41 protein-coding genes, 1 tRNA gene and 3 pseudogenes are annotated in these 47,582 nt (G+C 57.3%); 25 read left to right on the top strand and 20 right to left on the bottom strand.

Translation table 11 applies throughout. From position 1 onward, the window contains the following. The first annotated feature begins 63 nt into the window (after nt 1-63). Nucleotides 64-3,402, top strand: coding sequence for an ATP-binding protein (locus tag V7730_RS12670; protein WP_335747958.1), 3,339 nt, complete (start codon nt 64-66; stop codon nt 3,400-3,402). Between the two features lie 624 nt (nt 3,403-4,026). Here the strand turns inward: V7730_RS12670 and V7730_RS12665 are convergent. Beyond that, on the bottom strand, nt 4,027-4,284 hold the full coding sequence (locus V7730_RS12665) for a hypothetical protein (protein WP_335747957.1): 258 nt from the start codon (nt 4,282-4,284) through the stop codon (nt 4,027-4,029). Between the two features lie 108 nt (nt 4,285-4,392). Between V7730_RS12665 and V7730_RS12660 the strand changes: the two genes are divergently transcribed. The 4 genes and pseudogenes from V7730_RS12660 to V7730_RS12645 form a co-directional block, all read left to right on the top strand. After that, entirely contained in the window at nt 4,393-4,785 is a 393-nt protein-coding gene (locus tag V7730_RS12660; protein ID WP_335747956.1) for a transposase, read from the top strand. Next, nucleotides 4,782-5,129, top strand: a complete 348-nt coding sequence (tnpB, locus tag V7730_RS12655) for an IS66 family insertion sequence element accessory protein TnpB (RefSeq protein ID WP_335747955.1) — start codon at nt 4,782-4,784, stop codon at nt 5,127-5,129. Before V7730_RS12660 ends, tnpB begins: the two co-directional genes overlap by 4 nt. Before the next feature lie 68 nt (nt 5,130-5,197). Further along, on the top strand, nt 5,198-6,700 hold the full coding sequence (tnpC, locus tag V7730_RS12650) for an IS66 family transposase (RefSeq protein ID WP_335747954.1): 1,503 nt from the start codon (nt 5,198-5,200) through the stop codon (nt 6,698-6,700). Nucleotides 6,701-6,707: 7 nt separating this feature from the next. After that, nucleotides 6,708-6,968: pseudogene (locus tag V7730_RS12645) on the top strand (DDE-type integrase/transposase/recombinase); the annotation flags it as partial. A 430-nt stretch (nt 6,969-7,398) separates the two neighbouring features. On the opposite strand, the gene V7730_RS12640 reads toward V7730_RS12645, so the two are convergent. The 7 genes from V7730_RS12640 to V7730_RS12610 all read right to left on the bottom strand — a co-directional run bounded on the left by V7730_RS12640 (nt 7,399) and on the right by V7730_RS12610 (nt 14,932). Continuing rightward, on the bottom strand, nt 7,399-8,346 hold the full coding sequence (locus tag V7730_RS12640; RefSeq protein ID WP_335747953.1) for a cyclase family protein: 948 nt from the start codon (nt 8,344-8,346) through the stop codon (nt 7,399-7,401). An 87-nt stretch (nt 8,347-8,433) separates the two neighbouring features. Further along, the gene (locus V7730_RS12635) at nt 8,434-8,844 is read right to left on the bottom strand and encodes a tetratricopeptide repeat protein (protein ID WP_335747952.1); all 411 of its coding nucleotides are present in this window, start codon (nt 8,842-8,844) and stop codon (nt 8,434-8,436) included. A gap of 398 nt (nt 8,845-9,242) precedes the next feature. Beyond that, nucleotides 9,243-10,277 carry an acyltransferase family protein gene (locus tag V7730_RS12630; protein ID WP_335747951.1) on the bottom strand — a complete coding sequence of 345 codons (1,035 nt, stop codon included), beginning with the start codon at nt 10,275-10,277 and terminating at the stop codon, nt 9,243-9,245. A 1,055-nt stretch (nt 10,278-11,332) separates the two neighbouring features. Continuing rightward, nucleotides 11,333-11,407: transfer RNA gene (locus V7730_RS12625), tRNA-Glu, on the bottom strand. Nucleotides 11,408-11,488: 81 nt separating this feature from the next. Then, nucleotides 11,489-13,240, bottom strand: coding sequence for a single-stranded-DNA-specific exonuclease RecJ (gene recJ / locus V7730_RS12620; protein WP_335747950.1), 1,752 nt, complete (start codon nt 13,238-13,240; stop codon nt 11,489-11,491). A gap of 30 nt (nt 13,241-13,270) precedes the next feature. Then, nucleotides 13,271-14,557 (bottom strand): homoserine dehydrogenase, encoded by a 1,287-nt coding sequence (locus V7730_RS12615; protein WP_335747949.1) that lies wholly within the window; start codon nt 14,555-14,557, stop codon nt 13,271-13,273. A gap of 78 nt (nt 14,558-14,635) precedes the next feature. Further along, on the bottom strand, nt 14,636-14,932 hold the full coding sequence (locus V7730_RS12610) for a hypothetical protein (RefSeq protein ID WP_335747948.1): 297 nt from the start codon (nt 14,930-14,932) through the stop codon (nt 14,636-14,638). A 100-nt stretch (nt 14,933-15,032) separates the two neighbouring features. Here V7730_RS12610 and V7730_RS12605 point away from each other — a divergent pair, with 100 nt between their 5' ends. Further along, a complete protein-coding gene (locus tag V7730_RS12605; protein WP_335747961.1) occupies nt 15,033-15,614 on the top strand; it encodes a TetR/AcrR family transcriptional regulator in 582 nt (193 codons plus the stop codon). A gap of 4 nt (nt 15,615-15,618) precedes the next feature. On the opposite strand, the gene V7730_RS12600 is transcribed toward V7730_RS12605, so the two are convergent. Then, nucleotides 15,619-16,530 (bottom strand): pirin family protein, encoded by a 912-nt coding sequence (locus tag V7730_RS12600; RefSeq protein ID WP_335747947.1) that lies wholly within the window; start codon nt 16,528-16,530, stop codon nt 15,619-15,621. Between the two features lie 224 nt (nt 16,531-16,754). Here V7730_RS12600 and V7730_RS12595 point away from each other — a divergent pair, with 224 nt between their 5' ends. Beyond that, the gene (locus tag V7730_RS12595; protein WP_335747960.1) at nt 16,755-17,705 is read left to right on the top strand and encodes an NAD(P)-dependent oxidoreductase; all 951 of its coding nucleotides are present in this window, start codon (nt 16,755-16,757) and stop codon (nt 17,703-17,705) included. A 149-nt stretch (nt 17,706-17,854) separates the two neighbouring features. Then, complete coding sequence (locus tag V7730_RS12590) at nt 17,855-18,370, top strand: hypothetical protein (RefSeq protein ID WP_335747946.1); 516 nt, start codon at nt 17,855-17,857, stop codon at nt 18,368-18,370. A 71-nt stretch (nt 18,371-18,441) separates the two neighbouring features. Here the strand turns inward: V7730_RS12590 and V7730_RS12585 are convergent, their stop codons facing one another. From V7730_RS12585 to V7730_RS12570, 4 genes and pseudogenes are all read right to left on the bottom strand, one after another. Continuing rightward, on the bottom strand, nt 18,442-19,002 hold the full coding sequence (locus V7730_RS12585; RefSeq protein WP_335747945.1) for a TadE/TadG family type IV pilus assembly protein: 561 nt from the start codon (nt 19,000-19,002) through the stop codon (nt 18,442-18,444). After that, nucleotides 19,002-19,532: a TadE/TadG family type IV pilus assembly protein gene (locus tag V7730_RS12580; RefSeq protein WP_335747944.1), complete on the bottom strand. Its 531-nt coding sequence runs from the start codon at nt 19,530-19,532 to the stop codon at nt 19,002-19,004. Before V7730_RS12580 ends, V7730_RS12585 begins: the two co-directional genes overlap by 1 nt. An 8-nt stretch (nt 19,533-19,540) precedes the next feature. Then, a complete protein-coding gene (locus V7730_RS12575) occupies nt 19,541-20,959 on the bottom strand; it encodes a Tad domain-containing protein (RefSeq protein WP_335747943.1) in 1,419 nt (472 codons plus the stop codon). A 313-nt stretch (nt 20,960-21,272) separates the two neighbouring features. Next, nucleotides 21,273-21,740 (bottom strand): annotated as a pseudogene (locus tag V7730_RS12570) (YbaK/EbsC family protein). Nucleotides 21,741-21,951: 211 nt separating this feature from the next. On the opposite strand from V7730_RS12570, the gene V7730_RS12565 reads away from it, so the two are divergent. Continuing rightward, complete coding sequence (locus tag V7730_RS12565; RefSeq protein ID WP_335747942.1) at nt 21,952-23,385, top strand: Glu/Leu/Phe/Val family dehydrogenase; 1,434 nt, start codon at nt 21,952-21,954, stop codon at nt 23,383-23,385. A 1-nt stretch (nt 23,386) separates the two neighbouring features. On the opposite strand, the gene V7730_RS12560 is transcribed toward V7730_RS12565, so the two are convergent. Together V7730_RS12560 and V7730_RS12555 are read right to left on the bottom strand one after the other, a co-directional pair. After that, nucleotides 23,387-23,518, bottom strand: a complete 132-nt coding sequence (locus tag V7730_RS12560; RefSeq protein WP_335747941.1) for a hypothetical protein — start codon at nt 23,516-23,518, stop codon at nt 23,387-23,389. Between the two features lie 418 nt (nt 23,519-23,936). Further along, a complete protein-coding gene (locus V7730_RS12555; protein WP_335747959.1) occupies nt 23,937-25,172 on the bottom strand; it encodes an adenylate/guanylate cyclase domain-containing protein in 1,236 nt (411 codons plus the stop codon). A gap of 77 nt (nt 25,173-25,249) precedes the next feature. On the opposite strand from V7730_RS12555, the gene V7730_RS12550 reads away from it, so the two are divergent. From V7730_RS12550 to V7730_RS12505, 10 genes are all read left to right on the top strand, one after another. Continuing rightward, entirely contained in the window at nt 25,250-26,503 is a 1,254-nt protein-coding gene (locus tag V7730_RS12550; protein ID WP_335747940.1) for a sarcosine oxidase subunit beta family protein, read from the top strand. Nucleotides 26,504-26,575: 72 nt separating this feature from the next. Next, nucleotides 26,576-26,851: a sarcosine oxidase subunit delta gene (locus V7730_RS12545; protein WP_335747939.1), complete on the top strand. Its 276-nt coding sequence runs from the start codon at nt 26,576-26,578 to the stop codon at nt 26,849-26,851. Continuing rightward, a complete protein-coding gene (locus tag V7730_RS12540; protein ID WP_335747938.1) occupies nt 26,848-29,772 on the top strand; it encodes a sarcosine oxidase subunit alpha family protein in 2,925 nt (974 codons plus the stop codon). Before V7730_RS12545 ends, V7730_RS12540 begins: the two co-directional genes overlap by 4 nt. Continuing rightward, on the top strand, nt 29,765-30,301 hold the full coding sequence (locus V7730_RS12535) for a sarcosine oxidase subunit gamma (protein ID WP_335747937.1): 537 nt from the start codon (nt 29,765-29,767) through the stop codon (nt 30,299-30,301). The genes V7730_RS12540 and V7730_RS12535 overlap by 8 nt, the downstream gene beginning before the upstream one ends. Before the next feature lie 33 nt (nt 30,302-30,334). Beyond that, on the top strand, nt 30,335-30,637 hold the full coding sequence (locus V7730_RS12530) for a hypothetical protein (RefSeq protein ID WP_335747936.1): 303 nt from the start codon (nt 30,335-30,337) through the stop codon (nt 30,635-30,637). 31 nt (nt 30,638-30,668) lie between these two features. Beyond that, complete coding sequence (locus tag V7730_RS12525) at nt 30,669-31,112, top strand: DMP19 family protein (protein ID WP_335747935.1); 444 nt, start codon at nt 30,669-30,671, stop codon at nt 31,110-31,112. A gap of 51 nt (nt 31,113-31,163) precedes the next feature. Next, on the top strand, nt 31,164-33,152 hold the full coding sequence (gene dnaG / locus V7730_RS12520) for a DNA primase (RefSeq protein WP_335747934.1): 1,989 nt from the start codon (nt 31,164-31,166) through the stop codon (nt 33,150-33,152). Between the two features lie 170 nt (nt 33,153-33,322). Further along, nucleotides 33,323-35,317: an RNA polymerase sigma factor RpoD gene (rpoD, locus tag V7730_RS12515; RefSeq protein ID WP_335747933.1), complete on the top strand. Its 1,995-nt coding sequence runs from the start codon at nt 33,323-33,325 to the stop codon at nt 35,315-35,317. A 196-nt stretch (nt 35,318-35,513) separates the two neighbouring features. After that, nucleotides 35,514-35,918, top strand: a complete 405-nt coding sequence (locus V7730_RS12510) for a hypothetical protein (protein ID WP_335747932.1) — start codon at nt 35,514-35,516, stop codon at nt 35,916-35,918. Between the two features lie 40 nt (nt 35,919-35,958). After that, the gene (locus V7730_RS12505; protein WP_335747931.1) at nt 35,959-36,375 is read left to right on the top strand and encodes a secondary thiamine-phosphate synthase enzyme YjbQ; all 417 of its coding nucleotides are present in this window, start codon (nt 35,959-35,961) and stop codon (nt 36,373-36,375) included. Here V7730_RS12505 and V7730_RS12500 read toward each other — a convergent pair. Next, complete coding sequence (locus V7730_RS12500; RefSeq protein ID WP_335747930.1) at nt 36,372-37,043, bottom strand: SDR family oxidoreductase; 672 nt, start codon at nt 37,041-37,043, stop codon at nt 36,372-36,374. The genes V7730_RS12505 and V7730_RS12500 overlap by 4 nt on opposite strands. Before the next feature lie 190 nt (nt 37,044-37,233). Between V7730_RS12500 and nrdR the strand changes: the two genes are divergently transcribed. Further along, entirely contained in the window at nt 37,234-37,701 is a 468-nt protein-coding gene (gene nrdR / locus V7730_RS12495; RefSeq protein ID WP_335747929.1) for a transcriptional regulator NrdR, read from the top strand. Between the two features lie 6 nt (nt 37,702-37,707). Beyond that, nucleotides 37,708-38,802, top strand: a complete 1,095-nt coding sequence (gene ribD, locus V7730_RS12490) for a bifunctional diaminohydroxyphosphoribosylaminopyrimidine deaminase/5-amino-6-(5-phosphoribosylamino)uracil reductase RibD (protein ID WP_335747928.1) — start codon at nt 37,708-37,710, stop codon at nt 38,800-38,802. Here ribD and V7730_RS12485 read toward each other — a convergent pair. The 3 genes from V7730_RS12485 to V7730_RS12475 form a co-directional block, all read right to left on the bottom strand. Continuing rightward, nucleotides 38,799-40,829, bottom strand: coding sequence for a capsular polysaccharide biosynthesis protein (locus V7730_RS12485; protein ID WP_335747927.1), 2,031 nt, complete (start codon nt 40,827-40,829; stop codon nt 38,799-38,801). The two genes, ribD and V7730_RS12485, sit on opposite strands and share 4 nt — an antisense overlap. A gap of 7 nt (nt 40,830-40,836) precedes the next feature. Further along, nucleotides 40,837-41,967 carry a polysaccharide biosynthesis/export family protein gene (locus V7730_RS12480; RefSeq protein WP_335747926.1) on the bottom strand — a complete coding sequence of 377 codons (1,131 nt, stop codon included), beginning with the start codon at nt 41,965-41,967 and terminating at the stop codon, nt 40,837-40,839. A gap of 192 nt (nt 41,968-42,159) precedes the next feature. Then, nucleotides 42,160-43,452: a capsule biosynthesis protein gene (locus V7730_RS12475; protein ID WP_335747925.1), complete on the bottom strand. Its 1,293-nt coding sequence runs from the start codon at nt 43,450-43,452 to the stop codon at nt 42,160-42,162. Nucleotides 43,453-43,553: 101 nt separating this feature from the next. On the opposite strand from V7730_RS12475, the gene V7730_RS12470 reads away from it, so the two are divergent. The 4 genes from V7730_RS12470 to nusB all read left to right on the top strand — a co-directional run bounded on the left by V7730_RS12470 (nt 43,554) and on the right by nusB (nt 46,389). Next, nucleotides 43,554-44,144, top strand: a complete 591-nt coding sequence (locus V7730_RS12470) for a riboflavin synthase (RefSeq protein ID WP_335747924.1) — start codon at nt 43,554-43,556, stop codon at nt 44,142-44,144. An 82-nt stretch (nt 44,145-44,226) separates the two neighbouring features. After that, nucleotides 44,227-45,348, top strand: a complete 1,122-nt coding sequence (ribB, locus tag V7730_RS12465) for a 3,4-dihydroxy-2-butanone-4-phosphate synthase (RefSeq protein WP_335747923.1) — start codon at nt 44,227-44,229, stop codon at nt 45,346-45,348. Nucleotides 45,349-45,352: 4 nt separating this feature from the next. Beyond that, the gene (locus tag V7730_RS12460; RefSeq protein WP_335747922.1) at nt 45,353-45,904 is read left to right on the top strand and encodes a 6,7-dimethyl-8-ribityllumazine synthase; all 552 of its coding nucleotides are present in this window, start codon (nt 45,353-45,355) and stop codon (nt 45,902-45,904) included. Beyond that, nucleotides 45,901-46,389: a transcription antitermination factor NusB gene (gene nusB, locus V7730_RS12455; protein WP_335747921.1), complete on the top strand. Its 489-nt coding sequence runs from the start codon at nt 45,901-45,903 to the stop codon at nt 46,387-46,389. Before V7730_RS12460 ends, nusB begins: the two co-directional genes overlap by 4 nt. 917 nt (nt 46,390-47,306) lie before the next feature. Here nusB and V7730_RS12450 read toward each other — a convergent pair. Beyond that, nucleotides 47,307-47,528, bottom strand: a pseudogene (locus V7730_RS12450) (hypothetical protein); the annotation flags it as partial. Between the last annotated feature and the right edge of the window lie 54 nt (nt 47,529-47,582).

The following is a 47,582-nucleotide window of genomic DNA, read 5'->3' as shown; positions in this document are numbered from 1 at the left end:
ATGCATCTTAGCCAAGCCGCAAAACTGTCCTAAAAAGCAGGACCACTTCAGACTGAGCTTGGGTTGGCGAAGCATGCACCTTTGTTTGTCGAAGCTGAAATCGACTTTTCTACACTCGCCGATATTGAAGAAGACGATCTGAAGGAACTTGAACTTCCGCTTGGTCCTCGCAAAAAGATATGGGGAGCGATCAAGCGACTGGGCGAAGTACCCGAAACAGCCACAAAGCCTCCAGTTGAAAGTCCTGTTGCCGCAACGCCTCCGGAAGTAATCTCACCACAATCGGACGCTGAGCGCCGCCACCTGACAGTCATGTTCGTCGACCTTGTAGGTTCGACCGAGATGGCGACGCAGATGGACGCTGAAGATATGCGCGATGTCATCACTAGCTACCAGAACACTGTCGCTGGCATTGTCAGCCGCTTTGAGGGCTTTGTTGCCAAGTTCATGGGCGACGGGGTGCTGTGCTATTTCGGCTGGCCCCGCGCCAACGAGGATGACGCTGAGCGCGCGGTCCGCGCGGGCCTGTCGATTATCGATGCCGTCAAGAAAACCAAAGCGCCCAACGGATCGCTTCTGTCCACCCGCGTCGGCATTGCCACCGGTGTCGTTATCGTCGGCGATCTGATCGGCAGCGGTGCTACGCAAGAGGCTGCGGTCGTGGGCGAAACACCGAACCTTGCCGCGCGTCTGCAGGGTGTTGCGGGCCTGAACCAACTGGTTGTGGCTAAGGAAACGCAACGTCTTTTGGGCACGATCTTCGATCTTTTTCCCCTCGGGGGGCAAGACCTGAAAGGCATTAGCGGCCTCGTCGACGCCTATCTGGTGGAGGGTGATGCTTCTGTCCAAAGCCGGTTCGCCGCCCGCCAGTCTGGCGCGATGACGCCCATTGTCGGGCGTGAGCGTGAGATCGAGTTGATGACCGAACGCTGGGCGCTGGCCCGTTCGGGTCAAGGTCAGATGGTCATTGTCAGTGGTGAGGCGGGCATCGGTAAGTCGCGCATCGCGCAGGCGGTCATCGAGGAAGTCGCCAAAGACCCTCACACTCGGATGACCTACCAATGTTCACCCTATCACGCTGACAGTGCTTTCTATCCAGTTACGCAGCAAGTGTCTTTCGCGGCGGGGTTCGCGCCAGCAGACAGTCCCGAAGTACGGTTGGATAAACTGGAAACGCTGCTTGGCCATAATCAGGACACGCTGCGGCTGGTCGCCCCTCTACTTGGGCTTGATGGCGAGGCTCGCTGTGGCGCGCTGGACCTGACACCGGCCCAGCAGCGTGCAAAGACAATGCAGGCGCTGGCTGGGCTGCTGGTTCAGCAGGCTCAGGACAAACCGGTTCTGCTGGTCTACGAAGACCTGCACTGGGTCGACCCGACATCGCAGGAGCTGCTGGACATCCTGCTGGATCAGATCACCGATCAGCCAGTCATGATCCTCGCCACGGCCCGCCCGACATTCGAGTACGGCTTTGGAGGGCATCCCATCGTCACAAGGTTTGCACTGAACCGACTGGGCAAGGATCAGATTGGCGCCATCGTGTCCAAGCTGACCGATGGCAAGGCGCTGCCGGACGAGATCATGGAGATCATCGCGCAGCGCACCGACGGTGTTCCGCTGTTTGTCGAAGAGCTGACCAAGACCATCCTCGAATCCGGTGCGCTGAAAGACGATGGCGAGCGATACGTGCTGAACGGGCCACTCAGCACCATCGCCATCCCCACCACGTTGCATGACAGCCTGATGGCGCGTCTAGACCGTTTGAACCCGATTAAAGAAGTGGCGCAGACCGCCTCTTGTATTGGGCGGGAGTTCAGCCACGGGCTGCTGTCGCAAATCTCACCCTTGCCAGACGCAGAATTGTCCAAGGCCATGGAAGGCCTGATTGCAGCCGAACTGATCTATCGGCGCGGCCTGCCACCCGAGGCGACGTATCTGTTCAAGCACGCGCTGGTGCGCGACGCCGCCTATGAAAGCCTGCTGAAAGAGAGGCGCAGGGCGATCCACACGCGCATTCTGGGTGCGCTGGAAACCGAGGCCGACGTTGCCCCAGAGGTTCTCGCCGTCCATGCCGAGGCTGCCAACCTGACCGATCGCGCAATCGATCTGTGGGAAACCGCCAGCAAGGCCGCCATTGCGCGACCGGCGTTCGACGAGGCGATCTCGCATCTTGGCCGGGCGATTGCATTGATCACCCCCCAACTGGAAAACAGCGATAACGACGCTGGACTTTATGGGCCGTTTGAACGCGCGCTTGCTCTGCAGGTGCCTCTCAGCATAGCCCTTCTCACCCGCAAGGGTTACAGTGTCGACGAAACACTTGAGTCCTTCGAAAAGGCGTTGGTTCTTGCGAACAAAGTTGGCGAGACCCCGATGCGGTATACAATCCTGTACGGATTGTGGATTGGCGCAGAAACTAGGGGGCAGTACGCGGATGCGTTGCGTACTGCGGAAGCATTTGTTGAGGAGACGGCCAATTCGCCGAATACCGCGCCAATGGTGGTCGCCAACCGGGCTGCAGGCCATTCGCACTTCTTTATGGGACATTTTTTAGAAGCGCAACGCTATCTGGATGTCGCCCTGGCTAACTATGATCCCATCGGACATGCGGGCCTCGCCAAACAGTTCGGGCTGGATGTTGGCGTCACGGTCCATAGTTTCCAGGCGTTCAACTTGTTAATGCTGGGCCAGACAAAGCGCGCCGCGACCCACATGGAAGAGGCCGAAAGCCTCGCGATGTCGACCGGTCATATCCAGACGATCTGCACTACAATGTTTCAGCGTGCTACCTTTTATTCCTTGGTGTCTGGCGACCGTTCAAACCTTGAGCGCTGTAAGAACAAAATGGGGCCGATTGCTCAGGAACATAGCCTGACGATCTGGATGACTTTAACATCGGTCTTCGCCGAATTTCTAGCGGCGCATAAGGGCGACAAAACCAGCATAGCGAGATACCTCAAGCTCGAAGCGGCCATAAGTGCCGCCAAACACAAAATGGGTCTTCCGCAATGGCGCGGTGACATTGCCCGGTCAGCCCTGGCGATGGGCCTTCGCGAAGAGGCGGTCGAACTGGCCATGATGGCGCAAGAGATGATCGATGAAACAGGCGAGGCGTACACCCTGTCCGACCTCCACCGGGTGCAAGCGGCCATAGCCATGGCGGGCGGCGACACAGAGACCATGGAACACTACCTCGTTACGGCCCTCGACGTTGCCCGGCAGCAGGGAGCCAAACTGTGGGAACTGCGCGCGGCCATCGATCTAGCGGGCCTTTGGCGAGATCAGGGAAAGACCACTGAGGCGATCTCTCTCCTCCAACCCGTCCATGACAGTATCGCAGAGGGGGATTGCCCTGAAGATCGGGCGACGGCGCGGGAGTTGCTTGTGGAATTGGCTGGTTGAAGAAGCTTTCGAGAAATTGTTGTCGCACCTCGTTTGAAGTGGTGATGGACAGGTAAAGCACCAATCGAACGGCGGCTTTGACAAATTCGAGCCGTTGTCTCGCGCTCGCAGCGAAAGTCCGCATTCCGCCCAATTCGACTTTTATTCGCCTCCGGCTCTGCTGCCTATTATGATGCCGTTTACGCACCGCGAAATCAAAACGCAGGGGTTTGCCATGTAAAAGCCCAGCGGTTCGGGGATGGAAAGTTTGCCGGATGCACGGTGCGCGAGGTGGACACAAGATAGGTCGCGACCACCCACAATATCAGCACGGGGCGCGTAGCCGTGATATGGTAGATTTACGATGGCTTGTCACCGCTTTAGCCCAAGAGGCCAGCAACTACATAGGCGACGTAAACGCAGTAAAGGATTATTAGCCATGGCCCTTAACAACGCAGGCCGCGAAGTTATGCGATTCTAGCCCTAAGCATCTCCGGCCCTGACTTTCTTTTGATAAGGCCGGACGCTTACCATTGCTTACCATTGAGCCTGATTAAGCCCTAGAAAATCAGTGGTTTTTCGAGCTGACTGGTCTGCGAACAAAGACCCCATATTTCCTGCCAACTTCGCATACCTCTGTTCGCGTTATTTTGTAAAAGCAAATGACCGGTTCTGTAAATCATCAGCAAGACTACTAAGATTGGTGTGTCCGTCGATTGAAATAACCAGATAAAAATCGAGCTTACGCTTGGTTTTACGTTGCTCATCATCACAAAAGGCCGATCCAAAGAAGCTCCCATTTTCGGCTAAATCACCGATTATAGACAATACGTCACTCTCGTTGAACTCTCCCGCGTTGGTCGGCGGGACTAGATCACCTACAAGGTTTTTGGAAGGTTGCATGGTGAATTTAATTACAAAGGAAGTAAGCGTTTGGTGAACCCGCACTGACGGTTTGGTTTTTGCTGAACTAAGTGTCCACCATCGTTAGTGGACACTTAGGGGCGCTCTATGAGTACGGGAAAGAAGCGGTTTTGGTCGGATGACGAGAAGCGCGAGATTTGCGGTCAAACGCAGGTTGAGGGTGCGTCGGTCGCACAAGTGGCGCGGCGTTATGCGGTGAATGCCAACCTCATCCATAAGTGGCTTCGTGATCCTCGCTTTTCTGGGGATAGTGAGCGGGAGGCTGATCTTCCGACGGTCGACGGTTTTTTGCGCGTTGAGATTGAAGATGCCAAGGTGGTCTCTGACACGACCGCTCCTGTTGTCCTGACGGACGTGGCTCCAACACTGATTTGCGCCACCCGCGTTGACCTTACCCTTTCTGATGGCCGACGGGTTTTGATCGAGGGGCCAACTGCATTGTGCGCTGTGGTCAGCTTGGTTGAGGGATTGACCGTATGATCCCTGTGCCAAGCAACACGCGGGTTTGGCTTGCGGCTGGCGTGACGGATATGCGGCGCGGGTTTAATACGCTGGCCTCGCAGGCGTCATCGGTTCTGGCAGAAGACCCGTATTCTGGCCATCTGTTTGTGTTTCGTTGCCGTCGTGGTGACCTTCTGAAGATCATCTGGTGGGACAGCCAAGGCGCGTGTCTGTTCAGTAAACGGCTGGAGAAAGGCCGCTTCGTCTGGCCTGCTGCTAAGGACGGCAAGATCAACGTCACACCTGCACAGTTGTCGATGTTGTTGGAGGGGATCGACTGGCGCATGCCGCAGAAGACATGGCGACCATTGAAGGTTGGATAAGCTCATAATTGTTGGGCTTTTTGCTCTTATGGGATTCACTACATTTAGCACATCGGGTATATGAACTTATGTCCAGTACGCCTGATATTATTCCCTCTGAACCCGCCGAGTTGCGCGCGTTTACCGTTGGATTGCTGGCGGAACTGAAGAACCGCGACATGATGATCGAGAAGCTGCGTCATCAGGTTGCGGGCCAAAACGCCCACCGCTTTGGATCAAAAGCCGAAGGTATCGATCAGCTGCAATTGCGCCTTGAGGATGAAGAAGTGGCCGATGCCGCCGCTGCACCTGTCGCGCCGCCAAAGCAAGCTGACAAAGACACGAAGACCAAACCCAAGCGCAAACCACTGCCAAAACATCTGCCGCGTGTGGAACAACTTCTGTCGGTTGGCGACGCCTGCACGGGCTGTGGCGGCGGATTGCGTGAACTGGGCCGTGATACCACGGAAGAACTGGAATATGTGCCTGGACGGTTTGTCGTGAACCAAATTATCCGCCCCCGCATGGCTTGCAAAGACTGCGAATGCATCAGCCAAGCGCCAATGCCGTCGCGCCCGATTGAGAAGGGTATTCCCGGCCCGGGGTTCTTGGCGCATGTACTGGTCAGCAAATACGCAGATCACTTACTTCTGTACCGCCAAGCGCAGAACTTCGCCCGCGAGGGTTTGGATATGGATCGTTCCACACTAGCCGGATGGATTGGTAAGTCGACCGCGTTGCTGGAACCGCTGGCCGAGGCCATCAAGCGTTACTTCCTGTCCGGTCAGGCCATCTTCGCGGATGACACGCCCGTTAAGATGCTGGCGTCTGGCAACGGCAAGACAAAGACAGCCCGTTTCTGGGCCTATGACAGAGATGAACGCCCATGGGGCAGCGATGCACCACCTGCGGCATGGTATCAGTTCACGCCAGACCGCAAAGGCATACGCCCCAGCGAACATCTCAAGGATTATCAGGGTTGGATGCATGCAGATGGCTATGCCGGGTTCGAAGAGCTGTACCGTTCGGGCAAAATCAAAGAAGTGGCCTGCATGGCGCATGTCAGGCGCAAGTTCGTAGATGTGTTCAAATCCCAAGGGTCGCATGTCGCGGAACAGGCCATCCGGCGCATCGCCCAGCTTTATGCTGTCGAGAAAGAAGCGCGTGGGTTGTCACCAGAACAACGCGTGGAATTACGGCCGGCAAAAGCAAAACCCATTCTCGATGATCTGGAAAGCTGGTTGCAAAGCGAGCTACCTAAGCTGTCAGGCAAGACCCCCTTGGCCAACGCCATTCGCTATGCACTCACCCGCATGAAGCGCCTGCGCGGATATTTGGATCACGGGGTCCTTGAACTCGACAACAACACAGCCGAACGGTCCATGCGCGGCATCGCCATCGGTCGCAAAAATTACATGTTCGTCGGATCCGAACGGGGCGGCAAATCCGCAGCCATCATCTATACACTGATTGAGACCGCCAAACTGAACAGCGTCGATCCGCAAGCATGGCTCACCGACACCCTCAACCGGATAGCCGACCACAAAATCAACAGGATTGATGAGCTGCTTCCATGGAATTATACGGGGTGAATGGACGCTTACTTCCTACGGTGCGGCGATGAAGGTAATCGGCAATGTGGACAAACACGAAACCAGCCGCTGGCTTAATAACAGGGCGGAGAATTCACACCAACCATTTAGACGAAGAGAGCGGGCCATGCTTCGATTTAGACGGTTGCGAACTTTACAGAAATTCGCCGCCGTCCACGCCTCAGTCCACAACCATTTCAACGCGGAGCGCCACCTCTACAGTCGATCAAACTTCAAGCTGAACCGTGCCGCAGCTCTTACTGAGTAGCACGGTCTTTGTGCAGCCTTACAGATTGAGGTTGCTGAAGAACTGAGACTGGTTCGCATTCGTCTGACAGCACTCCCGGCCAGCATTGAGCCAGCCGAGGGTTACTCGCACCACGCACATATCGGCACTAAGCGCGGATAGCGGGCATGCGCTGCAGAATGCTCCAATGGCAGCTATGTGGACAGAGGGCGGTGTCAGAGGAAACTCGGTTGTGAAGGGCAGGGTGGCGATCTAGCTTCTGCTCATGATCAAACGCTCTCTCTGATACTCCTCCACTGATAGCTCTGATGGTCATTCTACAGGCTTCCTTAGGGTGTCTGGCGGATCACAGAGGAAACATATGACGCCTCCCAGTGCACTCTCTATGTGTCCCTGCTTCGGTATGGACGGGGCAGATCGCTCTGCCCCGTGTTTGTTTAAGTGCCTCGTCTTAGTAAAGTGCTACGGGATTGATCATCGCCTGTACCGTGCCGACGATGCGGGGCTGGCCCAACACAAACATGAACTCGTTTACGCCTTCGCGGACCAGTGGGCCCACATTCATTGTCTCCAAAATGTAGATGCCGTTTTCTTTGAGCAGTGTGACGTGGCCATAGAAAACTTTATCACCATCTGGCGCCGGAATGGGCTCTAACCCCCATGTATCAGCGCCAACGGCCATCGGGTTCAACGATGCGAGATAGACGGCGCCTTCGTTGTTCAGGCCTGGCTCGGAAGAGCCCCATGCGGTTGGATCACTTTCCAGCATTCCTTCGGTCCAGCCGGTGTGGAACAAGATGATGTCACCCTCGCCCATCGTGACCCCTTGCGCTTCGGCGGCAGCTTTGATCTCTGCCTCACCGAAATGCGCACCTGCTGGCATGACGTCCACACCTGAGTGTGCGGCCATATCGAGGATCACAGCACGCCCGACCAGTGGTGGAACGGCGTGGGTGCCCAGCTTTGTCAGACCCGTAATAGCGCTGATTTCTTTTTCATCAAGGCAGTTATAGTAGTGACCGCCCTCACCCAAATGGCCCAACCCGTCGAGTTGCGAGCCGATGCCGATCCATGTTTGCAGCAGGTCGTCGTTATAGTTTGCTTCATAGCCGAAACCGGAAAGCTTTTGCCCGCCCTGCTGGTTTGGTTGAACAACTTGCAAGCTCAAAGAGCGCGGTGGGAAGGCGGGTGTGTTTGGCCCAATTGCGATGCCAAGGGGCATGGATTTGCCCTGCTTGATCAGCTTGGCCGCTTCCATTGTCCGCTCTGGCGTCACCAGATTGGCAGAGCCGAGGGTATCCTCCGCACCCCACCTGCTGGTTGAGGTGCAATCCGCAAAAGCGGCTCCAGCCCCATAGGATACCACTAGCGCAGCTCCCAATAACATTCTTACTTTCATCGTTTTCTCCTCCCAGAAAAATACTTAGAGGTCTACTTTAGTTCGCAACCTGTCTTTTACTAGCTTGAAAATAATTTGTCAGGGGCATCACCCCCGCCAAGTTTTGCAAAAGTCAATAAACCGATTTTCGATATTCGCGGCCCCCAGATCCTCACCCGCGATCTTTCGGAACGCATCGCAAACCATTTGTAAGCGCCGCTTTCCCAACTTCTGTGCCTGTGGGATATCTTCCGGTGTCATTTTCTTCGCAACACGGTCTCTATATTCTGGCGCTTCTTCATCATCAAGGGAAGCAGCTATGTTGAGCCACATATGCGCATAGAGATTGTCTTGAATGACGCCTTCGCCGGAAGCATACACCACACCCAGATTGCTTTGCGCGAGTGCGTACCCCTGCTCTGCTGCTTTGCGATACCATTTGACCGCTTCCGCATAATCCTGAATGACACCTTCGCCTTTGCGATACATCTGACCCAGATTGTATTGCGCGCTTGCCAAAGGAACTGGTGTCCTTGGCGTCAATCGGTTCCTTATCTGAAGGGAGGTAGAGACGTCCAGCGCGTTCGCACAACGCCCTTGGATAAAAATAGGCGATATCGTTCACCGCTAGTGTTCGTCACCTGACACAAGATTCCCGTTGGAAGTAGGGTACAGGACACAGGTCCTTATTTCCGAGAAAAACCGTCAGATGACAGCTCTGAGCCCACTTTACCGAATTTCTGCAATGTAGCGAACGTCTGCAATCACGGTGGAGGCAAAAACGTTCAACAATCACTTGAGTTTTGAACGGAGTTTGTGGCCGCTAAAAATATGACAGCTTGCGCACGTTCCAAAAACGAGCATTTTTGGTAGGAGAGTTTGTGGCAATAGGTTTACCCAGTCTATAGTTCGGTCAATTAGTAAGGTTTTTTACGCTCGACAAAACGGCGGTACCAAGCTTGATAAGGGCGCTCAATCCATATTGTGGCTGCGTAGCTGATGGCAACTACTGATGCGAGAAGTGAGAGCATCCAAACCTGAGAGCTGTATACATTTTGCCCTAACACTATTTCCACAATCTTGCCGACTATCATGAAATACAGCACGTGGAACAAGTATAGGATGTATGAGCTCTCTCCCCAAGTCTCCAACATTTTCATATTTGAAGCAGTGAAGCCAAGAGCTCCAAAAACTAACAACGCGGATGGAACTCCGGCTGCGATCTCACGTCCGAACGGTCCAATGTGAAAGCCGCCGCTCACTAAGTATATTGATACTCCTACTGCACCTAGTACAAGCACAGGCACCCTAAAACGGCGAATTGTTGCTTGAGATTCCAAGAACTTTATTGCGATCAGTGTACCAAAAAGAAACTCAAGCACAGCGGAATGAAACGGAATGGCAAGCCATGGGTTGCGTGGTGCGTTAAAGTGAAGGAAGATTTGTGAAATGAGCACCCAGACGATCATCACTATTATTAGGCGTTTTGCCCCTCCTGCGCTGAAGAATGTCAAGGCAAAAACGGCGTAAAACAGCAGCTCTAGCGAAAGGGTCCAGGCAATAATTATCACATGATCTGGAAAAGGTAACAGCAGGTAGGAGACCAAAAGGCTCTGCGCATCAGGTAATTTGCTTTGGTCACCAAGTACCAATGCCAAGGCCAATGCAGCTAAGACATAAAGGGTAAGAATAGACCAATAGGGTGGAAAAATTCGCCAAAAGCGTGCTGAAATGAACGCTCCTCGAGTCAAATTAGGACGACTACTTGCCACAAAGAAAATAATGAACCCACTTAAGACAAAGAAGATATCCACACCGATTTCGCCGCCAGCAAAAACCTGAAAAAGTCCTGGGTTTTTGCCTTCAGCAAGAGCTGCCTGTTGAAGATGGTATCCCGCGACCAAGGTCGCCGCTACACCCCTCAAGATTTGAATGCTGACAATTTTCGACAAGGCGTCAATACTCTTCCATAAAAATGCTGTGTGCACCCATTTGCTTTCTAAGGTCAGTCTTGTACCGACCTCTGGTATGGACTACTCTAAAAACGACCGTTTGTTGAACAGTCCACTGAAGCCGACATTGGCGCAGCCGCAGCTAAAGCTCAGTAAGTCCGCATAGCTGCCCCTCGGAGCGTCGTCCGAGCAACCGAGGCCACACCATAGGCAGACTGGGAACCTTTTGTCAGGTGGCGGACACTAGGTCGCTTGCCATAACTGTACCTTCAATTTTATCCGCTTCCTCCGGAGTCAAATCAACAACGAACCCTTGCGCCCACGCGGCACTGCAAAAGCTCCCTATTATCAGATAAAGGGCGAAAAAGGTTCTCATCAAGCACTCCACCGTTTGTCGTTTTCGTTTCTTACACCATTACATGGAATGCCACATCCACGTTTTTGGGTGTGTGGGTAGGCTAACTCAGGGACGAGTTTTTCTTGAAACCTCGGAACGCCCAGAGCAACCCGAAGCCGACGAGGAAGAGCGCGCTTATAGGAATGAACGCCAAAAGAGCTGCAGCTTTCAGATCCGACTTTGCTCGCTCTCGCTTCACGAAACTCTCCGTTTCGTACGTTTTACCCTCATCAAGCTTATTTGCAATGTTGCGTAGTCTCTGACTAGCAGACTCATTATTGTCTACTTTTGCTTTGTCGGCTGCTGTTAGCAACTCTTGTTTCGTAAATGCTCCGTCAATATCGCCAAGGGTTTCCCGAGCCTTAACTAATCAAAAATACGCTGCATGGGGTTCGGTTAGAAAGAATACGGCGGAAATCCAAATAGCCGACAGGACAAGCCAGAGCCTATATAATCCGCGCGACAGGTTCATCGGCACCACTTTCGAGAAGTTTCGCAGTTCTTGTGAAAATGCACTTAGAATTCAAAGAAGTCAAAGTTTGTTTTTCCCGCTCGATGAACCGGTGCGGTGTTCCGGCACATACCGGGTCGATCCGCTACAAGGTGGGGGATGAGGTTTTCTCTTATATAGCAAAACCAATAACCTAAGCAGTAAATGTGGCAGCCCGTAGGGGAGTCGAACCCCTCTTTTCAGGTTGAAAACCTGACGTCCTAACCGATAGACGAACGGGCCACACTTAGTGAGCGCTTCTCTAAGCAAACTACTTGAGGGGCGCAAGTCGAAAAATTCGTCTCATGGCGCTTTTTTTTCCGTTCACGCGCGGGCGGCATCCTCTAGCCTTAATTGAACGCTCTGGCGGCCTTGCCATGTGTTGATGTCGAGCTGCCCCGCAAGGTGGAAATGTGCACCTCCATGGGCCTCAAGCGCGGGTCCAAGCGCCGAATCGTACGCGCCAAAGCAGATTGCATCCAAACGCGGGCCATGACCGTCACCAAAGCTTACCTTGAGATGGCTTTCGCCCACACGGCGCGCTGAGAATATGCGCATATCCGAAAACACATACCGTGGGGCGGGGGAGCCGGCGCCAAAAGGCCCCGCCGATTCGACAGCTTCGGTCAGCTCAGCACTGGCTGCTCCGGGCATCAGCAGCCCGTCGAGCCGCAAATCGGAGAGTCCGCGCAAGTGTGCGCCCTGCTTTTCCAGCAGTGCCGAAAGCTGGGCCATCGCTTCTTCGACCTTGTCCTCGGCCACGGTAAGGCCTGCGGCCATCTTGTGGCCGCCTCCTTTTAGTAAAACACCCTGCATTGCCAGCTTTTGGATACAGGCCCCAAGGTCGACACCGCTGACTGAGCGGCCCGATCCCTTGCCGATACCCCCATCAAGTCCGATCACCACGGCAGGGCGGCCTGTGGCCTCCTTGAGACGTGAGGCGACTATGCCGACGACCCCAGGGTGCCAACCAGCGCCTGCGGCCCAGACAAGCGCGCCGTCGGTGCCACGTTCCTCTGCCTGCGCCAGTGCCGCGGCGCGCACGGCATTCTCAACCTCGCGCCGTTCGGTGTTGAGTAGGTCAAGCCGTTCAGAGAGGGCTGCTGCCTCATGCGGGTCTTCGGTGGCCAGCAGGCGGGCGCCAAGGTCGGCCTTGCCCACACGCCCGCCCGCATTGATGCGTGGCCCCAGCATAAAGCCAAGGTGATAGGCGGCGGGTGCCGTGTCCATGCGGGCCACATCGGACAGGGCGGAGATGCCGACCCGTTCTCTTCTAGCCATAACTTTGAGACCTTGACGTACAAAGGCCCGGTTCACACCAATCAGCGGGGCCACGTCGGCCACAGTCGCCAAAGCCACCAGATCAAGTAGAGAAATCAAATCGGGGCCTTTGACCTGCGCCTTGCGCAATTGCCGTCCGGCCTCCACCAGCATGAGGAAAACTACAGCAGCAGCACACAGATGCGCCAGCTCTCCGTCCTCATCCTGCCGATTGGGGTTCACCACGGCCAGACAGTCAGGCAGTGTTTCACCGCCCAAGTGGTGGTCGAGCACGATAACATCCGCGCCTTTGGCGGCTGCTATGGGTTCGTGGGACAGGGTGCCGCAATCCACACAGACAATCAGGTCATGATGCGCCGCAAGTTCGGCCATTGCCTCGTCATTGGGGCCATAGCCCTCATCAATGCGGTCTGGCACGTATAGGGTGGCTTCACGGCCCATTTGGCGCAGCCAGACCAGCAACAGCGCGGCAGAGCTGCCGCCATCCACATCGTAATCTGCAAATATCGCGATCCGCTGACGTGCTTTGACAGCGGACAGAAAACGTCCGGCGGCTTTTTCCATGTCGCGCAACGAGCGGGGGTCGGGTAAAAGGTCACGCAGGGCAGGGGTGAGGTACGCCTCGGCTTCCGATGCATCGACGCCGCGACGGGCCAATACCGCACAGACGGCCATTGGTAACCCCGTCTGCTGATGCAGCGCTTCAGAGGCGCGCACCGTCTCATCACTGGGACCGACCCAGCGCCGCTCTGTCAAAGAAGTCTCAACCCCCAGAAATGCTGCCGCTTGGTCCACTGGTCTATTCCTTTTGCTTGGGTCTCGGGATCAGACTTCCTCGATCCGTAGGGCCACCGGATTACCGGCAACCACAGATGTTGCACCGAAAGAAGCGAGGGCATGGTCAATGTCGCTACGGGTGGTCTTATGCGTTACGATCAGAACAGGTGCGCAATTGTTCATATGGCCATACTGGCGCATCCGGTCGATAGATACACCAGCCTCACCCAGAACGGCAGCGACCTTCGCCAAGGCGCCGGGTTTGTCTTTGAGTGCCATGCGCAGGTAGTAGGCGGCAGGGCGCTGGCTGAGCGCAGGCGTGGCTGCCTCAAGCGTCTTTGCGGGCTGGCCGAAAACCGCACCGCGATACCCGCGCGCGATATCGCAAATATCGGACAAAACGGCACTTGCGGTCGGGCCTGCACCTGCACCGGCACCGCGCAGCACGATCTGGCCGACAGCGTCGCCTTCCAGCACGATCATGTTGGTGCCGCCCTGCAGCTGCCCAAGGGGGGAGCTGTCGGGCACAAGGCACGGCTGCATCCGCTGCTCAAGCCCGCGTCCGGTGATCTGCGCCACGCCAAGCAGCTTGATCTTGTAACCCATATCAGCGGCGGCGCGGATGTCTTCGATCGAGACGCGCTCGATCCCTTCCAGCTCGATTCCCTCGAAATTGACCTGCGTGCCAAATGCAAGCGAGGACAGGATCGCAAGCTTGTGTGCCGCGTCGATGCCGCCCACGTCCAGCTGCGGATCGGCCTCCAGATAGCCAAGGCCATCAGCTTCGGCAAACACGTCGGCATAGGGCAGGCCCGCGCTCTCCATCCGTGTCAGGATATAGTTGCACGAGCCGTTCATCACGCCCATCACACGGGTGATCTCGTTACCGGCGAGGCCCTCTCCCAGTGCTTTGATCACCGGAATGCCACCTGCAACGGCGGCCTCATATTTGATGACACATCCCAGCGCTTCGGCTGTTTCCGCCAGTACCTGACCGTGCATGGCCAGCATCGCCTTGTTGGCGGTGACCACATCCTTGCCCAAGGCCAATGCCGCTTCGGTCGCGTCTTTTGCAGGGCCGTCTTCGCCGCCCATAAGTTCGACAAACACATCCACATCGTCACGCTTGGCAAGGGCGACGGGATCGTCCTCCCATGCATAAGAAGACAGGTTCACGCCACGGTCTTTGGATTTGCTGCGCGCCGATACGGCCGAAATCTCAACCGCACGGCCTGTTCGTGCTTCAATCAGGGCTGCCCGTTTACGCAAGATGCCGACAACGCCCGCACCGACCGTACCCAAACCTGCAATTCCGAGGCGAAGAGGTTGTGACATGGCGATGCTTCCTTTGATGACTGAGCTTCGCGCCGATGTAGCTCTTTCATCGCTGCCGTGCAACGGAGCAGGAACTTCTTAATGAAGCCCTTTTGCAAGCCGCTGCCGTTCGGCCCCGCTTAGCACCGATCCGCGCAGGCCTGTTGCCCGTGATTTAAGCGCTGCCACCCGTGCGTCGATTGCTGCTGTTGCTTGAACGGGTTCAACACCCGTGGCCTTAGCCGAGGCAAGGACAGGGTCAAGTGGCACCAATGCGGGATAGCCCGCCGCGTCCAGCGCGGGGGTGATGGTCCGGTCCAGCGCGGGAAATTGCGTGCAAGCGCCCAAAAGGGTGATTCCGGCGCAAAGCGCCGCAGGGAAAAACGCGCGTGTCATGCGGTACGGTGTGCACCAGAGGGTGGCTGTCTTGCAAGTGTCTTGCTGTGCTGTGGCGCAAAGGGTTTACTTTTTGGACATACGTTCAGATATTCAGGACATGGCACGCACCGCAGGATCACACTCAGACATCACCGGCCCAAAAGTGCGCGAGGCCGCGCTCAAGCTTTTTGCGGCGGGAGGTTACGCGGCTGTTTCCATGCGGGCTATCGCGGCCGAAGTGGGCGTGCAAGCCGGCGCGCTGTACAACTATACGCCGGATAAGCAGACGCTTTTGTTCGACCTGATGGAACGCCACATGACCGAGCTGTTGGCCGCGGTTCAGGATGATACAGCGCAGGCCGCTGATGTACGCCTGAAAGCGTTTGTTGCGTTCCACATCCGTTTTCACCACGCCCGCCCTGATGCGGTTTTCATCGCCTACATGGAACTGCGCAACCTCACGCCCGAAAACTTCGCCCACATCGAGGGCTTGCGCCGCAGCTATGAGGACGGACTAGAGCAGATATTGCGAGACGGAGTGGCAAGCGGGGTGTTCAACGTAAGCGACACCAAGATCGCGACGCTTGCTATCATCGCCATGCTCACAGGCGTGAACACGTGGTTCCGCAGCGGTGGACGTCTGTCACTAGACCAGATCACCGCGCAGTATTCCGAGATGGTCCACCGCGCGGTGACCTAAGGGATTAGTGAGCCGGCTTGATGAATGTGCCGTTGTTCAATTCCTGCACCGCCTGAATGAGCTCCTCGCGGGTGTTCATCACAATGGGGCCGTGCCACGCCACGGGTTCGTCAATCGGCGCGCCCGAGATCAGCAAAAATCGCAGACCTTCCGGCCCCGCCTGTACGGTGACCTCATCGCCAGTGCCAAAGCGCACCAAGGTCCGGTCGCCGGACATGTCGCGGATGTTTAGCTCTTCGCCTGCAACCTCTTTTTCCAGCAGCACACCGGACGGGCGGCTGGCGTCCACAAACGCACCAGCCCCTTGGAAAATATAGGCAAAGGCACGGCGGTAGGTGTCAATTTTGAACGTCTTGCGCACACCGGCGGGCACCGACACATCTAGATATTGTGGATCGGCGGCAATGCCGTCGACGGGGCCACGTTTTCCCCAGAACTCTCCTGTGATCACACGTACCATGGTGCCATCATCGTCGATCACTTCGGGAATCGCGTCTGATGTCACGTCCTGATAGCGCGGTGCGGTCATCTTCTGAGCAGCGGGCAGATTGCCCCAAAGCTGAAAGCCGTGCATCTGGCCACGTGCGTTTCCGTGGGGCATTTCCTGATGCAGAATCCCGCTACCAGCGGTCATCCATTGAACATCGCCTGCGCCAAGTGAGCCGTTGTTTCCTAGGCTGTCGGAATGATCGACCGTGCCTTCAAGCACGTATGTGATCGTCTCAATTCCGCGGTGCGGATGCCAGGGAAAGCCCTTTTCAAAGTCGATGGGGCGCTCATTGCGGAAATCATCGAACAGCAGGAATGGGTCAAGCTCGCTCGGGTCCTGAAACCCGAAAGCGCGGTGCAATTTAACGCCGGCACCTTCCATCGTGGGCTGGGCGGCGCGGGTCTCTAGCGTTGGTCTGAGGGACATGGCGGAATTCCTGTTACAGCGGTTTCTAGAGAAGTAGAGCCGCGCAGTCACCTGGACAAGGCGACGGGAGTGCACGCGTTATGTGCACAAATGCTCAGACGCAGTGCAGACTATTCTGGGGATGAGCATGAAAGAGCGTGGCCATGTTGTCAAAGGTCGGTTTTAGGCGGGACGTGTCGCTGCGCGGGCGCAAGGTTGGCTCAAATGAAAAGCGGAGTATCGACATGAAGATTGGTTTTATCGGACTGGGAAATGTAGGCGGCAAGCTGTCGGGCAGTCTTTTGCGCAATGGTGTGGATCTCAGCGTGCATGATCTGGATGCGGGTTTGGTGCAGGCGATGGTGGCCAAAGGCGCACATGACGGCGGTAGTCCGGCGCAGATGATGCGCGACTGCGATGCGGTCATCACGTGTCTGCCAAGCCCTGCGGCCAGTGCTGCTGTCGTCGAGCAGATGCTACCGGAAGTGCAGGAAGGCAAGATCTGGCTTGAGATGTCGACCACCGATGCGGGAGAGATCAAGCGCTTGGCTGGATTGGTACATGCCCAAGGCGGTGCTGCGGTGGATTGCCCTGTGTCGGGTGGTTGTCACCGTGCTGATACCGGCAACATCAGCATCTACGCGGGCTGCGACCGCGCTACGTTCGAGTGGGTTCTGCCTGTGTTGACGCACATGGGACGTCGGATTCTCCATGTGGGTGAGTTGGGAAATGCCAGTGTTCTCAAGGTGATGACCAATTACCTCGCCACCGCTAACCTGCTGACGCTGTGTGAGGCGTTGACGGTGATGAAGGCGCAGGGCATGGACCTTGGCATGACCTACGAAGCGATTGCGATGTCGTCGGGCACCAGCTTTGTGCATGAAACCGAAAGCCAGTTGATCCTGTCAGGGTCGCGCGATGTGAACTTTACGATGGACCTTATCCAGAAGGATATCGGCCTGTTCCAGAAGCTTGCCGATGATGCGAATGTGCCGCTGGAAATCTCTCCCTTGATGATCGAAATGATGACGGACGGGCAGGATCGCTATGGCGTGCGCGCGCAATCCGATCGGATGATTGAACGGCTGGAGGAGGCGACAGGCCTGCAAATCCTTGCCGACGGTTTCCCAATGGATCTGGTGGATAACGAGCCTGAAGAGCGTGGCTATGAAGTGCGGCCGCGTCGTTTGATGTGATGAGTCAATTTTGGGTCGCAAGGGGCTGAATTTGCAATGAAACTCGATTTTCCAGTCAAATGTCGCAGGCTTGCGGTCTGGCGCGTACCAGCAGGAAGGCTTGTCCGTGGTAGATTCAGCGTCTAGTGGTCGGCAAAAGGAGTGCCGACATGACCTCAGAACAAGTTAGACTAAAGACGGACCCCCATGAAATCCTTGCAACTGCGCAGGCGGCGTCAGGGCGCCGGTATCTTGGGATAGGGATGCTGGGGTTGTTGGGGCTGATGTTGATCTACATCGCTATCAGCCAAGCGCCTGCTTTGCAGTGGCGGCTGTTTCTGGTCGCGCTGGGCGCTTTGACCTTGTGGATGGCGGACCGGATGCGTCGCGGCACAGCCACACGGATTGAGCTGACCGAGACGGAGCTACGCGATAGCGACGGCACCGTGATTGCATTGATCGCTGACATCGACGGCATGGACCGCGGGTTTTTCGCATTTAAACCGTCCAACGGCTTTTTGCTACGCACCAAGTCTTCCGCGCCAAATGTCTGGCGCCCGGGCCTTTGGTGGCGGATGGGGCGTCGCATCGGGATTGGTGGTGTGACACCGGCGAGCCAGACCAAATTTATGTCCGAAATGATTGCCGCGATGATGGCGCAAAGAGATATGGACGCTGGCAAATAGGCTATCACAAAAGAATACCCCCCGGATGGGGCTGCCATCCGGGGGGTATTCATTGCTCTAATCAGAGTGGATCAGCTATCTGTCCACAAGACCTGCGGTGCATAGCGAGGACGCGTGAAGATGAAGTTCCTGATCTCGCGCTGTTCCAGACCCGTTTGGAAGGGCGGGGCGTAGTTAGCGTAGGTCTCGACCACAATAATCCGCTCATTGTGGACCATTACAGGCAACTTCTCTGTCCAGTCGCGGACACCTTGGTTTGTCAGCTCAGTTACGTCGGAACCGCGAGACTTTGACCAGTCGAGATTCATGATCTCGTTTTGGCTGTCGTAGCGCAAAATAGAGACACGCACACTGCTATCCTGTGGGTCACGGGTCAACGTGTTGAACAAGGCATGCGTACCATCAAGATAATTGCCGTCGATTGGCACCGTCTCACGAGAGATCATATCGCCAAGCGTATAAGCAGCTTTCTGGTGCATCGTGTACTGACGAAACGCATCGAACAGTGTGAAGATCGACAGGACCACAAAGAAGATCATCGGGACCATAATGATCGTTTCGATCGAAGATGACCCATTCTCATCGCGGGCAAAGTCGCTGCGCAGAGCTTTTTTGAGTTTAAAGTTATACATTATCTTGGCTCCTGTACAAAGGCGCTGATCGAGACCATTTTGCCTTTTCCGTCAGTGGTATTTTCGCCAAACAGCTTGCCGAGCCCGATTGATCCAAACACTGGATTGAACCGGTAGCATGCGCGCAGCAACATCAGCTCATGTTGTTCACCCAAGGACCAGCCGCGTAGCGGGCTGACGTCCAGTGAGACGTCAGAGCAGTCCGCGGTTGCTTCGAGGCCGGTAAAGCTGCGTGGGTTCATAGGCACCATTTCCAGGCGCAGATTGTCTTCGCAGTCTTCAAGGCCGCCAGCATTGGCGCAGATCGCATACTTGAGGGCTTCATGCGTGAAGTCCATGCCTGTGTTCAGGCGAACTTCGCGGGTGCTAACCTCGAGGCCACGATCCAGCTGCATTTGACGGATCGAATGCATGCTCAGTTCAAAACCGAAGAAGAAGGAACCGAACAGAACCGGGGCAAGAATTGCGAATTCGATTACATAGATGGCGCCTTTTTCTTCATCCCGAAAGCGGCGCAGGTGTTTTTTCATACGCGTGATCATTGTGTGAGCCTCAGCTGGTTAATTTGGCGTGCAATCGCTTTGAACGCCTCTTTGATTTCGACGCCCTCAACCCGGAAGAAGTGGCTGGGTGAGGAGGCGCAATCGCGCATAACGTTTGCACCGTGGTCGGACACTTCGAAGCCGATGGACCAGATGACGATTTTCTTTTCTTTGGCTGCATCGCAGACGCTGCTCAGAAGTGAATCGCCATAGCTGTTCCAGTATTTGGTGTACTTCAAATCGCTTGAGTGGCCGCTCCAGTAATATCTGATATAATAGTCTAGGTTGTACCGGTTCCAGTGCGCGCGGTGGCTGTAGTTCGCATAATACTGGCTTGGAATACGGAACGAGGAAGTGTTCTCGCCGTCCGTCATGAGAATTACGGTCTTCAGGGTCTCGTGATCCGAAAACGCAGCAGGTCGATCGATGAAGTCCGGATCGGTGACATTATTCATCGCGAGTTCTTCATTGACCGTGCGGAATTCAGGGTCAAGCAGAGCAGCTGCCCATTTCATCCCCAGAAAGATCGAGGTGTTGCCGCGTGGCTCCAATTTCCCGATTTTGCGTTTCAGCTCAGTGGTGTCCTGACTGAACGCAACGATGCTTTCGTCGGCGCCGTATAGGCAGACAGGATTGGAACGATTGTTCGAGTAGCTACTGCCCCAGTAGAAGTGCTGGACCTGTTCATATTGTTGTGTGGCACTGATTGTTGTTTTGCTGAAATCGGATTCTTCGAATTCAACACAGCTGCTGTAATCGTGGACACGATTGACGTTAAGCGCGTTCATGATTTCGGGGCCGGCGCTCACGTTCTCGGAATAGGGAACAATAGAAATCGACACCAGATCTTCGGTCGAAGGATTGATGACGGTATCCACAAAGATTCCTGCGGCATCGCGCAAGTTCGTCATTTTGTTGTTCCAGCCCATTGAACCAGAGATATCGAGGACCAGCGAAATTTCCACGTTGTTCACGCGTTCTTCAGCTTCAGCGAAGCTGCGCACAGGCAGTTCGTCAATGCCAAGCATTGACATGAAATTGGTCGCTGTCACGCCATCTGTGTCCACCGAAACGGTACGGTAATTCAGGCCCTCATCTACGACTACGGTATTGGCACCCTGTGGGACGCCTGCCTTGTCAAAGTAATCTTGAACCACTTCTGTTGGGGTAAGCGTTTGATCCAGGTCGGCCGCTGCCAGAACCGCGCGGTCGGCGGTATTCTGGATGCGGACGCGCTCCATCTCGTTGCGCTGCATATCGAAAGAGATACCAGCGATAAGGACGAGCAAACCGATGATCAATACGGCCAAGAGGGTCACAAAACCATCTTCTTCTTGTACATATCGACGCAGGTAGGGAGCGTCTTTCGGTCCCGTTAACGCCGGAACGCACGTCGTCGAAAACAGTTTTGACATTATTTTCACCTTTCATGCCGTGACCCGCTCGGAGTGATGGGACCTATGGCTTTATCACCGGTTCTTATGAAGGGTGAACGTGGCCAAAATGGGGCAAATTATCGCCTAAATGTCATATTTTAAAGGGTTTTTAGATATAATAGAGGCGTATTGGAGGGAGTGTTTCGTCAGCGTCAACAGTGCCCCAAAAAACGCGCGGATATGACCTTTTTCGCCAAAATTGAGTCGTGGTTAATCCAGAATAGTTATTAGTTAATCCAATATAGTTAATATCTGGCTATCCGGATTACGGGGGCGCTCCGATGCTCCGTGTTCATATATTGGCGAATAGGATTGCTCCGGCGGCTTTCAGCAGATCTTGCGTGGAGACTTCGAAAACCGTCTCGGGTGCGCCGCCCGCGCCCCAGATGGTTTCGTAGTCCAGTAGTGCTGCGTCCATATAGGTTTGCATGTGACACAAATGGCCAATCGGGGCGACCCCGCCGATGGCAAAACCTGTTTCTATGCGTACACGCTTTGGATCTGCCCGCACCAATGCTTCGCCGAACAGAGTTTACGCACGATCCAGGCTAAGCTGGTGCGCGCCGCTAACGAGGATAAGCTTCAAATCGCCGGACTGAGCGCCCTCGAAAATCATCGATTTTGCGATCTGGCCAACATGGCACTGGCAACTGTTCGCCGCGTCCTGTGCTGTGCGCGCAGAAGTTGGCAGGGTGACGATTTCTATCTCTAAGCCTGCTGCCTGCGCAGCCTGTCGAACGCGGTTCACGTTTTTTCCCATCGATTAGTCCTCCCGTGGCTACAGTTTGTTAAGTGCAAGTGCGCTAGGCAAGGTCAAGCGGAAGCGCAAAATTGAAAGCGTTTCGGAGCAGTTCGTAAAGTGATTAAAAAAGTAGCACTCGATGTTGAGCCCGCATAAGGTCCGACCTGTGCGCAGGATTCGTCCTGCAGCCGTTCAAAGCCTAACCCGATCTTACATAAAGGCAGATCCCATGAGCCAGAATTCCAAAGAGCCGAGCTTTCGCGACAGCGTTAACCTGATGTTCAATCGCGCGGTGAACCTGATGGATCTCAAGCCCGGCCTTGTGGAGAAAATCCGTGTCTGCAACGCCACCTATACCGTTCGTTTCGGTGTGCGCCTGCGCGGAGACATCAAGACATTCACCGGATACCGCTCTGTGCATTCCGAGCATATGGAACCGGTCAAAGGCGGTATCCGCTTTTCTCTGGGTGTTAATCAGGACGAGGTTGAGGCGCTGGCTGCGCTGATGACATTCAAATGCGCATTGGTGGAGGCGCCGTTTGGTGGCGCCAAGGGGGGCTTGTGTGTGGACCCGCGGGAATACGAAGAGCATGAGATGGAGATGATCACCCGTCGCTTTGCCTATGAGCTGATCAAGCGCGATCTGATCAACCCTGCGCAAAACGTACCTGCACCAGACATGGGCACAGGCGAGCGCGAGATGGCGTGGATCGCAGACCAGTATAAACGCATGCACACCACTGACATCAATAGTGCGGCCTGTGTGACTGGCAAACCGATCAACGCAGGTGGCATTCAGGGCCGGACCGAGGCGACAGGTCGTGGTGTCCAGTACGGCCTGCGCTCGTTCTTCCGTGACAGTGACGGCGTAAAGAAGGCCGGCATGAACGGCACTTTGGACGGTAAACGCGTGGTGGTGCAGGGTCTTGGCAACGTGGGTTATCACGCTGCCAAATTCCTGAGTGAAGAAGACGGCGCGCCTGTGGTTGGCGTGATCGAGTACAACGGCGCGATCTGGAACGACGATGGCATCGACATCGAAGCCCTCAAGGCGCACATCACTGCCGAAGGGACGCCCAAGGGCTTCGCGGGCGGCGAGTTCATCGAAGACGGGGCCAGCCTTCTGGAAGCGGACTGCGATATCTTGATCCCGGCCGCGCTGGAAGGGGTGATCAACCTTGGCAACGCCAAGCGGATTAAGGCCCCTTTGATCATTGAGGCGGCCAATGGCCCAGTCACAGCTGGTGCGGACGAAGTCCTGCGCGAAAAGGGTACCGTTGTCATTCCGGATATGTACGCCAACGCGGGTGGTGTGACGGTCAGCTACTTTGAGTGGGTCAAGAATCTTGGTCACATCCGCTTTGGTCGGATGGGGCGGCGTCAGGAGGAAAGCCGTCACCAGCTGATCGTGGATGAGCTTGAGCGTATCAGTCGCGACACTTCCATCAACTGGACGCTGAGCCCGGACTTCAAGGACAGATATCTGCGCGGCGCGGGTGAGCTGGAACTGGTCCGCTCCGGTCTGGATGACACGATGCGGATTGCATACGAGTCTATGGCGAACGTCTGGCACAACCGCGACGATGTCACCGACCTGCGCACCGCGGCCTATCTGGTGAGCATCGGCAAGGTCGCGGCGAGTTATCAGGCCAAAGGGTTGTAGGCTACTCCTCGGGCAGTCCGGCAAGGCGGAGCGCGTCGAAATAGCGTTTTCCGCCTGCCGAGCCGCCGTAGTTGTTGGTCGCCTGCCAAAGCTTGATCGTGCGGTCTGGCTCCAACGTGTGGTAGTGGGCCATGACCTCGTGTGCCTCGTCCAGACGGCCCAGATTTGCCAGCGCTGCCGCTTTTGTTGAGAAATACGTGGGGTATCTGTCGGAAATGGCCAGACCTTGTTCTGTGAAACCTAGCGCCGCTTCATCCTGCCCCAGCTGTATGCTGGCAGTGGCGGCACCCCCCGAGAGGCGACATAGAAATGGCCGAGGGGACCGGCTTCAAGTGATTTTTTGAAGCAATCGAGTGCGTCGAGGGTTTCGCCGCACCATAGGTTGGCCCAGCCGCAAAAGCTCAGGATGCGGGCGTCAAAGGGGCCATGCGTAGGGTTTGCGCCACCACATCTTTGAGCGCGAGGGGGCGTTGGTCCTGTGCGTAGGTGGCGAGAGCGATGGCCAGCGTGAGCATCGGATGACCGTTGGAAAGCGGCCTGCCTGCTTCGATTCATTGGGGTATTTTGGCCATATAGGGCTGGATTTCGGGATTGCTGGTCATGCTGCGCGCCGCCATCAGGACAATTAGCCCTTCGGCATAGGCATCCGCCATATCGGGCTTCGCGGCAATGGCGCGGTCGTGAAAACCGACCGAGCGGGTGAAGGACGCGTGCGAGAAGTCGCGCCACGCCATGATGCCCATCAGCATGCATTTCTCGGCGGTGAGTTGCGCCTCGGGGATGGCCGCGATGCGGCTTGTCTCGGCCTCAAGGGTCCTGCCGGTGCCGTAATCGGCGATGGCGGCCACGACCGTGTCCTGCCAGTCAAAGGCTTCATCAAGGGTGCTGTCGGATTTATGGGTCCAGATCACCGTGCCATCCGGAGCGTGCGGGCGCGTCTCAAGGCGCAGGCGTTCCGCGCGGGCGCGCAAGGTCGGGCGCAGGCTGTAGCCCTGCGCCGCTTCTGCGCTGCTGATGTGCGTGGTGAGCCAGTTGATGGAGCCGAAATATGTGCCCAGATCGGCGGTGAGCCCGTCTGCGGTGTCCTGCACCTCGGCGCGCGTATCATTGTTGATGACGGGCATGATGGTCAGCACGGGAAAGGCCGATGAGGTTTGTGCGAACGTGCCGCTGGCGCGGGCCGTAGTGGTGTCGGGCGTGCGCACCCATGTGGTCACAGGGCGGGGAATTTTTTTGAGGCTTTGCGCGCCCGCGGCCTCGAACGAGGGCGACAATGTGCCGTCGAGACCTGCAAAGACGGCATCGGAGATCATGATGCCGCCCGTGGGTGCCAGTGCCTCAAGGCGCGATGCGATGTTGATGCTGTCGCCGTAGACGTCAAATTCCGTGCGTGTCAGATCGCCCATATGCACGCCCATGCGCAGGGCGATAGTGGGATGGTCGCGCAGGCGGTCCTGCACTTGCATCGCGGCATTGACGGCGGCCACCGCGCTGGAGAACTCCACCAGCCACCCGTCGCCCATGCTTTTGATGATGGCGCCTGCACTGTCGGCAAAGACCGGCCCGAAGACTTCGGCGCGTAGGGCATGGAGTGCCTGCATCGTCTCGCTCTCGTTTGCGGCGATCATTCGGGTATAGCCCACAACATCCGCCGCAAGGATCGCGGCGAGTTTACGGGACGGCGTTTGAGGTGCGGGCGTGCATGTTGTGCATGTTGTGCATGTTGTGCATGTTGTGCATGTTGTGCATGTTAGGCGGGGATAGGCTGTGTATCCAGCGCCTTTCACGCTCGGGATGGCTGTTTTCAATTGCGCCTGCAGGCGGGGTTTGCCACGGTGCCTGCGAGTACTCTTCGGGAGGTATCATGCGGTTTTCGGGATGGCGTATTCTGCGCGAGGGATTGATGGGCAACAAGGGCTGGCAGCCCCATTGGCGCGATGCCGAGCCCAAGGCGGAATATGATGCGATCATCATAGGCGGCGGGGGGCACGGGCTATCGACTGCCTATTACCTCGCCAAAGAGCATGGCATGACCAATATCGCCGTGATCGAGAAGGGTTATCTGGGTGGTGGCAATGTGGGGCGCAACACGACAATCGTGCGGGCCAACTATTTCCTGGACGGCAATTCGCAGTTCTACTCCCATTCGCTGAAGCTTTGGGAAGGGTTGGAACAGGATCTGAACTACAACGTAATGCTTTCCCAGCGCGGCCAGTTGATGCTGTGCCACTCCGATGGGCAACGCGATGCCTATGCGCGGCGCGGCAATTCCATCGTCGGGCAGGGGGACGATGCAGAGTTGCTGGACGTGGAAGGCGTGCGCAAAATTGCTCCGTTCCTTGATTTCGAAAACACGCGCTTCCCGATCTATGGCGGATTGTTGCAGCGTCGCTCTGGCACGGCACGGCATGACGCCGTCGCGTGGGGCTATGCCCGCGGCGCGTCCGAGCGCGGCGTAGACCTGATCCAACAATGCGAAGTCACCGGCATTGATATCGAAAACGGCAAGGTGACCGGCGTGCAAACCACGCGCGGGGCGATCAGGGCCAAGAAGGTGGGGATAGTCGTGGCCGGCCGCTCATCCCAAGTGGCGGCCATGGCGGGCATGCGCCTGCCCATCGAAAGCCACGTCTTGCAGGCATTTGTGACCGAAGGCCTGAAGCCGGTGATCGACAATGTGATCAGTTTTGGGATGGGACACTTCTATATCAGCCAGTCCGACAAAGGCGGTTTGGTCTTTGGCGGCGATCTGGATTTCTACGCCTCCTATGCCGCGCGGGGCAATCTGCCCATGGTCGAGCATGTGATGGAGGCAGGCATGACCCTGATGCCGATGATTGGCAAAGCGAAGGTTCTGCGGTCTTGGGGCGGGATCATGGATATGACGCCCGACGGCTCTCCGATCATCGACAAGACCGAGACGGAAGGATTGTTCCTGAATTGTGGCTGGTGCTACGGGGGCTTCAAGGCGGTGCCGGGTTCGGGCAATTCATTCGCGCACCTGATGGCGACGGGGCAGCATCATGCGCCCGCGGCCAAGTTCAGGCTGGACCGCTTCCGGACAGGGCGTGGTCTTATGGACGAGGAGGGCACCGGTGCGCAACACAGTCTGCATTAAGAAGGCTGCATCCGGGATGTGTCAGCAAAACAAGACGAACATGCACGTGAACACGCGTGCAGAGGTGGTGGCATGAGAATTGACTGTCCATTGTGCGGTACGCGGGACCGGCGTGAGTTCTATTATAAGGGAGCGGCTGTTGCCCTCTCTCGGCCTGCGGTGGATGCGGGTGCGCAGGCGTGGGACGATTATGTGCATCTGCGCGAAAATCCGGCGGGACGCACGCGCGACCTGTGGCAGCATGAGGCTGGATGCGGCGCGTGGCTGGTCGTGACGCGCGATACGGTGACGCACGAAATTCACGAGGTCGCGCTGGCATCGACTGTTAAGCGGGGAATGGACGCATGAGGGTTTCCGGGCAAGGAACGGGCACGCTGGTAATGTTCCGCTTTGATGGTGTGAGCTACACGGGGCAGGCCAGCGATACCGTTGCCTCGGCTCTGCTGGCGAATGATGTGCGTCTGATGGGGCGCTCTTTCAAGTACCACCGTCCGCGCGGTGCGCTGACTGCAGGCTCGGAAGAGCCGAACGCGCTGGTCACTGTCGGGCGCGGCGCAGGGGCAGAACCCAACGTCCGCGCCACGGTGCAGGAAATCTATGACGGGCTTGAGGTGTTCTCACAGTCGTCATGGCCATCGCTAAGGTTTGATGCGATGGCGATGAATGATCTGGCCGCGCCGTTTCTGGGGGCGGGGTTTTATTACAAGACCTTCATGTGGCCCAAGGCGTTCTGGGAAAAGATCTATGAGCCGGTGATCCGCCGCGCTGCCGGATTGGGACGCCTGAGCGGAGCGCATAATCCTGACACCTACGACCGTGCCTTTGCCTTCTGCGATCTTTTGATCATTGGGTCCGGTCCCGCAGGGCTGATGGCAGCACGGGTCGCGGCGAATGCCGGTCTTGACGTGATCCTGTGTGATGAAGACGCACGCATGGGCGGCCGCTTGCTGGCCGAGCGTGAAGAAGTCGGCGGCATGGCAGGTGCGGATTGGGCGGCGGCGCAGGTTGCTGAATTGGCCGCGATGGACAACGTGCGGCTGATGACCCGCACCACCGTCACTGGTGCTTATGACGGCGGTATTTTCGGCGCGTTGGAACGTGTGAGCCACCATGTCCCCCGCAGTGCCGCGCCGCTGGAGTGTTTCTGGCGGATCACAGCACAGCGCACGATCCTGTGTGCAGGTGCGCTTGAACGCCCGATTGCTTTTCAGAACAACGACCGCCCCGGCATAATGACAGCGGGTGCCGTGCGCGCCTATCTAAACCGCTGGGGCGTTGCTCCTGCGAAAACAGTGGCCGTTTTCGGTAACAACGATAATGCTCACCGCACCGCGCGTGATCTGCATGCGGCGGGGGTAACGGTTACGGCGCTGATCGATAGCCGCAAAGATGCTGATGTGGGGGATGTGCCGTATCCTGTCTATCTGGGTGCGCAGGTGTCTGGCACAACAGGCCGCTTGGGCTTGGCCAGTATCAATATTCGTACCGCCAACGGAAAATCCGATCATATTGTGGCAGAGTGTCTGGCAATGTCAGGCGGGTGGAACCCCACCGTGCATCTGACCTGCCACATGAACGGTCGCCCAACATGGCGTGAGGATATCGCCGCCTTTGTTCCGACGCGGGGGGCGGTGCCGAATTTGGAAGCAGCGGGGGCGTGCAATGGCACGTTCCCCACAGCCGGCTGTCTTGCCGAAGGTGCCGCCGCAGCGCAGCGCGTGATTGAGGCGCTGGGCGGTGAGGTTGCGCAACTGGAGCTCCCAAACGCAGATGATGCCCCATATCGCATATCCCCGCTCTGGGCGGTGGCGGGCAAGGGGCGTGCGTGGCTCGACTTCCAGAACGATGTGACGGTCAAGGACATCAAACAGGCGGCGGTCGAGAACTTCCGCTCGGTCGAGCATATGAAGCGCTATACCACCCAAGGGATGGCGACAGATCAGGGCAAGAACTCGAACGTTGGCGCGTTGGCGGTATTGGCCGATGCCACGGGTCGCGGGATACCGCAGACCGGAACGACGACCTTCCGGCCTCCGTATTCTCCGGTGGCGATTGCGGCACTTGGGGCTGGGGCACAAGGCAAAGGTTTCGCGCCTGAGCGGTTTACGACCTCACACGTGCAATCCGTTGCGATGGGTGCCCCGATGATCGAGGCGGGGCTGTGGTACCGTCCCAGTTATTTCCCGCTTATGGGGGAAGCCACGTGGCGGCAATCATGCGACCGCGAAGTCGGTTATGTGCGGCGCACTGTCGGCGTCTGTGATGTTAGCACGCTGGGCAAGATTGACATTCAGGGGCCCGATGCTGCCAAGCTGCTGGATTTTGTCTATACTGGCATGTTCTCGACCTTGCGCGAGGCCCGCGTGCGCTATGGCCTGATGCTGCGCGAGGATGGAACCGTGATGGATGACGGCACCTGCGCGCGACTAGGGCCAGAACACTACCTGATGACGACCACCACCGCTGCGGCAGGCGATGTGATGCGGCATCTGGAGTTTGTTACGCAGGCGCTGCATCCGGAATGGGATGTTGCGTTCACGTCGGTGACCGAACAATGGGCGCAGTTTGCTGTGGCGGGGCCGAAGTCTCGGGATTTGCTTAACAGGCTGCTGGACGCGCCCGTAGACAACGCGCAATTCCCCTTCATGGCCTGTGGTGCAGTGCGCGTGATGGGCGTGGATGCGCGATTGTTCCGCATCTCGTTCTCGGGGGAACCTGCGTATGAGCTTGCCGTGCCTGCGCGTTATGGTGCCGCGCTCTTTGCAGAGCTGGTGGGGGGCGCTGAAGCATTGGAAGGCGGTGCTTACGGGATGGAAGCGCTGAACGTGCTGCGGATTGAAAAGGGGCATATCACCCACGCCGAAATTCATGGCCGCGTGACGGCGTTTGACGTCTGTATGGAGTGGATGGTCTCTGACAAGAAAGACTGCATCGGTAAGGTGATGGCCGCGCGCGAAGGCTTGGTAGACCCGATGCGCGAGAGGATGGTTGGCTTGCGGCCTGTGGGTGCTGTTAAACAACTGACTGCCGGCGCGCATGTTTTTGAGGTGGGGTCGGCGCACGTGCACGCCAATGATCAGGGCTATGTCACGTCGGTGTGCTATTCGCCGGATGTGGGCACTATGATTGGCCTTGGCTTTGTCAAAGGGGGGCCAGACCGGATGAGTGAGCGAATGGTGGTCCGTGACCACGTCCGCGATCTGACGGTCGAGGTCGAGATCTGCTCGCCCGTGTTTGTAGATCCCGAAGGAGGACGCCTGCGTGGATAAACTTGACGCAAAAAGCCCCTGCGCGGGGCTGTTACCGCTGAGCATTGGCACATTGAACGTGTCCGAGATGGACGTGGGCGTCATCACTTCGGTTTCCCCATTTGACGGTGCTTCAAATTCAGCGCTCGGTCAGGTGATGGGTCTGCCGTTTCCTGCGCCGGGGCGGACTACAGGGGATGACACCCTGCGATGTGTCTGGGTCGGGCAGGGCGAAGCGCTGTTGATGGGCATGCGGCCCGATACGAACTTGGGTGCTTACGCCGCGTTGGTTGACCAGTCGGACGCTTGGGCTATCGTCCGCCTTCAGGGCGAAGGCGCGGATGACGCTTTGGCTCGGCTGGTACCGGTGGATATGCGGTTGCGGGCTTTTGCGGTCGGAGCAACCGCCCGCACGCAGTTGGGTCATATGAATGCCAGCGTTACCCGCATTGGCGAAGACGCCTTTATGATCGCGGTTTTCCGCTCTATGGCTAAGACGCTTGTTCACGATTTGCGGACGGCTCTGGAAGCCGTGGCCGCGCGCGGATAAGCTGCGCGCAAATGTGATATTCTGGAGTATGTTATGATCCGTGTGTTGAGTGTTGTTGTCTGCGCCGCGTTGGCCGCCCCTGCGGTTGCGGCGACAGCGAAGGAAAAAGACTGTGGATATCAGGGCGACGTGGTTGCCGCTGTGCAGGCTGCCCGCGTCGCGCGTGTGACTGAGCGTAAGGTTAAAGCTCATGTAGCCGACAGCGCACCCGAGTGGCCCGAGAAATACAATGCTGTGGTCCCGCTGGTAACGCCTTGGGTCTACGGCTTGACGATGACCGAAGTGAAATCGGCCGATCTGGGTGCCGCGTGGAAAGAGCAGTGCCTCGCTCAATAAGCGTGCTTGGCCGGCGGGATCAGGACGCAAGATGAAGCTTGCAGCTGACTACTTCGAGAAGTTGCTGAATGATGCTGATCCGGTTGAGGCTGTCGCAGCGCTTAGTGCGTTCTGGCAACCTCGGATTGACAGCATAGCTGCGCGATTTGGCCTTAGCCTGCCTGAATATCAAGTGCAGTTGGTCCTGATCTACACAGGCGAGCTTGGCAACGGGGGCCATGCGCAGTTCTTCGTGAACAGAGGTGTTGCCTACGTAGACGATACCATTGCTGCGTTGCAAGCGGTGGGTCTTGAAGCGCTGGGCGATGTGTTAGGGCAGGCCGAAGCCGTTCTAGCGATTGCAGGGCGGGAGTTCGCCCCCAGCGATGCCGCTGCGCTCGAAATGTTGCCGGAGGTTGATGCTGCGCTATTGGCGTATTGCCGCGCCCATAAGGATAGCATTCTGTTGCCTGAACGCAGGGTTTCAGAGCACTGAATTCAACGCGGGCTTCTGGACTCTGACCGCGCGCTGACCATATGGATATGTATGAGTCTTCCACCCGGTTTCCTTGATGAATTGCGCACACGCTCCAGCCTTAGCCAGGTTGTTGGGCGCAAAGTCATGTGGGACGCGCGTAAGTCCAATCAGGGCAAGGGCGATATGTGGGCGCCGTGCCCTTTCCACCAAGAGAAATCGGCCAGCTTCCACGTCGATGACCGCAAAGGGTTCTATTATTGCTTTGGCTGCCACGCCAAGGGCGATGCGATCTCTTTCGTGCGTGAAACAGAAAACGTCAGTTTTATGGAAGCAGTGGAAATTTTGGCCCGTGAGGCCGGTATGCCTATCCCCAAGCTTGATCCGCGCGCGCAGGAGAAGTCCGACAAGCGCACCGAGCTTGCCGATGTGATGGAGCTTGCTGTGAAATGGTTCCGCTTGCAGCTGCGGACTGGCGGCGCATCAGCTGCGCGCGACTATCTGGCGCGGCGCGGCCTGTCTCCAGCGGTCTGTGACCGCTGGGAGATCGGGTTTGCCCCTGACAGTTGGCAAGGGCTATGGGATGCACTGAAGGGCAAGGACATCCCCGATGAGCTGATCATTGGCGCCGGACTGGCGAAGCCCTCGACGAAGGGCGGTAAGCCTTACGATACCTTCCGTGGCCGCATCATGTACCCGATCCGCGACGCGCGGGGCCGTGCGATTGCCTTCGGGGGCCGCGCGATGGACCCTGACGACAAGGCTAAGTACCTCAATTCGCCCGAGACCGAGTTGTTTGATAAAGGCCGCAGTCTTTACAACGTGCGCGATGCACGGGTTGCCGCGGGTAAGGGGCAGCCGTTGCTTGTTGCCGAAGGCTATATGGATGTAATCGCGCTCAGCGAGGCGGGGTTTGGTGCCTCTGTTGCGCCACTCGGCACGGCGATCACTGAGAACCAACTGGCGATGCTGTGGCGCATCAGTGAAGAGCCGATCATCACACTGGACGGCGACACCGCAGGGCAGCGCGCAGCATTGCGTCTGATTGATCTGGCGCTGCCGCTGCTTGAGGCCGGGCGCAGTCTGCGCTTTGCCATGATGCCGGAAGGGCAGGACCCTGACGATCTTCTGAAATTCTCTGGTCCAGCGGCTGTCCAGACACTGCTGGATGCGGCGGTGCCAATGGTGCAGTTGCTTTGGCAGCGCGAGACCGAAGGCAAGGTTTTCGATAGCCCCGAACGCAAGGCGGCGCTGGATAAGTCCTTGCGCGAAAAAATCATGCTGATCAAAGACGCCAGCATTCGCAGCCATTACGGACAGGCGATCAAGGACATGCGTTGGGAGCTGTTCCGCGCTAAGAAACCCGGTGGCGGCAGCACGCCTAGCAGTCCCCGCAGGGAGCGCCAAGCGGGCAAGCCGTGGAACAACCGCGCGCCGGAGGGGCCGTCGGCGGGGGCTAAGGCCTCTATGCTGGCTATCGCGGCCGATGCGCGTGCGACTGACCACCTGCGCGAGGCGGTCATTCTTGCAGCGTGTATCAGTTGCCCCGATGTGGTTGAGCCGTTCGAGAGCGGGTTGGAAGGCATGGCGTGTATGAACGGCGATCACGCGCGCCTGCGCGACCTGATTTTGCGTCATGCGCTGGATGGTGCAGACGTCCTGCGTAGCAGAATAGCGGATGTTTTGGGCCCTGATGCCCTTGAAAACCTGATGTCCCAGCGCCATGTGGCTATTACGCCGTGTATCCGCAAACCCGGTGACACCGACATGGCGAAGACGACGATTGCCGAAGAACTGGCAAAGCTGGAAGCCGTGCGCGGGCTTATGGAAGAAGTGAAAGACGCGGCAGACGATTTGACGGGTGAGGCCGACGAAGGGCTGACGTGGCGATTGGCAGAAGCGGCGAAAGCTGCGGATCGTGCGCAACGCACTGGTCAGGAGGACAAAGCGGAATATGTTATCGCCGACAATGGTGCGCGGTTGGACCGCGAGGAGGTTGCCAAAAGCCGGAGCTTCTTTGAGCAGATCGACTTCTCCAAAGGCGGGAAAAAGAGTTCCTGAACGCGCTTTGAGGTGCTGACAGGGGAGTTATTTGTGGCGCTGCGGTAACCAAATCGGCGCAATTAGCGCAAAAATAAGGATGCGGGTTTAAGAATCACCCCAAACCCCGCATGATTCGAAAAACCGAATCACCTATCGGTGATTCGCTTAGGGACGTAGAGGAGCTCTTGATGGCTGCCAAAGACACCAATGAAGACGCCAAAAACGACGATCAGGATTCCGGCCATTCGCTTGATATGAGCCAGGCCGCCGTCAAGAAGATGATCGGCGAGGCCCGCGAGAAGGGCTATATTACCTACGATCAGCTCAATACCGTATTGCCCCCAGATCAGGTTTCCTCCGAGCAGATCGAAGACGTGATGTCGATGTTGTCCGAAATGGGCATCAACATCATCGAAGATGAAGAGGCCGAGGAAGAAGATGCCAAAGGCGGCACCGATCTGGCGACCACCGAAGGCGCGCGTGAAATCACGCTTGGCTCTGGCACGTCGGAGAAACTGGACCGCACAGACGATCCGGTCCGCATGTATCTGCGCGAAATGGGCAGCGTCGAGCTTTTGAGCCGTGAAGGCGAGATCGCTATTGCGAAGCGCATCGAAGCGGGCCGCAACACGATGATCGCAGGGCTTTGTGAAAGCCCGCTGACATTTCAGGCGATCACCATTTGGCGGGACGAATTGCTCTCCGAAGATATTCTGCTGCGCGATGTGATCGACCTTGAAGCGACGTTCGGCACCACGATGGGCGAAGAAGAGACAACAACGCCTGTTGTTCCCGTGGGCGGTGCGCCCGTTGTTGCAGGCGCTAAGACCGAAGGTCAGCCGGAGCTTGATGCTGACGGCAACCCGATCTCTGCCGATGATGATGACGACGAGGACGAGGACGAGCAGGCCAACATGTCGCTGGCCGCGATGGAAGCTGCACTTAAGCCACAGGTTCTTGAAGCCCTCGACATCATCGCCGACGACTATGTGAAACTGAGCGAAATGCAGGATAGCCGGATCTCGGCAACCTTGAACGAGGATGGTACATTCTCGGCCAAGAACGAGGCAGCCTATCAAAAACTGCGGTCGGAGATTGTGGCGCTGGTGAACGATCTTCACCTGCACAACAACCGTATCGAAGCGCTGATTGACCAGCTCTACGGCATTAACCGCCGGATCATGCAGATCGACTCCGCTATGGTGAAGCTGGCGGACCAGGCGCGCATCAACCGCAAAGAATTTGTCGACGCCTATCGTGGCTACGAGCTTGATCCAAACTGGATGGAGCGGATGGCAGCGAAAGCCGGTCGCGGCTGGCAGATGTTCATTGAACGGTCCTCAGACAAGGTAGAAGAACTGCGCGCTGATATGGCACAAGTGGGCCAGTATGTGGGTCTGGATATCTCTGAATTCCGCCGCATCGTGCAGCAGGTCCAGAAGGGTGAGAAAGAAGCCCGTCAGGCCAAAAAGGAAATGGTCGAAGCAAACCTGCGTCTGGTAATCTCGATCGCGAAAAAATATACCAACCGTGGCTTGCAGTTCCTTGATCTTATTCAGGAAGGTAACATCGGCTTGATGAAGGCCGTGGATAAGTTCGAATACCGCCGTGGATATAAGTTCTCGACCTATGCCACATGGTGGATCCGTCAGGCGATCACGCGTTCTATCGCGGATCAGGCGCGTACCATCCGTATTCCGGTGCACATGATCGAGACGATCAACAAGCTGGTGCGCACGGGCCGTCAGATGTTGCACGAGATTGGCCGCGAACCGACGCCGGAAGAACTGGCCGAAAAGCTGCAAATGCCGCTGGAGAAGGTCCGCAAGGTGATGAAAATCGCCAAAGAGCCGATCAGCCTCGAGACGCCCATCGGCGACGAGGAAGACAGCCAGCTGGGCGATTTCATCGAGGACAAGAATGCCGTGCTGCCGCTCGACAGTGCCATTCAGGAAAACCTCAAGGAAACCACAACCCGTGTGCTGGCGTCGCTTACTCCGCGCGAAGAGCGCGTTCTGCGCATGCGTTTTGGTATCGGCATGAACACCGACCACACTCTCGAAGAGGTTGGCCAGCAGTTCAGCGTGACGCGCGAACGTATTCGCCAGATTGAGGCCAAGGCGCTGCGCAAGCTCAAGCACCCTTCACGCTCACGCAAGTTGCGCAGCTTCCTCGATCAGTAAGCCACGCGCGCTTTCTAGCTATTTGGCCCCGTCCGAGGATTTACTTCGGGCGGGGCCGATTTGTTTCCGAACAAGCGGTTTTACCAAAACGGTTTTTGGGTAAATCCATCAGTTCAGGCCGGCGATCACCAGTCTTTGAATTTGATTTGTGCCGTTTCAATCCTATCTTTAGTGGACAGACAAAAGGAGAATCCCCATGCGTTCCACGATCCTAGCTGCCCTGATCGCCCTTACTGTTCCGGTCGCCTCGCAGGCCCAAACCTATCGCGCCATGAATTATCTTGATGTTGTGCCGCTTAGTTCCACGACCTTCGAGGTAATCGAAGCATACGGAAAAGGCCCGCTTGGCATATGGTGTGCTGCTGCTGACTATGCTGAACGGAAGTTGGGCTACTATGGTCGGATATACATCAGCGAAGGCCGCGCGCCCTCTCGCAATGTTCCTGGTCGCAAGTCCGTAATTTTCACTACGGACGTCAATAGCCTGACGCAGGAGCCGTCCCAGTCACTTACGTTGAGCACAACCCGCGTCGGTGTTGGCTTGCCCGCCAACCACGCAATCCAGTTCTGCCGCCCCGCCGATTATGATTTCGGAAACTGATGCTGCGTCGTCATTAAAGTCGAAAGGCTCATCGTAGGTCGTGCAAACTGGGTTTGAGATAAACACCCGTGGGCAGGGGCTTTATGAAGTCACGCGAGACGTGGCGCTGTGGCTAAGCGGGGCGGGCGACGGTCTGCTCACTTTGCTTGTACAGCATTCGTCAGCGTCGCTTTTAATACAGGAGAACGCTGATCCGGACGTTCAGCGCGATCTTTGCGCCTATTTTTCGCGGCTAGTCCCGCGTGGCGACACACCAGAAATGTCCTACCTGGTGCACACGCTTGAGGGACCTGACGACATGCCCGCCCACATCAAGGCTGCGATGCTGCCAGTTAGCCTGAGCATTCCTGTCCAGCGGGGGCGGTTGGTTCTTGGTACGTGGCAGGGTATTTATCTGTTTGAGCATAGGGATGCGCCGCACACCCGTAAGCTGACGGCGCATTTTCGCGCGGATTAGTTCGTTGGCACGATGTAGATTTCACGTACATTCGCCCGCTGTGGCGCGTTCAGGGCATAGACCAGCGCCTCGGCCACGTCCTCAGGCTTGAGCTTGTCTGGCTTGGGGCTGCCGAAAAAGTTGGTGTCTACCATACCGGGTGATATCACCATGCAGCGACCGCCCCATTCCGCCATCTCCTGCGCCAGATTTCCTGCAAACCCGTGGATAAACCACTTGGTCGCGCCGTAAACTGACCCTTTCAGGTGATTGCGACCGGCCATGGAGCCTGTGACAATGAATTGACCCTTCACCGGCTTGAGGTGGGGCATTGCGGCGTGGGCGGTATATAGCGCGCCTTTGATATTCAAATCTACCATGTCGTCCCAATCTTCGGGATCGCCTTCGGCCACGCCAGCGCCGGAAGTGCCGCGGCCGGCGTTTGCAAAGACCGCATCAATGCTGCCGAAATGATCTTTGAGCTTGTCCAACGCTGCCTTTTGCTCATCCAGCTTGGTCGCATCGCCAGTTAGGACCAATGCTTTCTCACCAATTTCATCTGCTAGCTTTTGCAGTTTGTCCTCGCTGCGCGCGAAGAGGCCAACGTTCCAACCGGCGTCTGCCGCAGCTTTGGCTGTCGCGGCTCCGATGCCGCTGGAGGCGCCCGTGATGAAGACTGTCTTTGTCATGGTGATCGTCCTTTCGTGTCATTTCATTCATGATCAAACGCATCAGGACGCAAAAGGGTCCATAGGGTCACACCCATCATGTTGGGGTTGAAATCTGGACTACCCAAAACCTTGGGGGTGGCGTATACCTGTGGATAAGTGGGGCGGTGATCCCACAATAGAGGCGGATTAAGAATAAGGGGACAGGCCAATGCGCTGCCCATTTTGCGGACATTTAGATACCCAAGTCAAAGACAGTCGGCCTGCGGAGGATCACGTATCCATTCGCCGTCGTCGGTTTTGCCCCGCCTGCGGCGGGCGTTTCACCACCTATGAGCGCGTGCAGTTGCGTGATTTGGTGGTTATCAAGACATCCGGCAAACGCGAAGATTTCGACCGCGACAAGCTGGAACGATCCATTCGTATCTCCATGCAGAAACGCCCGATTGAGCCAGAGCGCATCGACCAGATGATCAGTGGCATCGTGCGGCGGTTGGAAAGCATGGGCGAAACGGACATCGGCTCCAAGCATATCGGTGAGATTGTGATGGAGGCGCTCGCGCGGATCGATACCGTGGCTTACGTGCGTTTTGCCAGTGTTTACAAAAACTTCCAGGCGGCCGATGATTTTGACAAGTTTGTTCAGGAACTGCGGCCCGACACGCCTCCGGAAGGCTAACGTCAGGTGAGTGATACCCGCTATATGGCGCTTGCGCTGTCCTTGGGGCGGCGCGGGCAAGGCAACACTTGGCCCAATCCCGCGGTGGGTTGTGTGATTGTGAACGGCGGCTGCATCGTCGGGCGTGGTTGGACCGCACCGTCAGGCCGTCCACATGCAGAGCCTCAGGCGCTGGCGCAGGCAGGCGACGCCGCTCTTGGTGCCACGGCCTATGTCACGCTAGAACCATGCGCCCATCACGGCCAAACACCGCCCTGCGCCCAAGCGTTGATTGATGCGGGTGTGGCGCGGGTTGTGGTGACCCTGCAGGATAGTGATGACCGTGTATCAGGGCGTGGCCTTGAGATGTTACGCGCTGCTGGTATCGCGGTCGAGACGGGCGTGATGGCCGACGAAGCGCGGCGCGACCATCAGGGTTTCCTCAGTCGGATTGAGCTGGGGCGTCCGATGCTGACGCTCAAGCTGGCGGCCTCTTTTGACGGTCGCATCGCCACCGCCACGGGAGAGAGCCAGTGGATCACGCAAGCACCTGCGCGGCGGATGGTTCATGCCATGCGCAACCGCCATGACGCCGTGATGATCGGTGGCGGCACCGCGCGCGCAGATGATCCGTCGCTTACCGTGCGTGATATGGGTGTGACGCGACAACCTGCGCGGGTTGTTGTCTCGCGGCGGCTTAATATTCCTCTCAACAGCAAGCTAGGTCATACGGCGCGCGAGGTGCCTTTGATCTTATGTCACGGGGCTGATGCCCCTGCCGGATTGATCGAGGCATGGCATGGCATGGGGGCAAAGCTGTTGCCCTGTGCTGTGCGTGGCGGCCAGATGGATATGGTGGACGTCATGCAGCGGCTGGGATCTTATGGTCTGACACGGGTTTTCTCTGAGGGCGGCTCTGCCGTGGCGGCTAGTCTGCTACAGGCCGATTTGGTGGACCATCTGATTGGCTTTTCTGCAGGTGTCGTGATTGGCGCTGAAGGCTTGCCCGGGATCGGTGCGATGGGGCTTGCCCGTCTAGGCACTGCTCCGCGCTATGATTTGATCCAGACGCAGGCCGTCGGGCCTGACATTATGCACCATTGGGCGTGCAACCGCGACTAGCGGCGCTTGCGCCAAAGATACGCATAGCTTGCGAAATACCCCTGAAATTTTGACACTACACGATTGACACGGCCGCGTTGCGGAATGTCCCCCGTGCTCAGGCGCTCTACCGCCACTTCTACAGGGCAGGGCAGGCCTGTCATGGGGTCAAGGTATCGAGGGTAATCAATCAGGGCCGCATGTACCAAGCCTTCAATCGTGGGCGTTGCACGACGGCGGGGCGGCACATCGGACATATCGCGCGTCAGTCCCCAGCCGGCATAGAACGGCGCGCCGTAGGTTGTGACGGACAAGCCACGCAGCAGCGCCTCGAACCCCATGAGGGATGTCATGGTGTGGACTTCGTTCACCTGCGCCAGAAGGGCGGCGGGATCGGTGCGGGTCACGATCAGGTCGGCAGCGGCAGGGGTGGTCAAAGCGCCTTCGCGCAAACCTGCTTCCACATCGGGGTGGGGTTTGAACAGGATCACCGCGTCTGGGTGGGCAGTGCGCACGGCGTCCAGTAGCGCCTGATTGGACGCAATATCGCTGGTTCCTGTGCGAATGGATGCATCATCGGCCACCTGCCCGCAAACAAGGATACGGTGCCCCTCTGGTAGCGGCTGGGGCGCATTGCCGGTATTGTATTTGCTCAGCCCTGCATCTGTCAGGCTGCGGATCAGACGCGCGGCGCGCAGCTCTTGATCGGGGCGCAACTCTGCGCGTGTTTCGATCCATTTCTCAAGACGAGAGGGGCGGATGGGATCGTAGTAGATGCCCAGATCATCGGTGACCAACGACAGCGGCGGGAAAAGTGCTGCCCCCAACCCGCGCGAGCGGATAAAGCCGTCCTCGACACGGGTGATCCCGTCGGCAACGCCGACAGCCTTGCCCGCCCAGATCATCTGCGGCCGGTCCGAGATATCGGCAGGCGCATCGCCAAAGGTCACCGGAGTGTAGTTGCCGTAGAATTTTTGCAGGTGTGGACGCTTCCACAGGCTCATGCCGATCGCGCGCCAGCCGTGACGGTCTTCGCGCCAGCAGCGGGCCTGTGTCTCTAGCGTGTCGATCACTGTCTCCAGCTCACAAAGCGCATCGCGGTAGGGATCATACCAGCGCGGATACAGGATCATCGCGGCGGCAAACAATTGCGCGCGGGTGAGCGTGCGCTGGCGGCGCTGCACCTCGAATGCATCTGTCGTCAGGCCCCAGCCAGCATAGAACGGCTTTCCGAACACCCGCGGCTTGTGACCTGCAAAGATCGCCTCGAACCCCAGACCGGAAGAGACAGTGTAGACCGCGCGCGCGCCTTCAAAAAGCGTGTAGGGGCTAATCGGATCGGTGAAAAATGCGACACGATTGTTCAGGTCAGTTTCGCGGAAATAACCCCTGCGGTGACCTGCGGTGGTCTCGGGGTGGGTCTTAATGAGGATTTGCGCTCCGGGGTGTTCCTCTTGCGCGTAGTAAAGCATTTCCAGAAATCGCGCGCGGTCCGCGCCCGAGGCCGTGACCGAAGCGTCGCCTTCTGTCTGGTCTATAACAACGACGTAACCCGGCGTAGGGGCAGGGGTGTCCAGCGGAATGGCTGCGTATTTGCTTAGATGCGCCTCCGTAATCCGCGCGATGCATGCCCGGGCGCGGTTCAGCAGGGCCGTGTCATCCAGCGGATGCGTGGCCAGCAGCACTTCGAGGTCCGAAGGGGTGGTGGGATCAAAATGCGCGGTACGGTGATCAATCACAATGCCCAGCGGCGGTTCTCCGTCCCGACCGGGAAAGAGCGAGCGAAGGGCGGCGTCTTCTATGCGTACAACGGTTGCGTCGCGGGCTTCTGCCACGCCTTCACCGCGGTAGGCGGTGGGAGAGTTGCCCCAGACAGCCACTGCATCGTCCGGTCCAGACGGCAGGCCAATATGTATAGAATAACCGGAAAGTTGGAGAATGCGGCGGATGCGGCCTTGGGTCAGGAAGCCGCCGTTATACACAAAAAGCCGCCGGTCCTTTTCAGAACCGGCGGCGGTGTCTTTATATATTTCAGGTCCAAGGCCCATTTTTGTCTTAGGGGCTGGTTATCGATGTGATGCCGGCAGCGGAGCTTGCCGTGCCTGTGATGGCGCTGATGACCTTGCTCCACTGTGTGAACGGTGCTTCGGTCACGTAGAGCGTATCGCCGTCGCGGATCACGAAATCGCGGGCCATGAACATGCCGTTCGGCTCTGTGAGGTTGAGCACGTAAACCATACGCTGCGCACCTTGCAGATCGTTGCGGCCCAGCACTTGCTCGGCAACTTCCTCGGGCTCGTTGCGCAGCACAAAAACACCGGTTGGATCAGCAGAGGCGGCAAGCAAACCGCCAACCTGTGCAATCGCTTCGATGGCGGAAAGGTTTTGCGTTTCGAATGCGACACGGGCTTGTGAACCTGTAGCGCCAAGTGCTGTGAAGGACCGCGTGTCCTGTTCCACCAGAATTTTGTCACCGCCGCGCAAGGCGATATCAAGCTCTGGGTGCTTATAAAGGTCTTCGAACCAGATCTTGCCACGTGCCTTGCCGCGGATGATCGTGATTTGCGCGATCTCGGGCTCAATGGTGATGCCGCCGGACCGCGCCAGCATAGTCGCCAGCGTGCGGGTCGGACGCTCAATCGGGTAGACACCCTGGCCGCCAACCGCGCCTACTAGCGATACGGTGGAACCGTCACCGGCTGCGCGGCGCACTTCGACCTGTGGGTCTGGGGTTTGATCGGCGAGCTTGGCGGTGATGATGCGGCGGATCGCCTCGGGTGAGTTGCCCGCCGCTTTGATCCGTCCGGCGTAAGGGATAAAAATGAAGCCGGTGCCGTCTACCTGTACTTCTTCCAGCGTCGCGGGAGCGCCTTCAGCGCCCAGTAGGCTATCGTCGACGTTTTCGTAAATTGTGATGCCCAACACATCGCCGGCACGGATCGTGTCCGATCCCAGCGTGCCTGCGTCTTTGAAAGCTGACGAGAAGCCAAGTGTCGGCACAACAGCGGTAGCGCGCGTCACGCGGTCGTTGACCGCCACGACAAAGGCGTCGCCTTCACGTTGTACAGAGCCTGCAAAGATCTGGCGTTTGTTAGGGCCAACCTGCGGCAATCCGCAGGTTGCCAGCACGGAACAAGCCGCAATGACTGCGATGGGGTGGGCCCACCGGATGCTAAGGGTTTTCACTGCCCGGTCTCCTCGACCTATTTTCTGCCTCAAGATCGCCGATTAATTCGACGTATTGGAGCTGAGCGTAGCGGAGTTATTTGCTAAAATCTACTCGTGCGTGACCGCGATTGTAGGTGAGGAAGGAAATGTGTGGCATTGCTGCCGCGATTGGGGGCGATCTTTGACTTGCAGCACCAGGGGTTGTGGGCGCTAGTTTACAACCCGCAACTGCTGGCGCGGCGGCGCGGTGCCAGTTTCAAGCGCCTCATACGGGTCATGGGGACCTAGCATCATATCAACCACCTGCCGCATCAGCTGTCTGCGGCCGCGCGCGGAATAGAACCCGCCCGGAAGCTGGCTGGTTTCCAGCAAATAGCGGCGGAAGTCTTTGTAGGCTCGGTTATCGGGGCGGGCGGCGCTGTTGAAAAACTCTGACAGGGGCTGGTCGGAAACGAACTCGGGTTTGGCGTAGACCGCGCTGCCGAACACCTTGAGCGGGATGCCACGCCATAACACCTGCTGACCAGCGGTGGAGTTTACCGTAACAGCGGTGCGTGCTTCATTGAGAAGCTGGGCCAATTTTCCCCCACGCACGAAATGCACACGGCCTGCGACGCCGTGGGCTTTCGCCAGCCGCTTAATCTCGCGGCGGACAGGTACGCGCCCATCCTCCAGCGGATGCGCTTTGACGACCAAATGATGATGGCGCGGCGCGCCTTTGGCAAAGCCGTCGATCACAAGCTCCAGAAAGTCGCTCATGGTATCGAAGGGGGAATGCATCCGGAACGAGCTGTCATGCTCTAGCTGCAAAAGCGCGAGGTGATAGGGGAAGCCGCCCAGCCGGATACGCAGCGTTGCCAAGCGCCGCTCAATCGCTTGCCAGGGCATCAGTAAAAGGCGTTTCAAATAAAGCTGGAATTCCTTGGTCACGGGCAGGTCGCGGTGGGGACGAAAATTGCGGTAGTCGCCGTTTCGAAACATCACAAACCAATGATAAAGCGCGCCGTAAAAGACGTGCTGGCGCATGTCGCCCCAATGACCGGGGGGCAGGGGCGCCTCCATGTCGGATTTCTCCAGCGCCTTTTGCATTTGTTCGATGCTCATCTCCATCAGGCGCGAGTTGCCGTTTGTGCCGCCGCGTTCATACGTCACCCAATAGGGGCGCATATAGCCTTCTTCAAAGACATGTACGGTCAAGCCACGTGCGCGAGCCTCTGCCACGGCTTGAGCATGGATCGGGCGGGTATCGCCATAAAGTACAATATCGGTGACGGACTTTTCTTCGAGCAAGACATTGAAAACCTCGGGCCAGGTTTTGGCCGTGCCGCGAAACGGAATGTAGCTGCGCGGATGAAACCAGAAGGCGCGGTCGCCCGCGTTAAAGCCAACACGCCACACTTCTGCCCCAGCCGCACGGAGCATCTTGCCCAGACGGTTGAAAAAGGGACCATGCGGCCCTTGCAGAAACAGAAATACCCGACCATCGGGCGTGTGCGGTAACATGTCAGGCTTTCTTTGGTTGCTCTTCAGGTTATTTAGTTTCAAAACTCTGACGAAAATATGGCCTCGCGGCTGTCTGTGCACTTTAACCCGAAGGGAAGACGATGTTTACGGGGATTATCACCGATATTGGCACCATATCCGAGCTCAAACAGGAAGGCGACCTGCGCGCGCGCATCACTTGTGGCTATGACACTAGCTCTATTGATATGGGCGCTTCTATTGCCAGCGACGGGGTCTGCCTGACCGTCGTGGATCTGGGGCCAGATTGGTATGAAGTGCAGGTCAGCCGCGAGACGGTCGATATGACCAATCTGGGCGATTGGCGCGTGGGCCGCCGCGTGAACCTTGAGCGTGCGCTCAAGGTTGGCGATGAGTTGGGTGGGCATATCGTGTCAGGCCACGTGGATGGTGTGGCCGAAGTCATCGAGATGCATGACGAGGGCGACAGCACCCGCGTCAGCTTGCGTGCGCCCGAAGCACTGGCCAAGTTTATCGCGCCCAAGGGCTCGGTTGCGCTGAACGGCACATCGCTGACGGTGAACGAAGTGGATGATTGTACCTTCGGCATCAACTTCATTCCCCATACCAAGGTCGCGACAACATGGGGTGATGTGGGCGTGGGTGACCGCGTGAACCTGGAAATCGACACGCTGGCGCGTTATGTGGCGCGGTTGGCCGATATGCAGCGATGAGCGCGGTCCGTGACGCAGCGCTTGCTCTGGTCACGGGCGTCATAGCCGGCTAGGTCAGGTGTCAGAAATAAGGGAGCCTTCCATGAGCTTTGAAACCCCCGGTCCTGTCGAAGCGGAACTCGCCAAAGCGATATCTCCGATCGAAGATATCATAGCGGCCTGCCGCGCAGGCGAGATGTATATTCTTGTGGATCATGAGGATCGCGAAAACGAAGGCGATCTGGTGATTGCTGCTGAATTTGCCGACGCAGAAGCCATTAACTTTATGGCGACCCATGGCCGTGGATTGATTTGCCTGCCGCTGACCCAAGCTCGCGTTGATACGCTTGATCTGCCGATGATGGCGACCAACAACTCTTCGCGTCATGAGACGGCCTTTACCGTCAGCATCGAAGCGCGTGAAGGCGTGAGCACGGGCATCTCTGCCGGTGACCGCGCGCTGACGGTTGCTGTTGCGATTGATGGCGCCAATGGCGCCGCTGATATCGCGACGCCCGGTCATGTCTTCCCGCTGCGCGCGCGCGATGGCGGTGTGCTGGTGCGGGCCGGTCATACGGAAGCGTCTGTAGACATCAGCCGCCTTGCGGGTCTGACGCCTGCGGGTGTGATCTGTGAGATCATGAAGCCTGACGGCACCATGGCGCGGCTGCCCGATCTGGTGACCTTCGCGGCCCAGCACAAAATGAAGATTGGCACGATCAGCGATCTGATCGCCTACCGGAACAAGCACGACAATATGCTGGTGCAGCGCGACGACCGCATGGTCGAATCTGCCTATGGTGGCGAATGGCGCATGCGGGTGTTCGAAGATCAGATTTCCGGCACCGACCACGTCGTGCTGAGCAAGGGCGAAATCGGTGATGGCGCGCCAGTACTGACGCGCACCCATGCGCTTAATGCGCTCGAAGATGTATTGGGGCTGGGGCCCAGTGCGCCGGACGAGCTGCCGCTCGCGATGGAGATCATTGCGCAGGAGGGACGCGGCGCCGTGCTGCTGTTCCGCGAGCCGAACCCGCGCCTGCGTCTAGATGCCGATGATGAAGCCCCCCGCACAATCAAGCGCACAGGTCTTGGCGCGCAAATTCTGGCGGCGCTGGACGTGCATGAACTGATTTTGCTCACAGATAATCCGCAAACGAAATATACGGGTCTTGAGGCCTACAACCTGAAGATTGTGGGCAACCGCCCCATCACCAAGGAATAGCATCATGGCCGCATCCGAAGAGCACACCGTTCTGCCTGCACCGACATTCGATAAGCCGGTCAAGGTGCTGATTGTCGTCTCTCCCTATTACAGCGATATCGGAGCGGGTCTGCTGACCGGTGCCAAGGCGGCGCTAGAAGATGCAGGTGCCACCTACGGCGTGGTTGAGATGCCGGGTGCTTTGGAAATTCCGACGGCCATCGGCATTTCGGACCGTAGCAGCAATTTTGACGGCTATGTCGCGTTGGGCTGTGTCATTCGCGGAGAGACCACGCACTACGAGACTGTGTGCAACGATAGTTCTCGCGCGTTGCAGTTGTTGGGCCTACAGGGGCTGTGCATTGGCAACGGCATCCTAACGGTAGAGACAAAGGCGCAGGCGGATGTGCGTGCAGATCCCAAGGGCCAGAACAAAGGCGGCGGGGCAGCACTAGCGGCCTTGCATCTGATTGCGCTGGGCCGTAAGTGGTCATCCACCCCCAAGGGCATCGGGTTCCAGCCTCGTGGCGAGGATACATTGATGGCCGGAAATAAAGACGGAAACACCAACGCATGAGCACGCCAAGCCGCACCGACAACATGACCGGCAACATGAAGCGCAAGATGCGCTCGGCCGCGCGTCTTTACGCGGTGCAGGCGTTGTTTCAGATGGAACACTCCAACCTGACGCTGGACAAGGTGCGGTTGGAATTCCTTGATCACCGCTTTGGTGAAATGATAGACGGTGAGGAAATGCTGGAAGGCGACGAGGCGCATTTTACCCGCGTTCTCGAAGATGCCGTCCGCAATCAGGCCAAAATCGACCAGATGACAGATCGTGCGTTGGTCGCGAAATGGCCAATCGGGCGCATTGATCCAACGCTGCGTGGCCTGTTCCGTGCTGCGGGTGCGGAAATGCTGGACAATGCAACGCCGCCAAAGGTTGTGATTACAGAGTATCTCGATCTGGCTTCGACCTTCTTTCCGGATGGCAAAGAAGCGCGGTTTGTGAATGCTGTGCTGGATCACATGGCTCGCGAAGCGCGCCCAGACGCGTTCTAAGCACGCTAAGGCTTCTACACGCTTCTCGTTTTCTATGCCCTCTCCTGAATGGTGGGCCTATGTGTGACGGACTGTATGCTGGTTATTCCAATCGTTGAAATTCCGCGGTTTTACCAACCTAAAGATGACGTTTCGCGGTGTTGAGATCGCGAATTTCCACTTTTAATTGTTGCATTTTTGCAACCTATTGGCGATAGCAGGGGCTGGGCTCCGTCGGGTTCTCTGATGCAGCTTCCCCATGCGGGCGTGTTAAGATTTTGTTAACTTTTTGATTTTAATTAGATTTAATTGACATCTCTCGAGCTGATACCACTTTGCCTGTAATTGAGGGGCAAATGCTGGCTGCGGACACATCGACAATCACCCAAAATATTACATTCCCGCATACGTGGAAAACTATTGATGCCTCAATCAACCAGCGGCTTTACTGGCATTTGAGAATTTGGGTTTCAATGCTGGGAGCAGTTGAGGTTGGTAATGTCCATTTGGCTGAAGGTCATATTGTTTTTCATGTCCCGCCGGGAAGATGATGAGATGAATTGGGTGCCTTCCAGTACCCAAAGAAGGCCGGAAACTAAACCGGACCCCGTCCCATCGGAAAAAATGGACGATTAACGCAAAGCTCTGTCAGAGGGTGTGTCTGATTGCAGTGTCACCCGCGAAGAAATGCAGCGCTTGTTCGGCAGCGCGTTGCGGGTGCGGTAGGTCTTAAATAGGTGTGGCGGGACCGCCGTTGCCGGGTCAGTTGTATTCCCGAGGACCTGTATGTACAGGTGGGCGCCAGGTAAATTAACCAGGGCTAAGACAGAGCCAGCTCCCTCGGATTTGCTTAAGGCCACTGGAATGTAACGTCAGTCGCGCAGGGCAGAACCCGCCACTCATCATATGTAGGGCTGGTACAGGGCCATAACAAGTGGCTATTGCGCCGTCTCTTTAATAAATCTGTATCGGACCAGTTCTTCGGGCAGCAGCACATAGATTTCATCTGGCGGTGTCGCGAGCGCGTGTTGCATCACCAACAGGTCAATACCCATCTGGTTAAGTTAGCGCATCACCTCACCCTGACCGCGCTGGATGTCCTCAACGGCGATAAACGCGGGCAACAACGTATTTTCCCCGAAATAGTGTTGATGCACCCCGTGTCAACGCCGGACTAAAACTGCACCAATCGCCGGAGAGAAAGTGCGCCACTT

Origin of the sequence: Sulfitobacter sp. (assembly GCF_036961165.1) — a bacterium.
Taxonomy (GTDB): domain Bacteria; phylum Pseudomonadota; class Alphaproteobacteria; order Rhodobacterales; family Rhodobacteraceae; genus Sulfitobacter.
Note: the sequence above shows the minus strand (reverse complement) of the source record. Positions and strands in the feature narration are given on the sequence as shown.

Excerpts from the sequence above, each read along its gene's own strand:
- ribB (WP_335747923.1), top strand. The coding sequence starts at position 44,227 with ATGAGCTTTGAAACCCCCGGTCCTGTCGAAGCGGAACTCGCCAAAGCG.
- rpoD (WP_335747933.1), top strand. The coding sequence starts at position 33,323 with ATGGCTGCCAAAGACACCAATGAAGACGCCAAAAACGACGATCAGGAT.
- V7730_RS12585 (WP_335747945.1), bottom strand. The coding sequence starts at position 19,002 with ATGTATAACTTTAAACTCAAAAAAGCTCTGCGCAGCGACTTTGCCCGC.
- V7730_RS12590 (WP_335747946.1), top strand. The coding sequence starts at position 17,855 with ATGACCTCAGAACAAGTTAGACTAAAGACGGACCCCCATGAAATCCTT.
- V7730_RS12545 (WP_335747939.1), top strand. The coding sequence starts at position 26,576 with ATGAGAATTGACTGTCCATTGTGCGGTACGCGGGACCGGCGTGAGTTC.
- V7730_RS12510 (WP_335747932.1), top strand. The coding sequence starts at position 35,514 with ATGCGTTCCACGATCCTAGCTGCCCTGATCGCCCTTACTGTTCCGGTC.
- V7730_RS12500 (WP_335747930.1), bottom strand. The coding sequence starts at position 37,043 with ATGACAAAGACAGTCTTCATCACGGGCGCCTCCAGCGGCATCGGAGCC.
- V7730_RS12605 (WP_335747961.1), top strand. The coding sequence starts at position 15,033 with ATGGCACGCACCGCAGGATCACACTCAGACATCACCGGCCCAAAAGTG.
- V7730_RS12560 (WP_335747941.1), bottom strand. The coding sequence starts at position 23,518 with ATGGCCCACTACCACACGTTGGAGCCAGACCGCACGATCAAGCTTTGG.
- V7730_RS12665 (WP_335747957.1), bottom strand. The coding sequence starts at position 4,284 with ATGCAACCTTCCAAAAACCTTGTAGGTGATCTAGTCCCGCCGACCAAC.
- V7730_RS12530 (WP_335747936.1), top strand. The coding sequence starts at position 30,335 with ATGATCCGTGTGTTGAGTGTTGTTGTCTGCGCCGCGTTGGCCGCCCCT.
- tnpC (WP_335747954.1), top strand. The coding sequence starts at position 5,198 with ATGTCCAGTACGCCTGATATTATTCCCTCTGAACCCGCCGAGTTGCGC.
- V7730_RS12565 (WP_335747942.1), top strand. The coding sequence starts at position 21,952 with ATGAGCCAGAATTCCAAAGAGCCGAGCTTTCGCGACAGCGTTAACCTG.
- V7730_RS12550 (WP_335747940.1), top strand. The coding sequence starts at position 25,250 with ATGCGGTTTTCGGGATGGCGTATTCTGCGCGAGGGATTGATGGGCAAC.
- dnaG (WP_335747934.1), top strand. The coding sequence starts at position 31,164 with ATGAGTCTTCCACCCGGTTTCCTTGATGAATTGCGCACACGCTCCAGC.
- V7730_RS12540 (WP_335747938.1), top strand. The coding sequence starts at position 26,848 with ATGAGGGTTTCCGGGCAAGGAACGGGCACGCTGGTAATGTTCCGCTTT.
- V7730_RS12485 (WP_335747927.1), bottom strand. The coding sequence starts at position 40,829 with ATGGGCCTTGGACCTGAAATATATAAAGACACCGCCGCCGGTTCTGAA.
- V7730_RS12460 (WP_335747922.1), top strand. The coding sequence starts at position 45,353 with ATGGCCGCATCCGAAGAGCACACCGTTCTGCCTGCACCGACATTCGAT.
- V7730_RS12595 (WP_335747960.1), top strand. The coding sequence starts at position 16,755 with ATGAAGATTGGTTTTATCGGACTGGGAAATGTAGGCGGCAAGCTGTCG.
- nusB (WP_335747921.1), top strand. The coding sequence starts at position 45,901 with ATGAGCACGCCAAGCCGCACCGACAACATGACCGGCAACATGAAGCGC.
- V7730_RS12470 (WP_335747924.1), top strand. The coding sequence starts at position 43,554 with ATGTTTACGGGGATTATCACCGATATTGGCACCATATCCGAGCTCAAA.
- V7730_RS12580 (WP_335747944.1), bottom strand. The coding sequence starts at position 19,532 with ATGAAAAAACACCTGCGCCGCTTTCGGGATGAAGAAAAAGGCGCCATC.
- V7730_RS12615 (WP_335747949.1), bottom strand. The coding sequence starts at position 14,557 with ATGTCACAACCTCTTCGCCTCGGAATTGCAGGTTTGGGTACGGTCGGT.
- V7730_RS12660 (WP_335747956.1), top strand. The coding sequence starts at position 4,393 with ATGAGTACGGGAAAGAAGCGGTTTTGGTCGGATGACGAGAAGCGCGAG.
- V7730_RS12610 (WP_335747948.1), bottom strand. The coding sequence starts at position 14,932 with ATGACACGCGCGTTTTTCCCTGCGGCGCTTTGCGCCGGAATCACCCTT.
- V7730_RS12600 (WP_335747947.1), bottom strand. The coding sequence starts at position 16,530 with ATGTCCCTCAGACCAACGCTAGAGACCCGCGCCGCCCAGCCCACGATG.
- V7730_RS12575 (WP_335747943.1), bottom strand. The coding sequence starts at position 20,959 with ATGTCAAAACTGTTTTCGACGACGTGCGTTCCGGCGTTAACGGGACCG.
- nrdR (WP_335747929.1), top strand. The coding sequence starts at position 37,234 with ATGCGCTGCCCATTTTGCGGACATTTAGATACCCAAGTCAAAGACAGT.
- V7730_RS12525 (WP_335747935.1), top strand. The coding sequence starts at position 30,669 with ATGAAGCTTGCAGCTGACTACTTCGAGAAGTTGCTGAATGATGCTGAT.
- tnpB (WP_335747955.1), top strand. The coding sequence starts at position 4,782 with ATGATCCCTGTGCCAAGCAACACGCGGGTTTGGCTTGCGGCTGGCGTG.
- V7730_RS12640 (WP_335747953.1), bottom strand. The coding sequence starts at position 8,346 with ATGAAAGTAAGAATGTTATTGGGAGCTGCGCTAGTGGTATCCTATGGG.
- V7730_RS12475 (WP_335747925.1), bottom strand. The coding sequence starts at position 43,452 with ATGTTACCGCACACGCCCGATGGTCGGGTATTTCTGTTTCTGCAAGGG.